General features: G+C 51.1%; 43 protein-coding genes, 1 tRNA gene and 1 pseudogene (1 of these 45 cut by a window edge). 40 read left to right on the top strand and 5 right to left on the bottom strand.

Translation table 11 applies throughout. The features are described 5' to 3' along the window. Nucleotides 1-148 precede the first annotated feature (148 nt). From B3729_RS19525 to B3729_RS19490, 8 genes are all read left to right on the top strand, one after another. Nucleotides 149-502: a flagellar protein FlaG gene (locus B3729_RS19525; RefSeq protein ID WP_286788748.1), complete on the top strand. Its 354-nt coding sequence runs from the start codon at nt 149-151 to the stop codon at nt 500-502. 74 nt (nt 503-576) lie between these two features. Continuing rightward, entirely contained in the window at nt 577-1,992 is a 1,416-nt protein-coding gene (fliD, locus tag B3729_RS19520; protein WP_286788747.1) for a flagellar filament capping protein FliD, read from the top strand. A 151-nt stretch (nt 1,993-2,143) separates the two neighbouring features. Then, entirely contained in the window at nt 2,144-5,677 is a 3,534-nt protein-coding gene (locus tag B3729_RS19515) for a glycosyltransferase (RefSeq protein ID WP_286788746.1), read from the top strand. A 183-nt stretch (nt 5,678-5,860) separates the two neighbouring features. Next, nucleotides 5,861-6,247 carry a flagellar export chaperone FliS gene (fliS, locus tag B3729_RS19510; protein ID WP_286788745.1) on the top strand — a complete coding sequence of 129 codons (387 nt, stop codon included), beginning with the start codon at nt 5,861-5,863 and terminating at the stop codon, nt 6,245-6,247. Nucleotides 6,248-6,266: 19 nt separating this feature from the next. Further along, nucleotides 6,267-6,563 carry a flagellar protein FliT gene (locus B3729_RS19505; RefSeq protein WP_286788744.1) on the top strand — a complete coding sequence of 99 codons (297 nt, stop codon included), beginning with the start codon at nt 6,267-6,269 and terminating at the stop codon, nt 6,561-6,563. A 125-nt stretch (nt 6,564-6,688) separates the two neighbouring features. Beyond that, nucleotides 6,689-8,170: a sigma-54 dependent transcriptional regulator gene (locus tag B3729_RS19500; RefSeq protein ID WP_074825199.1), complete on the top strand. Its 1,482-nt coding sequence runs from the start codon at nt 6,689-6,691 to the stop codon at nt 8,168-8,170. A gap of 91 nt (nt 8,171-8,261) precedes the next feature. After that, nucleotides 8,262-9,467 (top strand): sensor histidine kinase, encoded by a 1,206-nt coding sequence (locus tag B3729_RS19495; RefSeq protein ID WP_286788743.1) that lies wholly within the window; start codon nt 8,262-8,264, stop codon nt 9,465-9,467. Further along, on the top strand, nt 9,464-10,864 hold the full coding sequence (locus B3729_RS19490; RefSeq protein ID WP_286788742.1) for a sigma-54-dependent transcriptional regulator: 1,401 nt from the start codon (nt 9,464-9,466) through the stop codon (nt 10,862-10,864). Before B3729_RS19495 ends, B3729_RS19490 begins: the two co-directional genes overlap by 4 nt. A gap of 29 nt (nt 10,865-10,893) precedes the next feature. Here the strand turns inward: B3729_RS19490 and B3729_RS19485 are convergent, their stop codons facing one another. The 3 genes from B3729_RS19485 to B3729_RS19475 form a co-directional block, all read right to left on the bottom strand. Then, the gene (locus tag B3729_RS19485) at nt 10,894-12,411 is read right to left on the bottom strand and encodes an amino acid permease (protein WP_286788741.1); all 1,518 of its coding nucleotides are present in this window, start codon (nt 12,409-12,411) and stop codon (nt 10,894-10,896) included. Nucleotides 12,412-12,684: 273 nt separating this feature from the next. Next, nucleotides 12,685-12,760, bottom strand: a tRNA-Asn gene (locus tag B3729_RS19480). A gap of 64 nt (nt 12,761-12,824) precedes the next feature. Continuing rightward, entirely contained in the window at nt 12,825-14,021 is a 1,197-nt protein-coding gene (locus tag B3729_RS19475) for an amino acid aminotransferase (RefSeq protein ID WP_150347646.1), read from the bottom strand. Nucleotides 14,022-14,318: 297 nt separating this feature from the next. Between B3729_RS19475 and uvrB the strand changes: the two genes are divergently transcribed. The 8 genes and pseudogenes from uvrB (at nt 14,319) to B3729_RS19435 (ending at nt 26,791) form a co-directional block, all read left to right on the top strand. Continuing rightward, a complete protein-coding gene (gene uvrB / locus B3729_RS19470) occupies nt 14,319-16,328 on the top strand; it encodes an excinuclease ABC subunit UvrB (RefSeq protein WP_286788740.1) in 2,010 nt (669 codons plus the stop codon). 119 nt (nt 16,329-16,447) lie between these two features. Next, complete coding sequence (gene gltX / locus B3729_RS19465) at nt 16,448-17,929, top strand: glutamate--tRNA ligase (RefSeq protein ID WP_286788739.1); 1,482 nt, start codon at nt 16,448-16,450, stop codon at nt 17,927-17,929. Between the two features lie 211 nt (nt 17,930-18,140). Then, the gene (gene hisC, locus B3729_RS19460; protein WP_286788738.1) at nt 18,141-19,253 is read left to right on the top strand and encodes a histidinol-phosphate transaminase; all 1,113 of its coding nucleotides are present in this window, start codon (nt 18,141-18,143) and stop codon (nt 19,251-19,253) included. A gap of 16 nt (nt 19,254-19,269) precedes the next feature. Then, the gene (locus tag B3729_RS19455) at nt 19,270-21,477 is read left to right on the top strand and encodes a bifunctional prephenate dehydrogenase/3-phosphoshikimate 1-carboxyvinyltransferase (protein ID WP_286788758.1); all 2,208 of its coding nucleotides are present in this window, start codon (nt 19,270-19,272) and stop codon (nt 21,475-21,477) included. Continuing rightward, nucleotides 21,474-22,160, top strand: a complete 687-nt coding sequence (cmk, locus tag B3729_RS19450) for a (d)CMP kinase (RefSeq protein ID WP_010797901.1) — start codon at nt 21,474-21,476, stop codon at nt 22,158-22,160. The genes B3729_RS19455 and cmk overlap by 4 nt, the downstream gene beginning before the upstream one ends. A gap of 147 nt (nt 22,161-22,307) precedes the next feature. Beyond that, the gene (gene rpsA, locus B3729_RS19445) at nt 22,308-23,987 is read left to right on the top strand and encodes a 30S ribosomal protein S1 (protein ID WP_010797902.1); all 1,680 of its coding nucleotides are present in this window, start codon (nt 22,308-22,310) and stop codon (nt 23,985-23,987) included. Between the two features lie 201 nt (nt 23,988-24,188). Next, the gene (ihfB, locus tag B3729_RS19440; protein ID WP_010797903.1) at nt 24,189-24,473 is read left to right on the top strand and encodes an integration host factor subunit beta; all 285 of its coding nucleotides are present in this window, start codon (nt 24,189-24,191) and stop codon (nt 24,471-24,473) included. A 1,479-nt stretch (nt 24,474-25,952) separates the two neighbouring features. Beyond that, a pseudogene (locus B3729_RS19435) lies at nt 25,953-26,791 on the top strand (IS5 family transposase). Nucleotides 26,792-27,263: 472 nt separating this feature from the next. Here the strand turns inward: B3729_RS19435 and B3729_RS19430 are convergent. After that, on the bottom strand, nt 27,264-27,488 hold the full coding sequence (locus B3729_RS19430; protein WP_010797905.1) for a hypothetical protein: 225 nt from the start codon (nt 27,486-27,488) through the stop codon (nt 27,264-27,266). Then, nucleotides 27,485-28,759 (bottom strand): rhamnan synthesis F family protein, encoded by a 1,275-nt coding sequence (locus B3729_RS19425; RefSeq protein ID WP_286788737.1) that lies wholly within the window; start codon nt 28,757-28,759, stop codon nt 27,485-27,487. Before B3729_RS19425 ends, B3729_RS19430 begins: the two co-directional genes overlap by 4 nt. A gap of 1,031 nt (nt 28,760-29,790) precedes the next feature. Here B3729_RS19425 and B3729_RS19420 point away from each other — a divergent pair. The 24 genes from B3729_RS19420 to fliQ form a co-directional block, all read left to right on the top strand. Beyond that, complete coding sequence (locus B3729_RS19420) at nt 29,791-30,696, top strand: glycosyltransferase family 2 protein (protein ID WP_286788736.1); 906 nt, start codon at nt 29,791-29,793, stop codon at nt 30,694-30,696. A 16-nt stretch (nt 30,697-30,712) separates the two neighbouring features. Continuing rightward, entirely contained in the window at nt 30,713-31,597 is an 885-nt protein-coding gene (locus B3729_RS19415; RefSeq protein WP_286788735.1) for a glycosyltransferase, read from the top strand. Further along, on the top strand, nt 31,598-32,557 hold the full coding sequence (locus B3729_RS19410) for a UDP-glucose 4-epimerase family protein (RefSeq protein ID WP_010797910.1): 960 nt from the start codon (nt 31,598-31,600) through the stop codon (nt 32,555-32,557). Next, entirely contained in the window at nt 32,557-33,576 is a 1,020-nt protein-coding gene (locus B3729_RS19405) for an MraY family glycosyltransferase (RefSeq protein ID WP_286788734.1), read from the top strand. The genes B3729_RS19410 and B3729_RS19405 overlap by 1 nt, the downstream gene beginning before the upstream one ends. A gap of 43 nt (nt 33,577-33,619) precedes the next feature. Further along, entirely contained in the window at nt 33,620-35,608 is a 1,989-nt protein-coding gene (locus tag B3729_RS19400; RefSeq protein ID WP_286788733.1) for a polysaccharide biosynthesis protein, read from the top strand. 340 nt (nt 35,609-35,948) lie between these two features. Then, the gene (rfbB, locus tag B3729_RS19395) at nt 35,949-37,013 is read left to right on the top strand and encodes a dTDP-glucose 4,6-dehydratase (RefSeq protein WP_074825235.1); all 1,065 of its coding nucleotides are present in this window, start codon (nt 35,949-35,951) and stop codon (nt 37,011-37,013) included. A gap of 62 nt (nt 37,014-37,075) precedes the next feature. Then, nucleotides 37,076-37,957 carry a glucose-1-phosphate thymidylyltransferase RfbA gene (rfbA, locus tag B3729_RS19390; protein ID WP_010797914.1) on the top strand — a complete coding sequence of 294 codons (882 nt, stop codon included), beginning with the start codon at nt 37,076-37,078 and terminating at the stop codon, nt 37,955-37,957. Beyond that, entirely contained in the window at nt 37,957-38,493 is a 537-nt protein-coding gene (gene rfbC, locus B3729_RS19385; protein WP_010797915.1) for a dTDP-4-dehydrorhamnose 3,5-epimerase, read from the top strand. The genes rfbA and rfbC overlap by 1 nt, the downstream gene beginning before the upstream one ends. After that, nucleotides 38,490-39,419 (top strand): dTDP-4-dehydrorhamnose reductase, encoded by a 930-nt coding sequence (gene rfbD, locus B3729_RS19380; protein ID WP_010797916.1) that lies wholly within the window; start codon nt 38,490-38,492, stop codon nt 39,417-39,419. The genes rfbC and rfbD overlap by 4 nt, the downstream gene beginning before the upstream one ends. Nucleotides 39,420-39,573: 154 nt before the next feature. After that, nucleotides 39,574-39,942: a ComEA family DNA-binding protein gene (locus B3729_RS19375; protein ID WP_150347636.1), complete on the top strand. Its 369-nt coding sequence runs from the start codon at nt 39,574-39,576 to the stop codon at nt 39,940-39,942. Nucleotides 39,943-40,273: 331 nt separating this feature from the next. Further along, nucleotides 40,274-40,612 carry a flagellar hook-basal body complex protein FliE gene (fliE, locus tag B3729_RS19370; protein WP_010797918.1) on the top strand — a complete coding sequence of 113 codons (339 nt, stop codon included), beginning with the start codon at nt 40,274-40,276 and terminating at the stop codon, nt 40,610-40,612. 11 nt (nt 40,613-40,623) lie between these two features. Then, the gene (gene fliF / locus B3729_RS19365; protein ID WP_286788732.1) at nt 40,624-42,435 is read left to right on the top strand and encodes a flagellar basal-body MS-ring/collar protein FliF; all 1,812 of its coding nucleotides are present in this window, start codon (nt 40,624-40,626) and stop codon (nt 42,433-42,435) included. Continuing rightward, a complete protein-coding gene (gene fliG, locus B3729_RS19360; protein ID WP_010797920.1) occupies nt 42,422-43,435 on the top strand; it encodes a flagellar motor switch protein FliG in 1,014 nt (337 codons plus the stop codon). Before fliF ends, fliG begins: the two co-directional genes overlap by 14 nt. Before the next feature lie 122 nt (nt 43,436-43,557). Continuing rightward, complete coding sequence (gene fliH / locus B3729_RS19355; protein WP_286788731.1) at nt 43,558-44,340, top strand: flagellar assembly protein FliH; 783 nt, start codon at nt 43,558-43,560, stop codon at nt 44,338-44,340. Continuing rightward, nucleotides 44,330-45,676, top strand: a complete 1,347-nt coding sequence (gene fliI, locus B3729_RS19350; protein ID WP_010797922.1) for a flagellar protein export ATPase FliI — start codon at nt 44,330-44,332, stop codon at nt 45,674-45,676. Before fliH ends, fliI begins: the two co-directional genes overlap by 11 nt. Before the next feature lie 6 nt (nt 45,677-45,682). Beyond that, nucleotides 45,683-46,129, top strand: a complete 447-nt coding sequence (fliJ, locus tag B3729_RS19345) for a flagellar export protein FliJ (protein ID WP_286788730.1) — start codon at nt 45,683-45,685, stop codon at nt 46,127-46,129. Nucleotides 46,130-46,554: 425 nt separating this feature from the next. Beyond that, complete coding sequence (locus tag B3729_RS19340; protein ID WP_010797924.1) at nt 46,555-46,908, top strand: Hpt domain-containing protein; 354 nt, start codon at nt 46,555-46,557, stop codon at nt 46,906-46,908. 74 nt (nt 46,909-46,982) lie between these two features. Next, nucleotides 46,983-48,302, top strand: a complete 1,320-nt coding sequence (locus B3729_RS19335; protein ID WP_286788729.1) for a flagellar hook-length control protein FliK — start codon at nt 46,983-46,985, stop codon at nt 48,300-48,302. Nucleotides 48,303-48,461: 159 nt separating this feature from the next. Further along, nucleotides 48,462-48,974, top strand: coding sequence for a flagellar basal body-associated protein FliL (gene fliL / locus B3729_RS19330; RefSeq protein WP_010797926.1), 513 nt, complete (start codon nt 48,462-48,464; stop codon nt 48,972-48,974). Between the two features lie 8 nt (nt 48,975-48,982). Beyond that, nucleotides 48,983-49,954, top strand: a complete 972-nt coding sequence (gene fliM, locus B3729_RS19325; RefSeq protein ID WP_010797927.1) for a flagellar motor switch protein FliM — start codon at nt 48,983-48,985, stop codon at nt 49,952-49,954. A gap of 67 nt (nt 49,955-50,021) precedes the next feature. Beyond that, entirely contained in the window at nt 50,022-50,477 is a 456-nt protein-coding gene (gene fliN, locus B3729_RS19320) for a flagellar motor switch protein FliN (RefSeq protein ID WP_010797928.1), read from the top strand. 4 nt (nt 50,478-50,481) lie between these two features. Beyond that, a complete protein-coding gene (fliO, locus tag B3729_RS19315) occupies nt 50,482-50,895 on the top strand; it encodes a flagellar biosynthetic protein FliO (RefSeq protein ID WP_010797929.1) in 414 nt (137 codons plus the stop codon). A 103-nt stretch (nt 50,896-50,998) separates the two neighbouring features. Beyond that, nucleotides 50,999-51,784 (top strand): flagellar type III secretion system pore protein FliP, encoded by a 786-nt coding sequence (gene fliP, locus B3729_RS19310; RefSeq protein WP_286788757.1) that lies wholly within the window; start codon nt 50,999-51,001, stop codon nt 51,782-51,784. Nucleotides 51,785-51,797: 13 nt separating this feature from the next. Further along, nucleotides 51,798-51,940, top strand: partial view of a flagellar biosynthesis protein FliQ gene (fliQ, locus tag B3729_RS19305; protein WP_010797931.1) — the 5' portion only. The gene runs 127 nt beyond the window's last position; 143 of the gene's 270 nt are visible here — the first part of the coding sequence; the start codon lies at nt 51,798-51,800; the stop codon falls past the right edge of the window.

Genomic DNA, 51,940 nt, shown 5'->3' with positions numbered 1-51,940 from the left:
CTTGCAGCAGGCTTCGACCGCTGTTTTGGCCCAGGCCAACCAGCTGCCGAACGCTGTGCTCAAGCTGCTCAACTAATGAGTGTTTGATGCAAGAGAAACGAGGGGATGCGAAAGCATCTCCTCGTTTTCTTGTTTGTGAGGTGATGGCATGGACATGAATGTCAGACTGAACACGGCTTATACCCAAGGCGGAAACGCCAGCAAAGTAAATACAGACTCCAGTGAAACTCAACTATCGAAGGATATGGCTTCGCCTGAGTCTAAAAAAACAAAGCCGGACGGCGAAACACTTGAGCAGGCTGTAAAAAGTATTCAAGAGTTTGTTGACTCGGTGCAGCGAAACCTTGAGTTCTCCATCGACGACAGTACCGGTGCGGTAGTCGTAAAGGTCATTGCCAGGGCAAGTGGTGAACTCATTCGGCAGTTGCCCTCGGAAGAAGCTCTCAAGCTGGCACAGAGCTTAAAGAATGAAAATCCAGCATTGATTCAAGATAAGGTCTAGTGGCTGGCCTGATTAATGCTTAGGCAATGATAACAGTGGCTACACAGTCAAAAGTTTGTTGAGGCGGGACTAATATGGCAGGCACATCAGTTAGCGGTATCGGTACGGGAATTGATACCAAATCTATCGTTACAGCTTTGGTCAATGCTGAAAAAGCACCCAAGCAAAACCAGATTGATACGCAAACCAAGAAGACCCAAACCACGCTTTCGGCTATTGGTAGCCTAAAAAGCGCTTTGGAGACCTTTCAGTCTGCATTGGATAAGCTGAATACAACGTCTTCATTCGTTGGTTTGAGCGCTAAATCATCTGATGAAAAGGTCGCTACCGTTACGTCCAGCAATAGCGCGGTAAATGGCTCTTACAAGCTTAACGTAAGTAATCTGGCCTCCGGCTCCAAAGTGGCGACGCAGGTCATGGCAACTGATGCCACAACTTCGGCTGCCGGTAAGCTGACCATTACTCAAGGCTCGGCCTCGGGTACGGGAACGTCATACGACATCGATATTCCGGCGGGAGCATCGCTTACGGGCGTACGTGACGCTATCAATCAGCAGCTGCAAACCAAAGGCATCACCGCCAACATCTTGAGTGATGCCAATGGTAGCCGTCTGGTATTGAGCTCGACGACTACAGGGTCGGGCACCGACCTGTCCATTTCTACTCAGGACAGCGCCCTGTCTTCCTTTCAGGTAGATGGTACCGCCCAAATCAAGGATGCTAACGGCAACTTGGTGAGCGGTTTTGTAGATGCACGACCCAAGGACGCCAGCTTTACAATTGACGGGTTGGCCATGACTAGCGCCAGCAATACACTGGACAAAACGATTAGTGGCTTGACTGTAAACCTGGTAAGTACCGGCTCTTCTACTGTTGAAGTTTCCACCGACAAGGAAGGGCTTAAAAAATCTGTTCAAACCTTCGTGGATGCATACAATGCTCTGATAAGCACCACGAGTTCTCTGACTAAGGTGTCTTCTACCGTCTCTTCTAGCTCGACCACCACTTCGGCTGCTGCTCTGACTGGTGATGCCACTGTTCGTAGTTTGCTCAGTGATATCCGTAATGAGCTGGTAAATACCCAGAGTTCAAGCTCTACAGGTATTAGCATGTTGTCCCAGCTGGGTATCATGACCAAGCAGGACGGCACGCTTGAGGTCAATAGCACGAAATTAGACAAGGCGCTGACAGAAAACTACTCTGCTGTTTCCGGTTTTTTTACCGGCGATACAGGAATTCTGAAGCGTCTGGATAACAAGGTGGATAGTTATACAGCGTCAAAAGGAATTTTGGATAATAGAAAGACGAGCCTTCAGAGTACTTTGGATAGCTTGTCTGATCAGCAGGATGCTCTAGATTTGCGTATTGAAAACCTTGAGGCTGCACTTAGCGCCAAGTATAACGCTATGGATACATTGGTTGCTCAATTAAATGCTACCAGTACGAGCGTTTTAACTACGCTAAATGCATTGAATAATAGAAAGGATTAATTAGTGTTAAGTATAAAAAACCCGGCTTGCCGGGTTTTTTATTATCTAGATTCAAGATAAGTGAGCTGGCATGTATAGTGCATATCATGCGCTTAGCAGCGTGTCGACTCACATTATTGACGCGCAATGGTATATCTCTTCAGAGGTCATCATGATCAACGGCGAAACGATTGGCTGCGCGATAGTTACCTGCAATCGACCAGACTCTTTCCTGAAACTGTATAAGAGTATTCCTAAGGATAAGATTGATTACTTTATTGTTGTAAACGATGGCGAATACTGTGCCATATTTAACGATATAAAGGTTGATGAGATTATCCATCATGAAACCAGCAAGGGTATTATTGCTTCGAAAAATTATGCATTGTCACGTTTCGTTGAGTATGGAATAGATCATGTTTTTCTGATTGAAGATAATGTCTACGTAACGAAAGATACTGTTTTTGATGAATATGTAAAAGCTTCAAAGATTAGTGGTATAGAACATTTCAATTATAGCCAGCAGGGTGTGGCCAATAAGATAGGCAAGGCTATGGTGCCAAATCCCAAAGCTGTTCTCGGCTACAAGGACATAAGAATTCCCTTGTATGGCAATCTTGTTGGCGCCTTTTCCTACTACTCGAAACGCTGTCTTGAAAGCGTCGGGCTAATGGATAGCCGTTACAAAAGTGCATTGGGCCATGCGGATCACGTCTGTAATATTATCAAGGCTGAATTGCATCCACCTTATCGATACTTTGCTGATATTGAGAATTCATGGCAGTTCTTTGGTGAAGAAAAGCTAGCTCAAGATGACGCTAACGTCCTAGAGAAAGAAAGTCCGAAACAAGACGATGAGGCAGAAGTAAATGTCTTTTCCGAAAAGCATAGCTTTGCTCCGAAAAAAGTGCCGGACGTAGGGTTGATAGGCGCAACGCATGCGATCAAAGCTTTAATGCTGAAAGCAGACCTGATCGGGACGGACGAGGAGTTCTACCGGTCCGTTAAGATTGAGAGAAAAAGCGAGTTTGACAATATTGGAGCTGATGCAGCCTTGAAGTTTTGGCTGTCGCGGAGAGCACCGACTGTATTGTCTTTAAAAGTTGTTGAGAAAAGTCTTCAAGAAAACTCCGGTGGGCCAAGGTTCGGTATTTTTGTTCTTGATCGGGATGGAAATATCAATAAGATAATTGAAACATTGCAGAGCCTAAACGACTGCTTTTATCAGAACTTCGATGTTGCGGTGTTATCGCCTCTGGATCTACCCAAGGATTCCGGTTCTGATGGTTTGCGCTTTATAAGATCAGAGGCTGATTTTATAAATGACGCAAACCGTGAAGTCGTTAATATTCATTGTGATTGGGTTTTAACAGTTCAGGCTGGAGAGATCTTTACGCAGTTCGGCTTGCTGACACTGGCCCAAGAGATAATTACAGTACCTGATTGTCAGGCTGTTTATGCAGATAACCTTTATAAGGAAGCCAATGGTTCGCTTGCTGCAGCTGCGCTGCGACCTGCATTCAGTTTGGATTATTTCTTGAGCTACCCTGAAGTCATGGCAACCCATTGGCTCATGAAAAAAGAGAAATTCATAGAGCTGGGCGGTTTCGATCCTGCGTTTGCTCAAGCCTATGAGTTCGATCTGCTGACGCGCTTTATTGAAAACAATGGTTTAGCAGGTATCGGTCATGTCGATGAGGCACTTCTGAGTATAGAAAAGCCTGCGTTTTGTGCATCGTCTGAAGAGCAAACTATTCTGGCGCGTCATTTAATCGCTCGTGGCTATGAGCACGCTCGTGTTTTGAGCCTAGGCGAGGGTCGTTATCGTGTTATCTATGGCCATGAAGCGCAGCCTCTCGTATCTATCGTAATTGCTGCAAAAACGACCCAGGCCAGTCTGGAGAGATGTCTTGAGAGCTTGCTTTCCAAAACATCCTACACTCGTTTTGAGCTTCTGATTGGGGCTGATGCAAGTTGTCCTGAATCTACGGTTGGCTGGCTAAGTGAGTTGAAAAAACTTGCCCTACCAAGACTTTCTATCACTGTGTATGACGAAAATCTGGATACAACCGTTATCCAGAATCAACTTTGCCGAGAAGCAAAGGGCGACTATGTTCTATTGTTATCACCAGATATAGAAATTACTCAGTCTTCATGGCTGGACGAGATGCTCAATCATGCATTAAGACCAGAAGTAGGAATTGTCGGTGCTAAAGTTCTATTTCCTACCGGATCTGTTCGTCATGCCGGAATGATCCTTGGTTTGCGTGGTCCGGTAGGCGCTGTGCACGTAGGCGAGTCAGCCAGCGCATCCGGCTACATGGAGCGCTTGGTGACTGACCAGAACTATAGTGTGGTCAGTTCGGATTGCATGTTAGTTAGACGCTCTGTCTATGAGCAGGTCGAAGGTCAGGACGAAGTCGTATTCAAGGCTGGTTACGCTGATCTGGATCTTTGCCTCAAGATTAAGACAGAGGGTTATTTGACTGTCTGGACGCCCTATGCGTTATTGACTCAGTGGGGTGGCGATGATAGCCGCAACGAAGACTATGATCGATACAACTCTTTACAAGCTGAGCGGCACGCCTTGTATGAAAGGTGGTTGCCATTATTGGCGCGAGATGCAGCTTATAACCAAAATCTTTCTCTGGATGGTTCCGGCTTCGAGCTGGCTTATGAGAAGGCGCGTGAGTGGAGCAAAATTGGTACAAGCTCTTTGCCAAGACTATTAGTACATCCCTCCGATGCGGGAGGTTGTGGGCATTACCGCCATCGCCAGCCTTTTAGAGCGATGCAGGAGGCCATGCTTGTTGACGGCGCAATTGTTGATAAGGCGATGCTGTCACCCGTAGAGCTTGAGCGGTTTGATCCCGATGTAATTTTATATCAGCGCCAGTTTACACCTCAGGGCATCAATCAGATCGAAGAGGGCCGTTATGCGTTTTCGAAGGCCTTCCGGGTTATTGATATGGATGACTACTATGTGGATGTCCCTAAAAAAAGCATTCACCGAAACGCAATGCCCAAGGATGTGGAAAAACTGATTCAGGTTGTTTTGGATAGGGTTGACCGTTTCGTTGCCTCAACGGCGCCTTTGGCTGACGCATTCTCTAAATATCACCGTGATATACGTGTGATGCCTAACTATTTGCCTGTGGATTGGTGGGGTAACTTAAAGGCAGAACGACGTGTTGGGCCCAAACCACGAGTGGGTTGGATTGGTGGTACCAGCCATACAGGAGATCTGGAGCTTCTTGTTGATGTGCTCAAGGAGCTGGCGGATGAAGTGGATTGGATATTCATGGGTATGTGCCCTGAACTGTTACGCCCTTACATCAAGGAGTTTCACAAGCCTGTATCTATTGAGTCTTACCCGGAAAAAATGGCCAGCCTGAATCTTGATCTGGCATTGGCGCCTTTGGAGCAGAACCGTTTTAACGAATGCAAAACGAATCTGCGCTTGCTGGAGTATGGAGCTTGTGGGTTCCCGGTCATCTGTACTGATATCGTGACCTTCCGTTCTGGCTTGCCCGTAACATTCGTGCAAAACGAGACAAAGGCCTGGGTGGATGCCATCCGCATGCATCTGTCCGATATGGATGCTACGGCCAAGGCGGGTGACGCGCTTCGTGAAGCGGTCCTGAGAGACTGGATGTTGAATGGTAGTCGTCTTGAAGCATGGCGCGATGCGTGGCTACCTGACTGATCATTAGGGTGCTGTTCATGCTGGGCATAAAGAGTGGTCTACCTGCTCTTTATGTCCAGCCATTTACGTTTGCCGATAGCCACCTGGTTCTAGTTGTCAGCAAAAGTTTTCATCTTCTTTTAAAGCTTTCGCGTTCAAGGCCGACATTATCTACATCAAATTTATACGTGAGGAATTTATTCCATGTATACGCAATCGGCCATGCGCCACTATCAGCAGGTCAGCACTCAGGCTCAAGTATTGGAAGCGAGCCCCCATCGTCTCATCCAGATGTTGATGGAGGGCGGCTTGTCGCGGCTCGCGCAGGCTAAAGGTGCCATGAGTCGCGGCCAGATCGCGGAAAAAGGGGTTCTGATTGGCAAGGCCATCGATATCATTGGCGGCCTTCGAGAAGCTTTGGATCCTGAAAAGGGCGGACAGATCGCCAGTAACCTAAACGAACTTTATGTGTACATGACAACCAGTCTGATCGAGGCAAACCGTAAGAACGATATGGCCAAGATTGATGAAGTTGCCAAGCTTCTGCGTACCATCAAAGAGGGTTGGGACGGTATCGCACCCGCAGCCTGAGAGCATTGGAGATCGGGTTATGTCACTGGCAATCAAAAGAATAGACGAGACGCGGGAAGCCTTGGCTGCCGCGCTCGATAATCAAGACTGGGATGCCATAGGGCCGCTGGACTTTGCCTGCCGCCTTTATATAGATGAGGCAATGCAAGAGCTGCCGCGTAATGATTATGCTTTACGTTTAAGTTTGGAGCAGTTACTGGCTTTTTATGGAAAGCTGATATACGCAAGTCGTATGCAACGTAATGAAGTTGCAAAAGAAGCGTCTCGCATGAAGCGTTCTAAGAAAGCGGCCAATGTTTACAAGTTATTTGGCTAAGAATACGACCAGCGGAATAAATTTAAAGTAAGAAAAACACGTCATAAAATTGACTCTGTTCCCACTTTTGACTTTACTAGGGCTATGCCTGTTAGTGGTCTTTGGCGGAAAGGGAATAATTGAAGATGTGGCGTGAAACTAAAATCCTCCTGATAGAAGATGACGCGAAGCGTCGCCACGATCTTGCCGTCATTCTGGCCTTTCTAGGCGAAGAACATGTCGCCTGTACGAGCGCTGATTGGGAGCAGGCTGTCGAGTCGTTTGAAAGTAGTCGAGCAGTACTGTGTGTTTTGCTGGGCCAGATCGACGCGCAGGGGGGGAGCGTCGAGCTGCTAAAAAAGCTGGGAGCGTTTGACGAGGTCCTCCCTATTCTATTGCTAGGTGCCGTCACGTACAGCGACTGGCCGGATGATGTCCGGCGGCGCATCCTGGCGACCTTAGAGGTTCCGGTTAAATACAACCAGCTGCTCGACTCGCTCCATCGCGCTCAGGTCTATCGAGATATGTATGATCAGGCGCGAGACCGCGGACGCCAGCGTGAGCCCAATCTTTTCCGTAGCCTGGTCGGCACCAGCCGCGCCATTCAAGGCGTGCGGAAAATGATGCAGCAAGTCGCGGATACCGAAGCCAGTGTCTTGATTCTCGGTGAGTCAGGTACAGGTAAGGAGGTTGTTGCGCGCAACCTGCATTTCCATTCAAAACGTAAAGACGGCCCTTTTGTTCCAGTAAACTGCGGCGCAATTCCAGCTGAATTGCTGGAAAGTGAGCTGTTCGGTCATGAGAAGGGTGCGTTTACCGGGGCCATTACCAACCGCGCCGGGCGGTTCGAGCTGGCCAACACCGGTACGCTTTTCCTGGACGAGATCGGCGATATGCCACTCAACATGCAGGTCAAGCTGTTACGTGTGTTGCAGGAGCGTACCTACGAGCGTGTGGGCAGTAACAAGACTCAAACAGTCGATGTGCGCATCATTGCAGCAACTCACAAGAATCTTGAGAAGATGATCGAGGATGGGTCCTTCCGTGAGGACTTGTTCTATCGTCTTAACGTTTTTCCAATCGATATGCCGCCCCTGCGGGATCGTGCAGAAGATATTCCGCTGCTCATCAATGAGTTGATTTCCCGTATGGAGCATGAAAAGCGCGGCTCCATCCGCTTTAACTCGGCGGCTATTATGTCGCTGTGCCGGCACAGCTGGCCGGGTAACGTGCGTGAGCTTGCCAACCTGGTTGAGCGACTGGCGATCATGCATCCCTATGGTGTTATCGGTGTAGCTGAGCTGCCACAGAAATTCCGTTACGTAGAAGATGAAAACGACGCAATGACCACATCCTTGCGTGAAGAACTTGAAGAGCGTGAAGCGGTAGCGCTAGCCAGTCTCCCGGGTCCGGCAGCATCCTCTGCACTACTGCCGTCAGAAGGGCTGGATCTCAAGGATTATCTGGCGAATCTTGAGCAAAGCCTTATCCAGCAAGCCCTTGATGATGCTGGCGGTGTGGTCGCTCGGGCAGCCGAGCGCTTGCGTATCAGGCGTACTACTCTGGTCGAAAAGATGCGCAAGTATGGTATGGGTCGCCGTGAGGACGAACTGGCGGATGAGGAATAACGCTTGCCTCTGAGGCGCCTCTACTAACGGCACGCAGCTTGCACACTCTCTGTTTGGTGACGACTTCCTGTCATTAAACAGAGAGTACCGCATGAGTTCATCTGTAACGCCGGTTCCTTCTAATACGCCTTCTACGGATGACGTCAGACGAACACTTGAGCAGGCTAGTGTTCTGTTTGAGCCCATCTCCGATCTGTTCAATGAGCCGTATGGCTGGCTTGAAGATCGTCTATCGGATCTGAAAGGTGAGCTTGCACGCGAAACCGCCCAACGTATTCAGGAGTTGGCAGAGAAGGAGCGGCTGGCTAACCGACTGCAAAGTCTTCTCGATATTCTTCCGGCCGGCATTATCGTTCTGGATGGGCAGGGCGTTGTCTGCGAGGCCAATCCTATTGCAGTCGGTCTACTAGGCGAGCCGCTGGTAGGAACGCTTTGGCGGGACGTTATCGGTCGCTGCTTCGCGCCTCGCAAAGATGATGGGCATGAGGTATCACTCAAAAGTGGTCGTCGGGTGTCATTGGCGACACGCTCGCTGGACGGTGAACCCGGTCAGCTCATCATGCTGAGCGATATGACTGAAACGCGCCGCCTTCAAGAGCAGCTGGCTCGCCATGAGCGCTTATCCTCCATGGGGCGCATGGTTGCTTCGCTTGCGCATCAGATTCGTACACCTTTATCTGCCGCCATGTTGTATGCAGGCCACCTGTCTGAGCGTCCGTTGCCATTCGAGCAGCAGCAACGATTTGCCAGCCGACTCAAAGATCGCCTCCATGAGCTTGAGAACCAGGTTCAGGATATGTTGATCTTTGCGCGCGGTGAGCTGCCGCTCAATGATCGAGTTTCTCCCGTTCAGTTGTTCGCTGCCATCCAGTCAATTGCCAATCCCTACCTGGAAGATCTGCAATTGCGATGGCAATGCGACGCATTTGTAGGAGAAGTGCTTTGTAACCGGGACACGTTTGTAGGTGCAGTCATGAATGTTGTCCATAACGCTGTACAGGCCGCAGGCAAGACCGCGCGGTACAAGATTCACGCGTACGCCAGGCAGGACACCTTGAGGTTGTCCATCAGCGACAGCGGCCCCGGTATGACCGTTGAAACGGTAAGGCGGCTTGGCGAGCCATTTTTCACCACCAAACTCATGGGAACCGGCCTTGGCATGACTGTAGCCAGGACCGTAGCCAAGGCTCACCACGGCGACCTGTTGATTCGCTCCAGGCCAGGCAGGGGAACCTGTATGACATTTGTCTTGCCGCTTAATGGACCGCGATTGGTGCTGATGGAGAATCCCCTATGAGCGCTCGTATTCTGCTGGTAGAGGACGATGCAGCCCTGCGCGAAGCACTGGAGGATACGCTAGAGGTCGGTGGCTTCGATTTCGACTCGGTCGACAGCGCAGAGTCTGCACTGGTAGCACTGGGTCAGAGCGCTTATGGGCTGGTCATCAGTGATGTGAACATGGGCGGCATGGATGGTCATCAGCTCATGGCATGTATTCAGCAGAGACAATGGCATGTACCGGTCCTGCTGATGACCGCGTTTGGCTCCATTCAGCGTGCTGTGGATGCTATGCGGCAAGGCGCTGTGGATTATCTGGTCAAGCCATTCGACCCTCGGGTGCTGCTGGAGCGAGTCGAGCGTTATGTAAGCCATTCAGTCGCTGATGAACAAGACAGTCCAGTTGCCCAAGAGCCGGCAAGTCGTCAGCTCCTGGCCTTGGCGGCCCGGGTTGCAAAAAGTGACTCAACCGTGCTGATTTCTGGCGAATCCGGTACAGGGAAAGAAGTATTGGCTCGTTATATCCATCTGCAATCAACGCGTGCAGCCGGACCTTTCGTAGCCATCAACTGCGCAGCCATCCCGGATAACATGCTCGAAGCTACCTTGTTTGGTCATGAGAAGGGCGCTTTTACCGGTGCCATAGCCTCCCAGCCAGGCAAGTTCGAGTTGGCTGATGGTGGCACCATTCTGCTGGATGAAGTATCCGAGATGCCATTAGGGTTACAGGCCAAGCTTCTGCGGGTGCTTCAAGAGCGAGAAGTAGAGCGTGTTGGTGCGCGCAAACCCAAGCAGGTGGATATTCGAGTGTTGGCAACCACCAACCGGGACCTTTCTTCTGAGGTAGCCGCCGGGCGCTTTCGAGAAGACTTGTATTATCGACTGTCTGTTTTTCCCTTGGCATGGCGACCGCTTCGTGAGCGCCCTGCGGATATTCTGCCGCTTGCAGATCGGCTTTTGAAAAAGCATGCCGCCAGGGCAGGGCAGAGCGGTATTGTGTTTTCGGAAGAAGCTGCCAGGCTGCTTCAGCACTACGGTTGGCCGGGAAATGTTCGCGAATTGGATAATGCGGTTCAGCGAGCCTTGATTCTGCAGCAGGCGGGTACCATTGAGCCTGAAGACCTATGCCTTGACGGTGCTCCCGGATTTGTTGCGCGTGATATCGCTCCGCCAGTGACTGCGGTCAAAGCGCCTTTAAGTCCTATCGCTCTTGATGAATCACTAACTGCAGGAGCGTTGGGAGATGACCTGCGTCGCCGTGAATTCGAGGTCATCATGGAAACGTTACGTGCTGAGCGAGGAAGGCGTAAGGAAGCGGCTGATCGGCTGGGTATCAGTGCACGCACCCTGCGTTACAAGCTTGCACAGATGCGTGAGGCCGGTATTGATATCGAAGCCTATCTCTATGCCAGCTAGACCCCGGCCATGAGCCGGGGTCAAAGGCGTCAATCGCCAGAGCTCAGGTCCATCTCTTTGTACCGAACCAGTCGGCTGCGGTGCTTGAAGCGGTAGCCCAGCCAGATCAGCAGGAACAGAGGGATGCTGATGTAGGTTGCTGCCAGACCTGCCCAGTCGATCTGCTCGCCAATAAGCGCCGTGTAGTTCTGCCCCATGGTAATGAATAGGCACAGAGCGAACGCAAGAAGCGGCCCGAAGGGGAAGAGTTTGGCCCGGTAGGGCAGGTCTTCGAGTCTTCCACCCTGAGCGATATAGCCTTTGCGGAATCGATAATGGGAAATGGCAATGCCCAGCCAGGCAATGAAGCCACACATGCCTGAGGTATTCAGAAGCCAGGTATAAAGTACTTTATCGCCAACAATTGAGGTCAAAAAGCACAGGGCGCCTACCAGTGTAGTCGCGTACAGGGCATTACGTGGAATGCCGTTTCGCGAGACCTTGGCAAACAGACGGGGGGCTTTACCCTGCTCGGCCAGGCTAAATAGCATGCGCGTCGAGGCGTACATGCCAGAAGTTCCGGCAGACAGAATGGCAGAAAGAATGACAGCATTCATGATGCCAGCTGCAGCAGCGAAGCCTGCACGTTCAAACAGCAGCGTAAACGGGGAAACGCTAATGTCACTGGCTTCGTTTTGCAGCAAGCGTGGGTCGGTATAAGAGATCAGCATGGCAATCACAAAGATCGCCAGAATGTAGAACATCAGGATGCGCCAGAAAACCTGACGGATAGCGATTGGAATGTTCTTTTTCGGATTTTCGGACTCACCTGCTGCCACGCCAATCAGCTCGGTTCCCTGGAAGGAAAAGCCTGCAATCATGGCCACGCCTACCATTGCCTGAAGACCACCCACGAAAGGCGCTTCACCAAGCGTGAAATTGGAGAAACCCGGGGCTTCAACGCCGTGCATGATGCCAAAGATGCTGGCTAGACCAATGCCAATAAAGATGACTACTGTCAGGACCTTGATCAGGGCAAACCAGAATTCGCTTTCTCCAAATCCGCGCGCTGAAAAGACATTCAGCAGGAACATCAAGGCAAGAAAGCCCGCGCTCCAGATGATTCCGGGAACATCCGGAAACCAGAAGCTCATGATCAACTGCGCAGCGACAAGTTCGGCTGCAATGGTCACTGCCCAGTTATACCAATAGTTCCAACCCAGGGCGAAGCCAAAACCATCTTCAACGAAGCGGCTTCCATAGGTGCTAAAGGAGCCTGAAACGGGCATATAGGCCGCCATCTCGCCGAGGCTCGTCATGAGGAAATACACCATCAGACCAATCAGGGCGTAGGCGAGCAGGGCACCACCAGGACCTGCTGAGGCGATGGTCGCGCCTGACGCAACGAAAAGTCCTGTGCCGATCGAGCCCCCAATGGCAATCATGTTCAGATGCCTGGGTTTCAGTACCCGGTTCAGGTGGGGCTTTTCCGCCGTGGTGGCTTGCTCTGCTGTAGATTGCCCCTGCGAGGCGGTCGGTTGTTCCGGAGGGAGGGAGACGGCAGTCATAAACAAAAGGTCCAACTAGGGCAGCAAGGGTCTGGTGATAGGCTCCAGACTCGGATAGTGCTCACCGGTATTGCCAGTGAAAGGGTTCTTACAGTGCAGGCAACTGCCTATGGCAGCACCTGATTGCAAAGCAGAGTTTGCAAAAAGGGCGGGAGTGTACAGCAAAAGGAAAACACGGGGCGCTTGATCGCCATTGAATTTCTGCATGAACGCTACCGTATGAAGCCTGGATGCGCCCATAAAAAAACCCAGCCACTGGCTGGGTTTTGAATTTGGCTCCGCGACCTGGACTCGAACCAGGGACCCAATGATTAACAGTCATTTGCTCTACCGACTGAGCTATCGCGGAACAACGAAACGTATCTTACTGATTGCTAAGGAGAAGTCAACACTTCTCCTTAGACAAAAAAACGTTAGAGAACTTCGGCGATAGCCTTGATAACCGCGTCCAGATTGTTCCTGTTCAGTGCCGCTACACAGATTCTGCCAGTTCCTACCGCGTAGATACCAAACTCAGCTTTCAGGCGATCAACTTGGTCGGTCGTCAGTCCTGAATAGGAGAACATGCCGCGCTGTCCATTGACGAAGCTGAAATCGCGTTTGGCACCGGCTGCATTGAGTCCTTCCACCAGAGCATGGCGCATGCTACGGATGCGATCACGCATTTCTGCCAGTTCGGCCTCCCACATTGCGCGTAGCTCTGGATCGCGCAGAACAGTCGCAACGATCGTGGCACCGTGCGTCGGCGGATTGGAGTAATTGGTGCGTACCACACGCTTGACTTGCGACAGCACTCGAGCGGTTTCCTCGCGATCAGCCGTTACGATCGAAAGTGCGCCGACGCGCTCGCCATAGAGAGAAAATGATTTTGAGAACGAGCTAGAAACGAAAAAGGTCAGGCCTGATTCGGCAAACAGGCGGACAGCAGCAGCATCTTCCTCGATGCCATCGCCAAATCCCTGATAAGCGATATCCAGGAAGGGCACGTGCTCTCGCGTCTTGATGACTTCCAGCACTTCCTTCCAGTCGTCCAGCTGCAGATCGACACCGGTCGGGTTATGGCAGCATGCATGCAATACCACAATGGAATGCGGAGGAAGGGCGTTAAGGTCTTCCAGCAGGCCGCCGCGGTTCAGGCCATTCGTGGCAGCATGGTAGTAGCGATAGTTTTGTACAGGGAAGCCTGCCGCCTCGAATAGGGCACGATGGTTCTCCCAGCTCGGATCACTGATGGCTACCGTAGCATCAGGCAGGAGACGCTTGAGAAAATCAGCGCCAACCTTTAATGCACCGGTTCCACCCAATGCCTGAATGGTAGCAACACGGCCTTCACTGATCAGTGGAGAGCCCTGACCGAACAGCAGGGTTTGCACTGCTTCGTCATAAGCGGCAATACCGTCAATGGGCAGGTATCCACGCGGCGCGCGGGCTACAACGCGTTTCTTTTCCGCTTCTTCTACGGCGCGTAGCAGGGGGATGCGGCCCTGCTCGTCGTAATAGACACCAACGCCCAGGTTGACCTTGGTAGGGCGGGCATCGGCATTGAAGGCTTCGTTTAGGCCCAGGATTGGATCACGGGCAGCCATTTCGACGGCAGAGAACAAACTCATTGTGCGCAAGCTCGATTTAGAAGAATGAAAACACGCACAAGACCCGATTGCCGTTGTGCGCAAGCGGGGTGACAGTATAGCGGGCATCGTGTGTCGGGGCGACAAAAAACAGGTCCCGCTTGGCAGTAACTAGACTAATGTTCAATGCTTGAAAAATATGCTGTCAGGACGCATCTAAAAGAGTCTGGATAGCAATGTCATTCCAGGAGTACAGACAACGAAACGCTGGGTTCGTGTTGGTTATTTGGGGTGCATCTCGGGCAGGATGGCTCTCTGCACCTCCTCTTGAGGAAGCTCATGTCTGCATTTCAATTGTCTACACGTTATACCCCGGCTGGTGACCAGCCGGAGGCGATTCGCCAGATGGTCGAAGGGATCAATGCTGGCCTGTCACATCAAACCTTGCTGGGTGTGACCGGTTCGGGCAAAACCTTCAGTATCGCCAACGTCATCGCTCAGATTCAGCGACCCACGATCGTGCTGGCACCCAATAAAACATTGGCGGCTCAGCTGTACGGCGAATTCAAGGCCTTTTTTCCTGATAATGCCGTCGAGTACTTCGTCTCTTACTATGACTACTATCAGCCAGAAGCCTATGTGCCTTCCTCGGATACCTTTATCGAGAAGGATTCGTCTATCAACGATCACATTGAGCAGATGCGACTGTCGGCAACCAAGGCATTATTGGAGCGCCGTGATGCAATCATCGTAGCGTCAGTATCCTCCATCTACGGCTTGGGCGATCCCAAGGCTTACCTCAAGATGGTGCTGCATCTGGATCGCGGAGACCGTATCGACCAGCGCACACTGCTACGGCGTCTGACTGAATTGCAGTATTCGCGCAACGATATGGAGTTCTCCCGTGCAACGTTTCGGGTGCGTGGTGATGTGATCGATATTTACCCGGCTGAGTCTGACCTTGAGGCTATTCGCGTAGAGCTATTTGATGATGAGGTGGAAAATCTTTCTGCCTTCGATCCCTTGACGGGGGAGGTCATCAGAAAGCTGCCGCGTTTTACCTTCTATCCCAAGACGCATTACGCCACGCCACGCGATACGCTGCTTGAGGCCATTGAGCATATCAAGGCGGAGCTCAAGGATCGGCTGGAATTCCTGCGTACGCAAAACCGCCTGCTTGAGGCGCAGCGACTTGAACAGCGAACCCGCTTTGATCTGGAAATGATCATGGAGCTGGGTTACTGCAATGGCATCGAAAACTACTCGCGGTATCTGTCCGGGCGGGCTCCTGGTGAGCCGCCGCCAACCCTGTATGACTATCTACCTCCTGATGCGCTGCTGGTGATCGACGAATCTCACGTAACCGTGCCGCAGATAGGGGCGATGTTCAAGGGCGATCGCTCACGCAAAGAGACGCTGGTCGAGTATGGCTTCCGACTGCCTTCGGCTCTGGATAATCGCCCGCTGCGATTCGAGGAGTGGGAAGCGGGGAGCCCGCAAACCATATTTGTATCAGCAACGCCAGGGCCTTATGAAGCAGAGCATGCCGGCCGTGTTATTGAGCAGGTGGTGCGCCCGACAGGCCTGGTCGATCCAGAGATTGAAATCCGCCCGGCAACGACACAGGTAGATGATCTGCTTTCTGAAATCCGCTTGCGAGTAGCCAAGGATGAGCGTGTCCTGGTGACAACCCTTACCAAGCGCATGGCTGAAGACCTGACGGACTATCTGGCCGATCATGATGTTCGGGTTCGCTATTTGCACTCTGACATCGATACGGTAGAGCGGGTAGAGATCATTCGCGATCTCCGAATGGGAACGTTCGATGTGCTCGTCGGTATCAACCTGCTCCGTGAGGGACTGGATATGCCGGAGGTTTCGCTGGTTGCGATCTTGGATGCTGACAAGGAAGGCTTCTTGCGTTCAGAGCGTTCTCTTATCCAGACGATTGGTCGTGCAGCACGTAACCTGAGCGGCAAGGCGATTCTCTATGCCGATTCGATGACAGGCTCCATGCAGCGTGCCATTGATGAAACAGAGCGGCGCCGAGCCAAGCAATTGGCCTTTAACGAGGCTAATGGCATTGTGCCCAAGGGAATCAAGAAGGATATCCGCGATATCATGGAAGGTGCGGCTGTTCCGGGTGCCCGCGGTAAGCGTCGTGCCGCCAAGGCAGCCGAGGACAGCGGTCGTTATGAGGCCGAGCTGCGTTCACCGGCAGATATCACCAAGCGGATCGCTCAGCTTGAAGAGCGTATGCTCAAGCTGGCGCGTGATCTGGAATTTGAAGCCGCAGCCAAAATGCGTGATGAAATCCAGCAACTGCGTGAGCGCCTCATGACGGCTTGAGTGAGTGTCAAACACAAAGGCCCGGTCCTAAAGCCGGGCCTTTGTGTTTTCGGCGCTGGAAGCCAAGGCTTGCCCGCTGCTACCATCTCCTTTTGTATTGTTCTGTGTCGAGACCTCCCATGACCACTGTTCGCACGCGTATCGCACCGTCGCCTACTGGCGATCCCCATGTCGGTACCGCTTACATCGCCTTGTTCAATCTCTGCTTTGCTCGTCAGCATGGCGGTCAGTTCATCCTGCGTATCGAGGATACCGATCAGCTTCGCTCTACGCGTGAGTCTGAACAGCAGATCTATGATGCGCTACGTTGGCTGGGTATCGAATGGGACGAGGGTCCTGACGTAGGAGGTCCACATGGACCTTATCGCCAGAGTGAGCGGGGTGAGATTTATAAGAAGTACTCCAACGAGCTTGTCTCCAAGGGACATGCGTTCCCATGCTTCTGCTCGGCCGAGCGTCTTGATCAGGTGCGTGCCGAGCAGACGGCCCGCAAGGAAACGCCCCGTTATGATGGACACTGCATGCATATCGATCCTGCCGAGGCGCAGCGTCGTATTGCTGAGGGTGAATCCCATGTCATACGAATGAAGGTGCCAACAGAAGGCATCTGCGTCGTGCCGGATATGCTGCGCGGCAATGTCGAAATTCCGTGGGACCGCATGGACATGCAGGTTCTAATGAAGGCAGACGGCTTGCCGACATACTTCCTGGCTAACGTGGTCGATGACCACTTGATGGGCATTACTCACGTTTTGCGTGGCGAAGAGTGGCTGCCTTCCGCACCCAAGCTCATCAAGCTGTACGAATACTTTGGCTGGGAGCAACCCGCACTGTGCTATATGCCGCTGCTGCGTAATCCAGACAAGAGCAAACTTTCCAAGCGCAAGAACCCGACGTCCGTAACGTTCTATGAGCGTATGGGATATTTGCCCCAGGCCATGTTGAACTACTTGGGCCGGATGGGTTGGTCAATGCCGGACGAGCGTGAAAAGTTCACGTTGGCTGAGATGATCGAGCACTTCGATATCAATCGTATCTCGCTTGGCGGCCCCATTTTCGACATTGAAAAACTGTCTTGGCTAAACGGACAGTGGATCCGTGAGCTGAGCGTGGAGGCATTTGCTGCCGAGGTTCAGAAATGGGCGCTCAACCCTGACTACCTGATGAAGATCGCGCCTCACGTACAGGGGCGTGTTGAAACCTTCAGTCAGATTGCACCGCTGGCCAGTTTCTTTTTTGCCGGCGCTTTGCCGCTGGATGCGGGGTTGTTTGCTCACAAGAAGCTTTCTCCAGATCAGGTGCGCCAGGTAATGCAGCTGACTCTCTGGAAGTTGGAATCGCTACGGCAGTGGACCAAGGATAATATTACGGCATGTATTCAAGGTGTAGCCGAGGGACTTGAGCTCAAACTGCGAGACGTGATGCCATTGATGTTTGCAGCTATCACTGGACAGGCCAGCTCCGTCTCGGTCCTTGATGCTATGGAAATTCTTGGTCCCGACCTCACACGCTTCCGCTTGCGTCAGGCCATAGAGCTGCTCGGGGGGGTATCCAAGAAAGAAAACAAGGAGTGGGAAAAGCTCCTGGCTACCTTGGGGTAATTGAAAAGGGCGACGTGAGCAATTACGGCGCCCTTTTTTCTGGCCTTTTGAAGTGGCTGATTACCTTGCATCAAGGTGATGAGCATTACTCATGTAGATCGGTTGTTGTTGAGTAATCCAGCGCCTTGGGCTGGGTTCCCGCGGCTGCATGGTCTACCATGGCGCCCATTCGTTTAATGGGTGCCGGGAGTCCGGCCATTATGAGGTTACAATGAGCTGCGATTTTCTAGCGCAAGCCCTGCCAGGCGTGCAGAAACTTTCACCTTATGTTCCAGGCAAGCCAGTCGATGAGTTGGCGCGCGAATTGGGACTGGATCCTCAGCGTATCGTCAAGTTGGCGAGCAATGAAAATCCATTAGGCCCGAGTCCCAAGGCAACTGAGGCGATAAGAGCCGAGCTGGCTGAGCTGACACGTTACCCGGATGGCAATGGGTTTGAGCTCAAGCAGAAAATTGCCAGTCGATGCGGCGTCAATATCGATCAGATAACCTTGGGCAACGGTTCTAACGATATTCTCGAGCTGGTTGCACGCGCTTACCTGGCTCCTGGTCTTAATGCAGTATTTAGCGAGCATGCATTTGCCGTATATCCCCTGGTGACGCAGGCAATTGGTGCCGAAGGTCGTGCAGTTCCCGCCGTGAATTGGGGGCATGATCTGGATGCGATGCTCAAGGCTATCGACGAGCATACGCGAATCGTCTTTTTGGCTAATCCCAATAACCCAACAGGTACCTGGTTTGGTCCACGCGCTTTGGCGGCCTTTCTGAAGGCGGTACCCGAGAATGTGTTGGTGGTGCTTGATGAAGCCTATATTGAGTATGCCGAGGGAGACGAGTTGCCGGATGGTTTGAGCTATCTGGCGGGCCACTCCAATCTCCTGGTTTCACGTACATTCTCCAAGGCTTATGGCTTGGCCTCGTTACGGGTGGGGTATGCCATTTCCTCAGCGGAGATTGCGGATGTACTGAATCGCGTACGACAGCCTTTCAATGTCAACAGCCTTGCCTTGGTTGCAGCATGCGCGGCTATGGATGACGCTGATTACTTGGCCAAAAGTCGTCAGGTCAATGACGAGGGAATGGCTCAGTTTGAGCAGAGTTTTCAGCAGTTGGGACTTTCCTGGATTCCTTCTAAGGGAAACTTTATCGCCGTTGATCTCGGGCAACCGGCCGCGCCTGTTTATCAGGCATTGCTGCAAGAGGGTGTGATTGTCCGTCCGGTCGCTGGATACGGCATGCCAACATTCCTTCGTGTTTCTATTGGTGCGAAAGAGGAAAACAGTCGTTTCCTTGAGGCGCTTGCCAAGGTGCTGGCTCGTGGTTGAATCGCAAAAGGTCCCCATGTTTGGTCGTCTCGTCGTAGTAGGACTTGGACTGATTGGCGGCTCGTTTGCCAAGGGCATGAAGGAGAGCGGCCTGTTTCATGAAGTGGTCGGCGTAGATCGGGATAGAGAAACACGGCGTCTAGCGGTTGAGTTAGAGGTTGTTGATAGCACTGAGGCAGAGCTGGCCGTTGCTTGTCAGAATGCAGACGTTATCCAGTTGGCGGTTCCCATTCTTGCCATGGAACGAGTCCTTGCAGAGCTTGCGGCTCTCGACATCGGCCAGGCTGTGCTGACCGATGTTGGGAGTGCAAAAGGCAGCGTTGCCCGGGCAGCCAGAAAGGCCTTTGCCGGCAAAGCGTTCCGCTTCGTCCCAGGGCATCCAATCGCTGGTTCTGAAAAGAGTGGTGTTACGGCGGCTAATGGTCAGCTATTCAAGCGGCACAAAGTCATTCTTACACCCCTTGATGAGGCGGATGCTGAGGCGCTTGCAAATATTGATCTACTTTGGCGGGCACTGGGTGCTGACGTTGAATACATGACGGTTGACCACCATGATGAGGTGTTGGCTGCAACCAGTCACTTGCCGCATCTGCTGGCTTTTACCCTGGTTGATTCGCTCGCCCAGCGTAGTGAGAACCTTGAGATATTTCGTTATGCCGCTGGTGGCTTTCGAGACTTCACCCGTATCGCTGGCAGTGATCCGGTCATGTGGCATGATATTTTTCTAGCCAACCGGGAAGCCGTACTGCGGACACTGGATACATTTCGTGACGACCTGGATGCATTGCGTCAGGCTGTCATTACACAGGATGGGCATCAGCTGCTGGGTGTCTTTACCCGCGCCCGGGTTGCCCGAGAGCATTTCGGCAAAATACTGGCCCGCCGGGCCTATGTGGACGCTATGCAAACTAAAGATCTTACCTATATCGCCAATCCTGGCGGCTCGTTGTCCGGACGCGTTCGAGTGCCCGGAGATAAGTCCATTTCGCATCGATCAATCATGCTGGGCTCCCTGGCGGATGGAACGACAGAGGTGGAAGGGTTCCTTGAGGGTGAGGATGCTCTCGCTACGCTGCAGGCGTTCCGTGATATGGGGGTCGTCATCAAGGGGCCCACCAATGGTCGTGTAACCATTCATGGTGTGGGATTGCATGGCCTCAAGGCGCCTGCAGGTCCGCTATACCTAGGAAATTCAGGCACCTCAATGCGACTGTTGTCCGGGATTCTTTCCGCTCAGGCATTTGATACCACCCTGACCGGTGATGCCTCGCTCTCCAAGCGCCCCATGAACCGGGTTGCCGATCCATTGCGGGAGATGGGGGCTGTTATCGAAACAGCAGAGCAGGGACGGCCACCGATGACCATTCGCGGCGGACAGAAGCTCAAAGGTATCCATTACGACATGCCCATGGCCAGCGCCCAGGTTAAGTCCTGCCTATTGCTGGCAGGCCTGTATGCCGAAGGGGAGACATCGGTTACTGAGCCTGCTCCGACGCGTGATCACACCGAGCGAATGTTGCAGGGGTTTGGTTATCCGGTGACGGTAGAAGGTAATGTGGCAAGAGTGCGCTCGGGCTCCAGGCTCACTGCCAATCGTATCGAAGTACCTGCAGATATTTCCTCGGCAGCTTTTTTCCTCGTGGCCGGAAGCATTGCGGAAAACTCCGAGTTGGTTCTTGAGCACGTGGGTATCAATCCTACTCGTACCGGGGTCATCGATATCCTGCGCCTGATGGGTGGCGACATTACGCTTGAGAGTCAGCGTGAGGTAGGGGGAGAACCTGTAGCTGATCTGCGCGTCCGTTCAGCTACGTTGAAGGGAATCGAAATACCGGAAGCGTTGGTGCCGCTGGCAATTGATGAGTTCCCGGTTCTGTTTGTTGCCGCCAGTTGTGCTCAGGGGCGTACCGTTCTGCGAGGCGCAGAAGAGCTACGTGTCAAGGAGTCTGACCGTATTCAGGTCATGGCCGATGGTTTGAAAGTACTGGGTGTAAGTGCTACTCCTACGCCTGATGGAATCGTGATCGAGGGCGGCTCCATGGGTGGCGGAGAAGTGGAAAGTCATGGTGATCATCGCATCGCAATGGCGTTTAGTGTGGCCTCGCTGCGAGCGAGCGCACCGATACGAATCCGTGATTGTGCAAATGTTGCAACTTCCTTTCCCGGCTTTCTTGAACTGGCAGCTAAAGCTGGGATTCGTGTGAAAGAAGAGGCTTCCGTATGATGAGTACCGCTCCGGTTATTACAGTCGATGGGCCTGGAGGCTCTGGGAAGGGCACTATCGCGGCACTTCTTTCCCGCCGTCTGGGCTGGAATCTACTGGACTCCGGAGCGCTTTATCGCCTGCTGGCCTTCGCAGCGCGCAACCATGGCGTTGACCTGACGAATGAGGAGTCACTCAAGGCGTTGGCAGCGTATCTGGACGTGCAATTCCAGGCTGGGCATGAGCATGGTCAGCGCATTGTCCTAGAGGGGGAGGATGTTACCGACTTCATTCGAACCGAAGATATTGGGGCAGGCGCTTCACAGGTGGCGATCCTGCCGGCTGTACGTGAAGCGTTGTTGCAGCGACAGAAAGCCTTTCGCGAGGCGCCTGGCCTTATTGCGGATGGTCGGGATATGGGAACCGTGGTTTTCCCAGATGCGGAATTAAAGATATTTCTGACCGCTAGCGCCGAAGAACGCGCCAGACGGCGCTATCTTCAGTTGAAGAAAAAGGGCGAAAGTGTTAATTTGCCGGGTCTCCTCGAAGAGATTCGTGAGCGCGACGAGCGTGATACTCAGCGCACCGTCGCCCCACTCAAGCCGGCAGATGATGCCATTGTCCTGGATTCGACGAATCTCTCGATTGAACAAGTGCTCGACCACATCCTTGCATTGGCTGCCGAGCGTGACCTGGCAGGATGACAGCCAGATTATCCTATCTTGGGATATTTGGTGAAGGCAGGCAGGAACCAGTCTCAACCTGTCTGCTGGATATTGATAACGAACCCCGCATTGGCTGGTGATGCGGTAGATCGGGTGCATCGTGTACCCAACATTACAGGTATAAACATGAGCGAAAGCTTCGCAGAACTCTTTGAAGAAAGTCTGAAATCCCTCGACATGCAACCGGGTGCCATCATCACAGGTACTGTGGTTTCCATCGATGGTGACTGGGTAGTTGTCGACACTGGCCTGAAATCTGAGGGTCTTGTTCCGCTCGAGCAGTTCTACAACGAACAAGGCGAGCTGACCATCAACGTGGGCGATGAAGTCCATGTGGCTCTCGATGCCGTGGAAGACGGTTTCGGCGAAACCAAAGTGTCTCGCGAGAAAGCCAAGCGCGCTGAGTCCTGGTTGGTCCTGGAAGCTGCGTTCAACGCTGACGAAGTGGTTAAGGGTGTTATCAACGGTAAGGTCAAGGGTGGTTTCACTGTTGACGTTAGCGGCATCCGCGCTTTCCTGCCAGGCTCCCTGGTTGATGTCCGTCCTGTGCGTGACACTGCCCACCTGGAAGGCAAAGAGCTAGAGTTCAAGGTCATCAAGCTTGACCAGAAGCGCAACAACGTTGTTGTTTCTCGCCGTAGCGTTCTTGAGGCTGAGAACAGTGCCGAGCGTGAAGCGCTGTTGGAGTCCTTGCAGGAAGGTCAGCAGGTTCGCGGTATCGTCAAGAACCTCACCGACTACGGTGCGTTCGTTGATCTGGGCGGCGTAGATGGCCTGCTCCACATCACTGACATGGCGTGGAAGCGTATCAAGCATCCTTCCGAGATCGTTAATGTTGGTGACGAGATCGACGTTAAGGTTCTGAAGTTTGATCGCGAGCGTAACCGCGTATCCCTGGGCCTGAAGCAGCTGGGCGAAGACCCATGGGTTGCTATCAAGGCGCGTTACCCAGAAGGTACACGTGTTCAGGCTCGTGTTACCAACCTGACTGATTACGGCTGCTTCGCTGAGCTGGAAGAAGGCGTTGAAGGTCTGGTACACGTATCCGAAATGGATTGGACCAACAAAAACATCCACCCGTCCAAAGTCGTACAGGTTGGCGACGAAGTGGAAGTTATGGTTCTGGATATTGACGAAGAGCGTCGTCGTATCTCTCTGGGTATCAAGCAGTGCCGTCCGAACCCATGGGAAGAGTTCTCCGGTCAGTTCAATAAGGGCGATCGTATCTCCGGTACTATCAAGTCCATTACTGACTTCGGTATCTTCATTGGTCTGGATGGTGGCATAGACGGTCTGGTTCACCTGTCCGATATTTCTTGGAACGAGCCGGGCGAAGAAGCCGTACGCCGCTTCAAGAAGGGTGATGAGCTGGATACCGTTATCCTGTCCGTTGATCCTGAGCGTGAGCGCATTTCTCTGGGCATCAAGCAGTTGGAAGACGATCCGTTCTCCAGCTACGCTGCTCTGAACGAGAAGGGCACCATCGTTCGTGGTACTGTGAAGGAAGTTGACGCCAAGGGCGCCATCATCACTCTGGGCCATGAGATCGAAGGCGTTCTGAAGGCTTCTGAAATCAGCCGTGATCGCGTTGAAGATGCGCGTAACGTTCTGAAGGAAGGCGACGAAGTTGAAGCCAAGATCATCAGCATCGATCGTAAGAGCCGCGTGATCAGCCTTTCCGTCAAGTCTAAGGATGTTGACGATGAGAAGGAAGCGATGACGTCCCTGCGTAACAAGCAGGAGCCGAGCGCAGGCCCGACTACTATCGGTGACCTGATCAAGGCGCAGATGGAAAACCAGGGTTAATCACCTTAGGTTTTCTAAGAAAGGGGTGGCTTAGGCCACCCTTTTTTATTGCCTAAAAAAAGCTTCTCAGATCTAAGGGGTTATATGTTTAGCGTCAAATAAATTTACAGCCTTTTGCTGGGTATATGCTTTTCAAAGCCAAGCGGTCATGCTAAAAGAGTTAAAAAATGATCTAGCCGCTTGAAAAAGAAGGAAAATTCCATGACCAAGTCGGAGTTGATCGAACGTATCGTTTCGGAGCAAGGGCAGCTGTCAGCTCGCGATGTTGAGCTGGCTATCAAGACAATGCTTGAGCAAATGGCCCAAGCGCTCTCAACCGGAGATCGTATTGAAATACGAGGCTTCGGCAGCTTCTCTTTGCATTATCGTTCACCTCGTACAGGGCGAAACCCTAAAACAGGGGAATCTGTAACGTTGGATGGAAAATACGTTCCGCATTTTAAGCCAGGTAAAGAGTTGCGAGATCGTGTCAATGAGCTGGAGTAATCTTGGTAGCGTTAAAGCTTGATGGGGTGGACGGGTGGACCATATCGCAATGTTCCATTGCGGATAAAGAGACGCAAGATTTGTCCGCCTTATATCTGTAAAGTTGTTTAGTGCTCAAATGTGACACGGTAGACGGGGTACATCATGTTGTCAGTTGCTTTAGGGTGCGGAATTTATATCGCGAGTGTCTAGCCTTGGCTCCTTATTTATAGTCTTCGAATCGCATTGGCGCGGAATACTATGAGTTCTAAATTTTAAAGATTCTGAGTCCAAGCGAACAATTTGTATCTAATTGCAAAGACGGTGTGCAGCGAGCCATTCTAGGATTTTTGCCATGGTGCGCTGATGTATCACCTTATTCTATTATTAACTAATAACTTTACTAAACAATGTTGCTAATTGGCTACAGCTCTCATCAAGATTTTTAACTATCTATCCAAGACTAGATTGAGGCTGATTTTATCGATTTTTTATCGTCTTGGAGAGATTCTTGAGGTTTGGTGGTAAGCGGGACTGTTGCAAAATTTGAGCACTCCGCTAGGGCGATGAATAGGCATATTATTATTTTATAAGGCTTAGTTTATTTTGCGGGAGGTAAAAAGTTTACCTGTAATATCTGGTAGTGAATGCAGAATATGTACTTTGGCTTTTAATAAAGGATGTATTGGGATTGTTTTAAGTAAGTGTGGTTTTGTTTAAGATGTTTTGCATGAATACCTTGTTTTTAAAATAAAAAGGTAGATATGAAGCTTGTGTCTTGGGTGTTTAGATCCTGGTTATAGATTATATGATTTAAGTTAATTTAAATATAAGCAGCGATTTTTTTGTAATGTCTTTTTATTTGATGGCTTTTGATTTATTTATATGCCGTTGATTGCATGCGTAAGCTGATATGAATCATAAATCTTTGCTCTTTTTTAAGTGATAACTTGGCTTCTTGTTCTCGATCATTAGTTTGTTTCAAGCTGAGAATATTTTATTTTCACTGATTCATGATTATCTTTTTATCTAATTTCCGAAAGATGAGTTTTACAAAGTAGAATTCATTAAGGAAAATGGATCGAGTAGTAATCCGTTTCGCCAGTTTAATTAAAGCAGGTGTGCCGATTTTCATAAGTACCAAGAATTTTATAATTTTCTTCAGGATTATTTTTCTCGCAAAACATCCTGCTTGATAAGAAGATAATGTATTGGATCGAAACGCTCTTTATATGGTGATAGGGTTGACGTGTAATTCTTTAAGAACCTAGGCTGGCTTGAATATTTGCCAATTTCCTCCAGGGCTATAAGGAGCTTCTGTTTTATAATTTCGGTCTGCTTGTCTTCAGATTCATGGGTGTCCGCTTTCCAAAGTTGCTGTTAGGAATTCAATTATTTTCTTTTTTGAAGGCTGCTAGCTCTATTTTTTCATTCTGTCTACTCTCTGTCTGAAAAATCGGTTTGCTACTCTGTGATGTCTTTTCTAGGCGGAGATCAGAGATGACAGGGCGCTACGAGTTGGACGATCAATCATGGGAGCGGATCAGCGATCTGATTTCTTACAGGCAGCAACGGGGGCGGCATCGCAAGGATGATCGCCTGATGCTTAATGGCATCTTTTGGGTACTATGTTCAGGAGCTAAGTGGCGTGATTTGCCCGATCACTTTGGAGCCTGGCAAACGGTCTATCACCGTTTCCGTACCTGGCGAGACCGCTCTTTATTTACGGCCCTGCTCAAACGGCTTCATTTAAGCTTGAGGCAGGACGGTCGTATTGACCTCAACACCTGGATGGTTGACTCAAGCTCCATCCGTGCAACGCGTGCGGCTTCGGGTGCCGCTAAAAAAGGGGTGACCAAACGCTGGGACGCAGCCACGGTGGCCTGACCAGCAAGCTCCATCTGGTGTGTGATACACAAGGCATCCCCTTAAGCTTAACGGTTTCGCCTGGACATCACTCCGATAGCCGCTACTTTTCAACTGTCTTGGACAAGGTTTGCCTGCCGTCTTCACTAGGTCGACCGATCAAACGGTGCCGTACGGTTCTGGCTGACAAGGGTTATGACAGCGAGGCGCTGCGTCAGTACTGTGATCGCTTCAGGATCAAGCCCATCATCCCGTTACGCCAGATGCATCGTCGTCCCAAGAAAGGCCTGCCCAGACTCTTTGACCGACCGGCCTATTGCAAACGCAATGCGATTGAAAAGCTCTTTAGCTGGCTTAAGGAGCATCGCCGAATAGCCACCCGTTTCGAGAAACTCACCAGCAGCTTCGAAGCCATGATTTCTCTAGCCTGCATACGGATTTGCTTGAGAAAATCTGTTTCAGACAGAACCTAGTAGAGGCATTGATGGCGCGGCTGTCATTTTTTATCTTTTCTAGATAAGGCGTGTTTTCATAAATCTAGCGGTCTGTTCGCAATTAAATTATTAAGCTCCGCCTATTTCAATAAATTTTTTAGTAAATAAAGTCACCAAGAAGCCCATTTTTTGTACAGCAGTACATAAATGTCTTGAGTTCCAGTGTCCAATTTTTTTAGGGTTTTGGCTATTGCTAGGTAGAATTCATTCAGAAACTAATTATATCATAGGTGGCTGCATGCCTTTTAATGTACTGGTTATAACTTGAATAAGTCAGTTCGCTTATGGACCTGGCTACAATAATAAGCGAAATATTAGAACTGTACTGCTTTAGCGTGCATAAGGGTTCGGCTAGGGAGCTCCTTTTCTACAGAGGAAAAATGTTCACAAGACAGCAGCAGTTGATCCTTTTCACTGCTAGCTCTACTTAATCACTGTTTGATTTTGGCTTTTATACGCGCTTTGCAGAACGCTTTGGGGCAGCCATAGACAATGACATCGCCAAGTCTAACGCATTACCGCCTCGTATCGTTTGAAAGTCGCCACCAGCTATATTTACAGGATAAATCATGTTTTCGAACGTGCCGCTCAGCTCCAATTGTTGGAAGCAGCTCTGAAGGTGAGAGCTGCCAGTTTTATCCATTCCAATATGAATAAATGTATTTTTGAATTTCATATCAGGCCTCTATAAAATGCGGCACGCTTCCAGCCGAACAATACGTTCCCGCCAAACGGGCGTGAATACATAAGCTGCCTAAATTCGTCTACTTGGTGACCGTCTAGATCCTGAGCGAGGCTTTCAACATCGCGGGCGATAAACATTCCTCGATAAAGCCCGTCAAGCTTTATCAGTGGCATACCAATATGATGCAGAAAGATATTATTTTGATGAATCTGTGAGCCTCTGGAGAATGTTTCGACAAAGTGGGCTATCGCTTCTATACAGATGGTTTTATAAACGTCATCGTATGTTAGGTCTACATCTTCCAAATGCTTATAAACAAAGCCTGCTAAGGATCTAGTAGACATAACGAAGTTCATCCCAAAATCTTCAATCTCATTGCTTTTAACGTCTTTGCCCCACAAGCGCATCAGCTTATGGTTGCTATAAAGATATTTTTTTGTAAGCCCTTTTACCATGATACCTGAAGAATACGTGGGCCAGGGTAAAAGCTCGGATGCTCTGGATAGCGTAACCAGGCTGTCGATTAGGTCTGTGTGAGTTTCTAGGACTTTGGCAATACGTGTTGAGTCGTACAGCGCCTTGAACTGATCAGGTGACGTCACCACTCGCTTTAATGTCTTGGAAAACACCATTTCCCCGCGCTTGATGACATCTGGTCGTACATCGGTCAGCTCGTAGTTCTTCCAATAATTTTGAAATACTTCGTTATTGAGTATCTTTTTATCAAGGGCTATACAGAATGAGCCAAGATGATGCTCTATTTCAAAGTTTTCAGTTGCACCCAGTGCTTCTATTTTGCTCTCAAACATTTCCTCCAAGAATTTATCGATGTGCTTGGAGCTGAAAAATATGCTGTCATTGATCATAAGAAGGCGAGGGCAGTCTTTCTGCATGCCTCTCCTGAAAAGGTGCTCAAAACCAGTTTTATAACTGCCGAAGTCCCGGCCGTAGTTATGCTTGTCAATGTAGCAATCAATGATGTCTTTGTGCTTTTCTATACTGGTTAGTTTTAGTGTGTTAACACAGATCGTATATATGCCTTGTTTCTTCGCGCTTTGAAGAAGGCCAATGACGTCATTTCTTAGAATGCCTTTCTCGTATAGTGCGAGGAGCATTATTTTTTGCCCTTCATAAGGCTTGTCTAAAATAATTTGTTCTTTGAATTTTTTTGACTTTTTCCAGTTCTGATACGATTGAAGCTTTAAGTAGTTATTTGCTGCTTGAAATACCAGCGTGTTTAAAATTTTGCTTAAGAGTCGCATTTAATACATCCGTCCTGGTTGACTGCTGTATAGCCTAATATTTATAGAAATTATGTTAACTGATAACGAGCAGGGTTTTTCTGCTAGAGGCATGGCATTCATTCAGCTGAAATATGCTTCTGTAACATCTTTTGCAGATCTAATCATCTTTACTGTTCCATGCTCCAACCAGATGGCACGGTTGCATACTTTTTCAATTAGCTCCCGCGAATACCTGGCTATGACCAGAATCTTGTTGGCGTTGATTATTTCCTTGATTCTTGCCTCCCCTTATGTTAGAAGCCTTCGTCCTCTGCCGAAAGCCATTCATCCATGAGCAGAATTTCCGGCCTAAATATTGCCGAAGGCCAGTCCCATGGTGCCGGTCATCACGCCCATACTAATTGTTAGCCAGAATGGACCTAGCGCAGATCCCTTGTAGCGCTGTCTTACAGCCTGCCATCCTAGAAGGCCGATAGGTGATGAACATTTAATCGATGAATAGATATCGTTGAGTGCTGAAGAATTGTCTAGATGCATTGAGTTAGTACCATCCTCATTATTGGGCATGAGTTTTGTGACCGAGAGACCAGTTAAGATTGTTCCTAGCAAACTCTGTTACTGGAGTTATCAAACAAATATAGATGTTTAGCTTACAGCATCACTTGATTGGAAGCCGGTCTAGTGTCGCACCAACTGGCTGGACGGCAGAGCATCTATTAGGCGCAGATAGTGAAAAGGTGCGAGCAAAAACAAAAAAACGTGTCGCAGTTCTCACTAGCAAGGTGTCGGTCACCCTTTTTGAATAATTTTCTTGCCGGAGTTTGGTTAGTCTCTCCAATCTTCAGACTTGCTTTTCATCATTAGTAAGAAAACCTGATAGTTCATACCCCTCCTCGGTTATGGCTGATGGGTTGCGCTTGTTAGCTTCGAGCCGGTCATGGCTTTTACGGCTGGCTTTGCTCGGAACAATTCACGCTTTTCTCTATCAAAGGGCAGCAATACAGATATGGCCCGGGCATTAGGGTGGACGGAAAATTTAGGTCAGGATGATGCTGAGAGTAATAGTTGCGGTCGTTGTTACGTATCATCCCGACATGGTAGCCCTCTGCAGGCAGCTGAAGCTAATTGCTCGTCAAGTTCATGCTGTCATGCTTGTGGATAATGCATCGCTTGGCGTCGAGGAAATCGATGAACTTTCTGAAATCGCGCAAGTTCATCAATGTGAGAGCAATGTAGGTATTGCCAAGGCTCAGAATATCGGTATTCAAAAAGCAATAGTGGCAGGCGCTGACGGGATTATTTTTTTCGATCAGGACAGCGTGGTGCCTGAAGGTATGATCGCTTCGCTTAGCCAAGAGTTCGATAGGCTATCGGTTAGACATCGAGTTGGCGCTGTCGGTCCAATTTATCGGGACTCCGAGCTTGGTTTCTACTATCCCGTTATTCGGATCGATAAATTAGGTTTGGTGCGGAAAATCATTCCATCAAGCGCCTCTGAACCTATACAGGTATCTTGTTGTATTTCTTCAGGCACTTTGGTCCCTGTTCATGTTCTGAATGATGTGGGTTTATTACAGCAGGCACTGTTTATTGATTATGTTGATACGGAGTGGTGCCTGCGTGCCGTCGCGAAGGGGTACGAGATTTTTGTAGTCCCCGATGCCCTGATGGAGCACAAAATTGGGGACGACACCTTGTCCTTTGGTCGCTGGAAAGTGCCTGTCCATTCACCGTTCCGCCGTTATTACCGTCTACGTAATGTTTTTATCCTTGCGAGGCTGAAGCATATTCCCATCCTTTTAATTGTTAAGGAAGGAGTGCAAGGGATATGCCACCAACTAATACTTGTTGCAACGCAAAAAGGCAGTCGGCTCGCCTATGCCAGGGCGGGAGTCAAAGGGCTGCTCGATGGCCTGAAATTATGTGCAAGTAGGCGGTTTGTAAATGATGCTTAGGCGGCCACGGTTCGCCGTGGCGCTTGCGGCTTACAACGGCATGCTTTGGATTGACGACCAGCTCTCCAGTATTCTCGAGCAGCGGAGTGTAGATGTCGTCGTATTTATCAGTGTCGACGTCTCGTCTGATGAAACATATGAGCATGTACTTTCGCTTGCCTCTAAAAATTCTCGCATATGTGTTTTGCCACAGATCGAGCGGTTTGGTGGGGCAGCCAAGAACTTCTATCGCTTGATACGCGATATAGACATTTCTGGATTTGACTATCTAGCCTTGGCTGACCAAGACGATATCTGGCTTGAGAATAAATTGATTAGAGCTCACCAAGTACTGATCGAACGGCAAGCTGAGGTCTATTCGGGTAATGTCATGGCATTTTGGGAGGATGGTCGGCAACGTCTCCTGGATAAGGCGCAGCCAATGCGCGCTTATGATTATCTTTTTGAGGCGGCTGGTCCCGGATGTTCCTACGTGATGGGTAGGGCCTTTGCTCAGCGTTTACAAGCGTTCATGGAAGAAAATTGGTCGGCTGTCAATGAGGTCGCGCTTCATGATTGGCTCATTTACGCGTATGGTCGTAGCTCTGAGGCGCAATGGTATATCGATCCGTGGCCTTCTGTTCTGTACAGACAGCATGGAGGTAATGTTGTGGGAGCCAATGTAGGTGTCCGCTCAGCCTTGAGCCGAATCAGGCGCATAAAAGGTGGGTGGTACCGAGACGAGTCGCGGAAGATCATCCGCTGTCTTGGTCTAGAAGATACCCCGGGTATCGCCCATATCATCTTAAAGAAAGAACGTTTAAGCGCGATTCGTTTGCTGGTTGAGGTCAATAAGACCAGGCGGAAGCTAACGGATCGGATCGCTTTAGCTCTCTTCATATTGCTAGGGCTGTACCGGTAGATGGCTAGAGTTCTGGTAACCGGGGCAGCCGGTTTTGTAGGCTCTAATCTTGTCTCGGCGTTAAATCAGCAGGGACATGAGGTTGTGGCGATGTCTCGTATGACAATCGAGACTGCAAGCGATCTTGTACAGCCCTGTCAAGCAGATTTTACAAGTCTGGATGCTAGTGCTTTTCGACGCCACCGTGTCGAGAGTGTCGTCCATTGCGCTGCTAAGGTTCATGCCATGCACGAAAAGCCAGGGCAGGGGCTGGGTGAGTACCAGCGGGTAAATGTCGACGGAACGATGAAGCTTGCGCGTCTGGCGGCTGCCCATGGGGTGCGTCGGTTTGTCTTTGTCAGCTCGGTAAAGGTCAACGGTGACGAGACGGTACCCGAACAACCTTTTTCTCCCTTAGACGCACCCCAGCCTTCCGATGCCTATGCCATTTCAAAATGGACTGCCGAACAGCAGCTCATGGAGCTGGCAAGAAATGGAGTAATGGAGGTCACCATTATTCGTCCGGTACTGGTATATGGGCCAGGCGTAAAAGCCAATTTTCTTACTATGCTACGTTGGTTAGACAAAGGCATTCCATTGCCGTTGGGTGCTATCGATAATCGTCGCAGCCTGGTTTCGGTCAACAACTTGGTGGATTTCATTTCAACATGCCTTTTTCATCCGGCTGCTGCCGGTCAGACCTTTATGGTGAGTGATGGAGAAGACCTTTCTACTACTGAGCTGCTTAAGCGCCTAGCCCGATTTTTAGAGCGTCCCATAAGGTTGATTCCTGTACCTCGAGGATTGGTAGAGGTTGGTGCAACCCTTCTTGGGAAGGGTGCGTTATCTCAGCGAGTGTGCCGTTCCCTGCAAGTCGATATTTCCAAGAACCTTGATATCACCGGTTGGCGGCCGCCTGTAGCTGTGAACGATGCTCTCCAAGCTACTGCAATTGATTTTTTGAGAAGCAAGGAAAGCTGATGACGCTATTTTTGGCTGTCTGCACGGTCGTCGCGTCTTGGGCTATGACACACTACGTTCGGCGTTATGCGTTAAAGGGACATCTTATGGATATTCCTAGTGTGCGCAGCTCTCACTCTATTCCTACGCCCCGGGGTGGTGGCTTAGCTATAGTTATCGTGTTTTCTATCGCTACCTTGGTCTGGCAATTTATTGGCGCCAATCTCTATTGGACTGATCTTGTCGCGTTGCTCGGTGCGGCATGTGGCGTTGCTCTAATTGGTTTTATTGATGACCATGGTCATATTTCGGCCAGGTGGAGGCTGCTCGGGCATTTTGCTTGCGCTGCTTGGGGGCTCTGGTGGTTGCAAGGATTTCCAACGGTCATGATTAATAATACGGCTATTAATTTTGGCTGGTTGGGCAACGCGTTTGCGTTGTTTTATCTGGTCTGGCTGCTTAATCTCTATAATTTCATGGATGGGATCGATGGCATTGCAAGTGTCGAGGCGATTTGCGTAGGAGCAGGCGGTGCCGCTCTATTCTGGATTACCGGACACGGTGCCATTGCATGGCTCCCGTTGCTGTTAGTGGCTGCCGTCTTAGGCTTTTTGATTCTGAATTTTCCGCCCGCTAGAATTTTCATGGGGGACGCGGGCAGTGGGTTTTTAGGAATCATTTTAGGATGTCTTTCTATCCTGGCTGCACGGCTTGATCCGGCTTTTTTTGTGGCATGGATTATCTTATTAGGTGTATTTGTGACGGATGCTTCCTTTACGCTGTTTCGTCGCTTGCTTAGAGGCGAAAAGGTTTATGAGGCTCATAGAAGTCACGCATACCAATCTGCTGCGCGCTTTCACAATGGGCATCGCCCCGTCACGTTGGCCGTTCTGTTAATCAATACTATTTTGCTTATACCTACGGCACTTTTGGTTGGTACAGGTTATCTATCGGGAGTTATAGGCGTTGCTGTTGCCTACGTTCCCTTGATCTATCTTGCCGTTCGTTATGAGGCAGGAAGGCCGGAAAGCTCTCGATAGATCATATTGGTAGGATTGGTGAAGATTTGAGGGAGCTGTAGTTATGCTACGCGAGCGATTAGTCAGCCTAAGTCGTCGTAAAAAGCGTATTGTTCAAATAGCTACAGATCTGATTCTGATCTGGGTCGCCTTATGGCTCGCCTTCTTCATACGTCTCGGAACCTCTGAAAGTATCGAGCCCTTTAGTGGTCACGCCTGGCTGTTTGCTTCGGCTCCAGTAATATGTATTCCACTGTTCATCCGCTTTGGTATGTACCGTGCAGTCATGCGTTACTTGGGGTATGACGCAATGATGGCTATTGCCAAAGCTGTTACGCTTTCGGTGTTAGTGTTGTCCCTGGTGATCTACTGGTATCAGGACAAGCCCGAGATTGTTCCAAGGTCGATGATCTTCAACTTCTGGTGGTTGAGCTTGTTCATGATTGGCGGGCTACGCTTGGCCATTAGACAGTACTTTCTCGGCGATTGGTATGCGGCATTGACCAGTGTTCCCTTTATGCGCCAGCAGACTGGACTGCCTAGGGTCGCGATTTATGGGGCTGGCTCGGCTGGTAATCAGTTAGTCGCTGCGCTCCGTGCGGGGCGTGCAATGCGACCTGTTGCGTTCATCGATGACGACAAGAGTATTGCCTGTCGTGTTATTGCTGGACTTAAAGTTTACCGCCCTAAACATATTCAGCAGATGCTCAATGAAACCGGGGCGGAAGAGGTATTGTTAGCTATCCCTTCATCTTCACGTGCTCGCCGGCGTGAGGTATTGGCTCAGCTGGAACCTTACCCTTTGCATGTTCGTACTGTTCCGGGTATTACCGATCTGGCTAGCGGCAAAGTCAAGGTCGAGGATATTCAGGAAGTTGATATTGCAGACTTGCTTGGACGGGACCAGGTTGCACCGAACCAGGCGCTTTTTGAGCGTTGTATTCGCGGTAAGGTTGTTTTAGTCACCGGAGCGGGTGGATCGATTGGCTCCGAACTATGCCGCCAGATTATGGGCCAGGGTCCATTAGGGCTAATTCTATTTGATCACTCGGAGTTTAATCTCTATAGCATTCATCAGGAGTTGGCGGGCGCTATAGAGCGCGAATCCTTGCCCATTTCTCTGGTTCCGATTCTAGGATCGGTGCGTAACAACAAACACTTGCTGCACATTTTGAGGTCATGGAAAGTCAATACTATTTATCATGCCGCTGCGTACAAGCATGTTCCTATAGTTGAGCACAATATTGTCGAAGGCGTGCTGAACAATGTATTTGGTACCGTTAATACTGCCGAGGCGGCCATTCAGGCAGGTATCGAGCACTTTGTTTTAGTCTCCACGGATAAGGCTGTACGACCGACGAATGTGATGGGGAGTAGCAAGCGGCTTGCAGAAATGGTGCTACAGGCCTTGAGTCAAGAATCTGCTCCAACGCTGTTTGGTGAGCAAGGTGGAATTCATCGTGTCAATAAGACGCGCTTTACCATGGTTCGTTTCGGTAACGTCTTGGGATCCTCTGGCTCTGTAATACCGCTGTTTCGCGCTCAGATTCGCAAGGGCGGTCCGGTAACCGTGACGCATCCTGGCATTACTCGTTTTTTCATGACCATTTCCGAGGCGGCTCAGCTCGTCATTCAGGCGGGGTCCATGGGTGCGGGAGGGGATGTATTCGTACTTGATATGGGTGAGCCAGTCAAGATCGTGGAGCTGGCGGAAAAGATGATCAACCTCTCGGGCATGACAGTCCGTTCGGAGAAAAATCCCCACGGAGATATTGCCATTGAGTTCACTGGTCTGCGCCCGGGGGAGAAGCTCTACGAGGAGCTGTTGATTGGTGACAACGTCTTGCCTACAGAGCATCCAATGATCATGCGGGCCAGTGAGGATTTCGTGTCTTGGGATGCCTTCAAGCTAGTGCTGGCTGATCTAAAGTCAGCGGTGCAGGCAGATGATTATTCTCGCATTAGGCAGCTATTGCGCGAAACCGTAGCGGGATATGTACCGCAGGGCGAAATCGTCGATTGGTTATACGTACAAAGCCGTCGGGACAGATAATAAGTAGCTCGTGTTAACCATCCTTTCGCCTTTATTAAGCACGTAAAATAGAATATAGATCAGCGTAGATGCAATTAAGAATCTTTCAGAGAAATTTTTGATGATGAGCACATTGAGTTAAGTTTTTCTTTCTTCGTGGAAACTTTTCTAAGTCAAAGCTGTTTAAGTCAGGTCTTGATGGCGGGTGGTGCTATTCATCAGCCTTAGGGCTTGCGTTCTAAATCTAGGGAACGAGACGCCTGTTGAGCTGTATTGGCTGCTTAACAGGAATTTATGATTTTTTAGCTGTGCCTTGCGCGTTTTGCTAACTGGCGCAGGCGTTTAAAAAGGCAGGTTCAGGATGAAAGTGCTGGTAACTGGTGGTGCGGGTTTCATTGGTTCTGCAGTGGTCCGTTTTTTGATCAACGAGACGAATTGCCATGTGGCAAACGTCGACAAACTGACTTACGCAGGCAACCTTGAGTCGCTAAATGAGGTCGCGTCATCTGATCGGTATGAGTTTCATCAGGTCGACATCTGCGATGCACCTGCCCTAAAAACTGTCTTCGATTCATTTCAGCCCGATGCGGTGATGCACCTTGCTGCCGAGTCACATGTGGATCGCTCTATCGAGGGGCCGGCTGAGTTCATTCGGACCAACGTTTTGGGGACCGGAACTATTCTAGAAGTGGCTCGTGCCTATTGGTCTGGACTCAATGCCGACCGGAAAGAAGCGTTCCGCTTCCATCATATTTCCACAGATGAGGTGTTCGGGGATCTGCATGGCACGGACGACTTGTTTACCGAAACGACACCTTATGCGCCAAGCTCTCCCTATTCAGCCAGCAAGGCGGGCAGCGATCATCTGGTACGCGCATGGGGGCGCACCTATGGATTGCCGGTGCTGATCACTAATTGTTCGAATAACTACGGACCGTTCCACTTCCCGGAAAAATTGATTCCTCACGTTATTCTGAACGCCATGCATGGCAAGCAGTTACCCGTATATGGTGACGGCTCGCAGATCCGCGATTGGCTATTCGTTGAAGACCATGCCCGTGCGCTCTACACCGTTGTAACCAAGGGTGTTATAGGTGAGACCTATAATATTGGCGGACATAACGAAAAGCGTAACCTGGAAGTGGTAGAAGCTATTTGTGATTTGCTCGAAGAGTTGGCGCCTGAAAAGCCAGCTGGTATCACAGCCTACCGCGACTTGATTACTTTCGTGAAAGACCGCCCAGGCCATGACCTACGCTATGCGATTGATGCCAGCAAAATTGAGTCGGAGCTTGGTTGGGTTCCGCAGGAAAGCTTTGAAACAGGGCTTCGTAAGACTGTTCAGTGGTACCTCAACAACCGTTCCTGGTGGCAGCGCGTTCTTTCTGGTGCTTACCGTCTCGAGCGATTGGGTGAAGCTGTTTAATTTTCAGCCAGGGTTATTTGTATTTAGATCCTTAAGCCTATATCGATTGAGAGGGACGCGTAATGAAAAAGTATAAAGGGATATTGTTGGCGGGCGGTTCTGGAACCCGTTTGCACCCCATCACACTAGGTGTTTCGAAGCAGTCACTGCCTGTCTACGATAAGCCGATGATTTATTATCCTTTGTCGGTGTTAATGCTGGCCGGTATTCGGGAGATTCTCATAATTTCTACACCGACAGACTTGCCAGGTTTCAAGCGCATGCTGGGTGATGGTAGTCAATATGGTATCGAACTTAGTTATGCGGAGCAGCCAAGTCCCGATGGACTAGCTCAGGCGTTTATAATTGGATCCGAGTTTGTTGGTCAGGATAATGTCTGTCTTGTTCTGGGTGACAACATATTTTATGGTCAGCATTTCAGCGAAACGCTTATAAACGCTGCGTCCCGTGAACAAGGCGCAACGGTATTTGGTTATTACACTGCTGATCCAGAGCGTTTCGGTGTCGTTGAATTCGATGAAAATGGCAAAGCCATCAGCATCGAAGAGAAGCCTAAAAAGCCTAAGTCCAACTATGCAGTGACTGGTCTTTACTTCTACGATAACGACGTACTTGAGATTGCAGCCAATATCAAGCCGTCACCGCGCGGTGAGCTTGAAATTACTGATGTCAATAATGAGTATTTGCGTCGCGGCGATCTGAATGTTTCCGTTCTTGGCCGCGGCTTCGCTTGGCTTGATACCGGGACTCATGATGCGTTGCTAGAGGCTGGGCATTTTGTCCAGACCATTGAAAAGCGTCAGGGTCTCAAGGTTGCCTGCCTTGAAGAGATTGCCTTTCAGAAGGGGTGGGTTACTCGCGAGCAGGTAGCACTGCAGGCCGAGGCCTTGAGCAAGACAGGCTATGGTCAATATCTGGCCCGCTTGATTGCAGGAGATCGATGATGGAAGTGATCGATACGATCATTGCAGACGTAAAGATCATTCAACCGCGAGTCTTTGGCGACTCGCGGGGATTCTTTCTAGAAACGTTTCAAGCCGATCGCTATGCAGAGCTGGCAGGCATAACATTGCCTTTTGTGCAGGACAATCATTCACGCTCAACGAGAGGTGTATTACGTGGCCTGCATTTTCAGCGCAGCCGTCCGCAAGGCAAGCTCGTTCGTTGCGTAAAGGGCGAAGTGTTGGATGTGGCTGTTGATATCCGTCAAGACTCGCCTACGTTTGGTCGCTGGGTTGCGGAAATCCTTTCTGAGGACAACAAGCGGCAGCTTTGGATCCCGCCAGGGCTTGCTCATGGTTTCGTTGTACTTTCTGAGACAGCGGATTTTGAATACAAATGTACTGACTATTATGATCCTTCCGCCGAGGGATGCTTGATCTGGAATGATCCTGATCTGGGTATTGACTGGAAGATCTCTGATCCTCAGTTGTCAGCCAAGGATGCTCAAGGCCTACGCTTGGTGGAGCTTTATAAATGAGAGTCATGGTCGCAGGGGGAAATGGTCAGGTAGGACAATGCCTGATTGATCGCTTGAAGCGCAGTGACTTGGCGTGGGAGGCGCATGGTCGTGCCACGTTGGACATTGCAGATGAGCGCTCTGTGGCCGAGCACCTGCAGCGTTTCAAGCCATCTGTGCTGATAAACGCTGCAGCTTATACCTCAGTGGACAAGGCGGAAATGGAGCCTGATGTAGCGGCACGCGCTAATATCAAGGGTCCTGCTACGTTAGCCAAGCTTTGCCATGAGCACGGCTGTTCAATATTACATATTTCTACCGACTATGTATTTTCGGGTGATGCTTCTGTTCCATATACACCTGATGACCCCGTGGGGCCGTCAGGTGTATACGGGGCGACCAAGTTGGAAGGTGAGTACCGTATTCAGGATGCCTGTCCGAATCATGTCATCATGAGAACGGCTTGGGTGTTTAGCGAGCATGGAAATAACTTCATGAAAACCATGCTCCGCCTGGCCTCGGAGCGAGACAAGCTACAAGTGGTGGACGACCAGCAAGGGACGCCCACTTACGCAGGGCATATTGCCGATGCTTTACTGTTGGTGGCTCATCGTATCGCTACTATTGATGACTCCCAGTTATTTGGTCTTTATCACTATGGGGGCAGCGATGCTGTTACCTGGTGTGGGTTCGCGCGGTATATTCTTGATGTTGCGCTTGAGAAGGGAATTATCAATAAGCTTCCCAAGGTAAACGGGATTACGACTGCTGATTTTCCTACCCCAGCGCGTCGTCCTTCCTATTCGGTACTAGACAGCACGCTACTCAAGAAACGGTTTGGTGTTGACCCGAGCGATTGGAAGACAGGGGTTAATGACTCCCTTGATGCATTAATAGCTGCAACCGCTGCTCATGCAAAGAATGCACCCAATCAGGTCAGTGCGTAATGTTAATAATGTGATGCTGCCAGTAGTTGGCCTTTCTGATAAGGCGTGAGTGGTTGGTAGCATATGCATTTAATTTCGAGTGAGGCCAAGGATACAGGCTCAAACTCTCCTGTAGTTGAACGTCAATTATGCGCTTGGAAAAGGATGTCTATTTATGCGCGCACTTCTATTATTTCGTATTGCCGTCTGTTTTACTCTTTTTACGCTCACTTCTGTTGCCTATGCTGAGACGTACGGTGATCCGCTGCATTATCAGTTACCCAAACCTGTACCTATCGCGCAAACCTCTATAGAGGTGTCCAGATCCTCTGGACCTGTTTTTTCCAGTAAGGTCAATATCAACACGGCAGATGCCGCTACGCTGGACAAAAGACTTAAAGGTGTTGGAGCTGCCAAAGCAAAAGCGATTGTTGATTATCGGAATGCGCATGGCCCGTTTCAGGCGATTGACGAGTTGATAGAAGTAAAGGGCATCGGCCCTGCAATCTTGGAAAAGAATTCTGACGTCCTGACAATCAATTGACAAAAGCGGTGCTGGTAGCCAACTAGCCAGAGTTATTCTTTTGGCACACGGTAGTTGTTGAGCCAAATTTTACTGATTGCGTTTCCCCAAGGTATCTAAACCATTTTCTTCGCTTAAGCGCCTAGCCTTACTTAGTTCAACGCTAGGCTGCTTTCGCCCAAACCCCTTTCTGGCCTGTTAATTGCTCTGACCTTGATAGTGATTGAAACCTGGCGCCAAGCCGGTTCAGTTAGCCAATTTCAGCTGACAGACAAAACTTGGCATCGCCATTGCTACATCAAGGTATAGCTAAAAGCGCGGCGTCAAAAATCCGCGCTGGTTGGAGGGTGAAATGGTTCAAGGTGTTGAGTTCAATCGTTTAATGCTGGAGATGCGCTCCATGCAGACAGAGGCAATGGCGCGAAAGCCCGTTGCGAGCCCTGTCGGTGTTGAGGGTGCTGCAAATGTTCCCAGCTTTCCGGATTTACTTGGACAGGCTGTCCGTAAAGTCAACGAGACGCAAAAGGTTTCCAATGAGATGGCCACAGCGTTCGAGCTTGGTCAGGGCGGCGTTGATCTGACGGAAGTCATGATTGCCTCGCAGAAAGCTAGCGTTTCCTTCCAGGCCATGACCCAAGTCCGTAACAAGATGGTCCAGGCCTACCAAGACATTATGCAGATGCCTATCTGAGGATAGATTGAATGGCCGACACCGCCCTCAATAATCAGGTTCCCGCTAAGGTAGACGCCTCTGGCGCATCCAAGAAGCCTTTTCCGGGCCTGGGCTTTCTAGACAACCTGTCTGAAATGCCGATCTTGCGTCAAGTAGGCCTTATGGTTGGCTTGGCTGCCAGCGTTGCCTTAGGGTTTGCAGTAGTGCTGTGGTCACAGCAGCCTGATTACCGCCCCTTGTATGGCAGTATGTCAGGCCTGGATGCCAATCAGGTAGTTGAAGCGCTGACTTCAGCCGATATCAACTACAAGGTTGATCCTAATACCGGTGCCTTGTTGGTAAAGGCGGACGATCTGGGCCGTGCTCGCTTGAAAATGGCCAGCGCTGGCGTAGCTCCTACTGACGGTATCATTGGTTTCGAGCTGTTGGACAAGGAGCAGCCTCTGGGAACCAGCCAATTCATGGAAGCGGCAAATTACCGTCGCGGCCTCGAGGGTGAACTGTCTCGTACGATTGCCAGCTTAAATGGCATTAAAAGTGCACGTGTTCATTTGGCGATTCCGAAGAGTTCTGTATTCGTACGGGATGAGCGTAAGCCGACGGCTTCGGTTCTGGTCGAGTTGTATCCAGGCCGTACCTTGGAAACTGGGCAAGTAATGGCGATCGTTAATCTGGTTGCTACCAGTGTTCCAGAGTTGACGAAGTCTCAGGTAACGGTAGTCGATCAGAAGGGACAGCTCCTGTCGGATCAGCTGAACCAGTCTGAGTTCAGTGTTGCAGGTAAGCAGCTAGATTATACGAACCGCATCGAAAGCACATTGACTCAACGTGTGCAAAACATGATGCAGCCAATCGTAGGAAACGGTCGCTTCAAGGCAGAAGTATCGGCAGATGTAGATTTCAATGCGGTTGAGTCAACGTCCGAGCAGTTTAACCCTGATCAGCCTGCACTGCGCAGCGAGCAGATCAATACCGAACAGCGTCAAACTGCCGGCGGTGGGCCGCAGGGTGTGCCGGGAGCCTTGTCGAACCAGCCGCCTGGACCAGCCACTGCACCTGAGAACGCAACAGCGGCAGCGGGTGCCAACTTCACGGCGCCGGGTCAGCTGATTCGTGATCCTAATGATCAGTTCATTACTGATCCGAAGACAGGTCTGCCGGCGACAGTGCCTTATCCGACAGACAAGCGTGACCAAAGCACACGTAATTATGAGTTGGATCGCAGTATCAGCTACACCCGCCAGCAGCAAGGTCGAGTACGTCGTCTCTCTGTAGCGGTAGTGTTGGATGATCAAGTGAAATTGGATGCAGCGACAGGGCAGGTAAGTCATACGCCCTGGAGTGCGGATGACCTGGCTCGTTTTACTCGCCTGGTGCAAGACGCGGTAGGTTTCGATGCAAGTCGTGGTGATAGTGTTAGCGTGATCAACGCTCCCTTTGCGCCGATCGCTGCTGATGATGTGGAAAGTATCCCCTTCTACTCGCAGCCCTGGTTCTGGGATGTCGTTAAGCAAGGTCTAGGTGTGCTGTTTATCCTGGTCCTGGTGTTTGGTGTCCTGCGCCCTGTTCTGAACAACTTGGCAGGTACCAACAAGAGCAAGGACTTGGCACTGGCTGATGGTATGGGTGGTGCTGGAGATCTGGCGGGTAGTGGAGCGGGCGGCCTGAGTGGTGGTGATCTGGCCGATGACAAGGTAAGTCTGGCAAGTCCTGCAGCGCTGATGTTGCCTGGACCTAGCGAAAACTACGAAGTACAACTCAATGCCATCAAGCAATTGGTGACTGAAGACCCGGGCCTGGTTGCCCAAGTTGTGAGGGACTGGATCAATGCCGACGAGTGAATTCAACAGCATGAGCAATGTCGATAAAGCCGCTGTTCTGCTGCTCTCCCTGGGTGAGGCAGACGCTGCCCAGATCCTGCGTCACCTGGGCCCGAAAGAAGTACAGCGCGTCGGTACTGCGATGGCTCAAGTGCGTAACATCAGTCGTGACCAGGCCGAGCATGTACTGGGCAACTTTATCGAAGTGGTAGGTGAGCAGACCAGCCTGGGTGTAGGCACTGACGGTTATATCCGCAAGATGCTGACCCAGGCCCTGGGCGAAGACAAGGCTAACGGTCTGATCGACCGGATCCTGCTGGGTGGTAATACGAGCGGCCTGGATAGCCTCAAGTGGATGGAGCCTCGTGCGGTCGCGGATGTCATCCGTTACGAGCACCCACAAATCCAGGCGATTGTAGTGGCTTACCTGGATGCGGATCAGGCTGCCGAAGTTCTGGCGCATTTTGATCAGAAGATTCGGTTGGACATTATCCTGCGGGTGTCTTCGCTGAATACGGTCCAGCCAGCAGCACTGAAAGAATTGAATATGATTCTGGAGAAGCAGTTCTCGGGTAGTGCAAGCTCCGCCCGTACGACGCTGGGTGGCGTGAAGCGTGCAGCCGACATCATGAACTACCTGGATAGCGCGGTTGAGGCTCCGCTCATGGACGCTATTCGCGAAGTGGACGATGCGCTGTCTGCTCAGATCGAAGACCTTATGTTTGTCTTCGGCAACCTGGTCGATGTGGATGATCGGGGTATTCAGGCGCTGCTGCGTGAAGTCTCGTCCGATATCCTGGTCCTGGCGCTCAAGGGCGCAGATGATGGGATCAAGGACAAGTTCTTCCGTAACATGTCCAAGCGTGCAGGCGAGTTGTTGCGTGATGACTTGGAGTCCCGTGGCCCGGTTCGTATCTCCGAAGTGGAGGGGGCGCAGAAGGAGGTTATCGCAGTGGCCCGCCGTATGGCTGAGGCTGGCGAGATTGTCCTGGGTGCCAAGGGCGGCGAAGAAATGGTGTAAATCACCAAGTGGGTTTCGAGCCCGGTCACTGTGTATTTGCAGTGGTCGGGCTTTTTTTGTTCTGAGTTGGCCCAAGCTTTGCTATCTACCTGGCATACCGTAGCTTTTCTGTCAGGTGAGTCATGAACAAAGAGGACGCTAGCGATCTGATTCGCGCGAAGGAAGTCAGTATCTTCGAGCGATGGCTTTTGCCTGATCTGGATAGCAACCATGTTGAAGACGTGGCCGTTGAGCCTGATCCAGAGCCGGAAGCAGCGGAAGAGGAAACCGTCACCGTTGAAGACGTTCCGGTAGAGGAAGTCAAGCCGTTGACGTTGGAAGAGCTAGAGGCCATTCGGCAAGAGGCTTACAACGAAGGCTTCACTGCCGGTGAGCGCGATGGTTTTCACTCCGGGCAGGTAAGAGCGCGGCAAGAGGCTGAAGTAGCATTGACAGCCAAGCTGCGAAGTCTGGAAATCGTTATGGAGCAGCTGCTCGAGCCAATCGCCCAGCAGGATCGCGAGCTGGAGCAGGCGTTGGTTCGTCTGGTTGAGCATGTCACCAAACAAGTGATCCAGCGTGAGTTAAAAGACAATTCTACGCAGCTGCAACGTATCCTGCGTGAGGCGCTGAAGCTTTTGCCCATGGGTGCTGAGAATATCCGCATTCATCTCAACCCGCAGGACTTCGATTTGGTGAAGGCCCTGCGTGATCGGCACGATGAGCGTTGGAAGCTGTTGGAAGATGAAAACCTGCTGCCGGGTGGTTGCCGTATCGAAAGCGAGAACAGCGTAATCGATGCAAGTATCGAAACGCGACTGGCTCAGGCACTGACGCAGATTATGGAACAGCAACGCCATCAGGCTACACAGCCTGCCGACCCTGACCTGCATATTCCTTTGGAGAATGCTGCTGATGCATCTTGATCGCCTGAGTTTCCAGCGTCGACTGGGTGGTTATATTGACGCGGTAAGCCTCCCGGGTGAGCCCGTAATCGAAGGGCGTCTGCTGCGCATGGTAGGTTTGACGCTTGAGGCAGAAGGCTTGCGTGCTGCAGTCGGAAGTCGCTGCCGGGTCATCAATGGCGGTACCTACCAACATGCTCAGGTAGAAGCCGAGGTCATGGGGTTTTCAGGTGATAGAACCTTTTTGATGCCGATTGGCAGTCTGGCAGGTATTGCCCCTGGGGCGCGTGTCGTGCCTCTGCCTGATACCGGACGCCTGCCTATGGGAATGTCGATGTTAGGGCGTGTGCTCGATGGGTTAGGTAATGCCCTCGATGGCAAAGGGCGGATGCGCGCCGAGGATTGGGTGCCGATCGACGGTCCGACCATCAACCCGCTCAAGCGCGAGCCTATTCATGAGCCGCTTGATGTTGGTGTACGCAGTATCAATGGTTTGTTGACGGTAGGACGCGGTCAGCGTCTTGGACTGTTTGCCGGTACTGGTGTTGGTAAGAGCGTGCTGCTCGGCATGATGACCCGCTTTACCAAGGCGGACATCATCGTTGTCGGGCTGATCGGTGAGCGGGGTCGTGAGGTTAAGGAATTTATCGAGCACATCCTGGGCGAAGAGGGCATCAAGCGTTCCGTCGTTGTTGCCTCGCCAGCGGATGATGCGCCTCTGCTGCGTCTGCGTGCAGCCATGTATTGCACACGTATTGCAGAGTATTTTCGTGACAAGGGTAAAAATGTTCTGTTGCTGATGGACTCTCTGACCCGGTATGCACAGGCTCAGCGTGAAATCGCACTGGCTATTGGTGAGCCGCCGGCGACAAAGGGTTATCCGCCATCCGTGTTTGCCAAGCTGCCCAGCCTGGTGGAGCGCGCGGGTAATGCTGAAAAGGGCGGTGGTTCTATCACGGCGTTCTACACTGTACTGTCAGAGGGTGATGATCAGCAGGACCCGATCGCTGATGCGGCGCGAGGAGTGCTGGATGGTCACTTTGTTTTGTCCCGCCGTCTGGCGGAAGAAGGCCATTACCCTGCCATTGACATTGAAGCGTCGATCAGCCGAGTGATGCCGCAGGTCGTAAGTCCTGAGCATTTGCGTAATGCCCAGCGTATGAAACAGTTGTGGTCTCGCTTCCAGCAAAGCCGCGATTTGATCAGTGTGGGCGCCTATGTACCAGGCGGCGATCCTGAAACTGACCAGGCAATCAAGCGCTACCCTGCGATGCAGCAGTACTTGCGCCAAGGACTGAATGAAAGCGAGTCGCTCGAGCAGAGCGGGCAAAATCTAGGCGTATTGCTGGAGAGCTGATGAATCATGAAAGGTCGTGCTGAGCGGTTGACCCCAGTGATAGATATGAGTGAGCAGGAGGAGCGGGACGCTGCTCGGCAATTAGGTAAGTGTCAGACACAATTGATGCAGGCAGAGCAAAAACTTGCTGACCTGCAGCGCTACCGGGACGATTACCACAAGCAATGGCTGAATGCGGGAAGTCAGGGTGTGTCAGGCCAGTGGATGATCGGTTATCAGCGTTTCCTCAGTCAATTGGAGGATGCTATTGCGCAACAGGAGCGGAGCACTAACTGGCACCGCGATGTTGTCGAAAAGGCACGTCAATCCTGGCAGCAACGCTACGCACGCTTGGAAGGTTTGAAAAAACTGGTAGAGAAATATCGCCAGGAACAGCGGCTGGTTGAGGACAAGCGAGAGCAGAAGCAGATGGATGAGTTTTCCCAACGGCTTTTGCAACAAATTCGGATGTAAGGAAAAAGGGCCAGCCGTTTTGCTGGCCCTCTTTATTTCCTGCCAAACCTTCTAAAAGAGGTCCTGACGGTTGGCAGCCAATTTTCCAGCAACATAGATTCTCTGTTGCTCATTCGCTGGAATTTTGACGTCAGGCTTATGTTTACCTTCCAAAGTCTGGTAAAAGAGCAATTACCAGAGCGCCTTCCAGCGTAAGTCCAGTGATATAAACGGTAGTAATGAGCGCTTTAGAACAATTTATTGTGTTCCAGGGGTGCCATTAGAGTGCCAGCTTTGCCAAAATCGCACCGACAGAAGGTTTGTTTAACCTAACTCCTAACGGAGGGCTTGATATGTCAGTGTTGTGTAGCAGAGCTCTTACGTTTCATCCTCATGTTACTTTGCCATTTCGTCTGGCATCTTTGGCCTGATGAGTGAGTCCTACCATGTCATTGCCACACTTAGATACCGATACTCTGCTTGCCCTGCAGGAAATTATGGAGGACGAGTACGGTAATCTGCTCGACACCTATATTTCCGACTCGGAAGAGCGTATCCGTGCGCTGAAGGAGGCCTATGCAGAACAGGAGCTGGTACAGCTTCGGCATGTGGCTCACAGCTTCAAGGGAAGTTCCAGTAACATGGGCGCCGTCGTTCTGACAAATCTTTGCCGGGACTTGGAGGAAGCGGCCCGTCGAAACGCTCCCTTGTCCGTTATAGATGAAAAGATCGAAAGCGTTCAGCGCGAGTTTGCCATTGTGCGCATTCTGTTCAAGTCGGAACGGCAACGGCACGCGTGATTTTCAGCCGTGTTTCTTAAAGCTGGCCCAGCGTTTGCTTCTCTAGCTCCAGATACCTTAACTGGAGCAATTTTATGGCTGTCGCCTCTGACTTCATTTTGTCGTCGACGCCTGATATCAGCTCGGGCAAGACCGCGTTCAAAGCGCCGTTCAAGCCCGCTGAGTCAACTCGCAGCGATACCCCACGTTTCTCGGATGTTTATGCCAAAGAGCAGCAGCCTGCTCGTAATGAGGTGCGTACTCGCGATGCGGATCCAAAGTCCGTGAAGCGCGAGGCTTCCGCATCGCGTCACGATAGCAAGGTTAACGACAGCGAGACTGGCGAGTCTGTTTCCTCAGACGTAAAGCAGAAAGAGACCTCTGGATCTGCCGATAGCGGCAAGGCCTTGCCGGTGGCCGATGAGCACGCCTCTGTTCCAGACGCGCAGCTGGACCCGTTATTGCTGCTTGGCATGACTGGAACCCTGCCTGCGGAAGTGGCACCTTTGCCGGTTCCAAATGCTGTCAGCTCTTTGACGTCCCTGACGGAAGATACGCTGACATCGGGTATTACGTCAGCGCTTCCACAGGGGCTGGATCAGGTGGCTTCCTCGAATGGCCAGGCTGCCTCTTCTGGTGAGACTGCTGGCCAGCTGCTGGCCCAGGCCGGTAGTAAGCTACTTCAGACTACCGATACAGCATCTGGCACCGCTCAGGCCAATACAAGTCAAGGCTCCTCTAAACAGGCCGAGGTTGTAAGTGCTCTTCTGGCTGCAGCCACTCAAAGTCAGCCTACTGAGGGTGAGGCCGCCCTTGAAGCATTGCAAGGATTAAAAGATATCGATGATAGGGCCTTGCCTGACGGTCGAAACGAGACCTTTGCAGACAAGCTGAATAGCTTGTCCCAGACAATGGGAACGCCTGTGCAGACGGCTCGTCCCGTTGCGCCTACAGTGCCGGGCCAACCGCTGGCAATGAATCAGTCCGACTGGCATGAAGGTGTAATTGATCGAGTTATGTGGATGTCGAGTCAGAACCTCAGGAGTGCTGACATTCGGCTCGAACCGGCCGGGTTGGGGCGTCTTGAAGTTCGTATCGATATGACTAACGACCAGGCTCAGGTCACTTTTGCTAGTCCGCATGCGGATGTTCGTGATGCACTCGACAGCCAGTCTCATCGCTTGCGAGACATGTTCGTGCAGCAGGGGATGACGCTTGATGTAAACGTCTCGGATCAATCAGCGCATCGTAACTGGCAGGCCGCACAGCAGGACACGGGAACCGGAGGGCGACGGTCTTCGAATACTGGGTCAGGTAGCGAAGATCGTGCGATTGATGAAGTGGCAGGTACCTCAAGTGAGACGGTAGCGCACACAATAAAGAGAAATGATGGAGTGGTGGACTTCTACGCTTGACCGGGACGCCTCCCGCAGGTGATGAGGTCCGTCTTACCAAGGGCGAATCTGACGGCTACGCCTCAAGCGATTGGCTAAAGATGAATGTATCAACAAAACTGCTGTTATTCCCTCTGCGTTTTAGGGCTGTAGGCGGTTCACTCAATTACGGATGTAAGCATGGCCAAGAAAGAACAAGCGGCTGATGACGCGGCCAAACCCGCTGGCAAAGGCAAGCTCAAGCTCATCATCATTATCGTGGTCGCATTGTTGTTGACGATAGGGGCTTCGGTAGGTGCAACATGGTTCATCATGAACAAGAAGGTTCATGATGCCGAGGCCGCAAAGGCGGAGCCCACCACTCCTGTCCGACTGCCTGCCATCTACGAAAAATTAACGCCGTCTTTTGTGGTCAACTTCAATGTGAACGGCAGGCAGCGTTATATGCAGGTGGGTGTGGCGCTGATGGGACGCGATCAGGCAAAGATGGATGAACTCAAGGCTCATTTGCCCCAGGTACGCAATCAACTGGTCATGCTGCTTTCTGCCCAGAGTTATGACGCCTTATTGACGCCGGTTGGCAAGGAGTTGCTACGTCAACAGGCAACTTCCAAGATTCAGGAGCTTGCTCAGAAGCAGGTGGGTCAACCTACGGTCGAGCAGGTTTTGTTCACTAACTTCGTCCTGCAATAGGGATTGCCATGTCTGTACAAGATTTACTGTCTCAGGATGAAATCGACGCGCTTCTTCACGGCGTCGATGATGGTCTTGTCGAAACGGATCCTATAGCGCCTACAGGCTCGGTCAGGGGATATGACCTGACCAGCCAGGATCGTATCGTCCGTGGCCGGATGCCGACATTGGAGATGATCAATGAGCGCTTTGCCCGCTATACCCGGGTCAGCATGTTCAACCTGCTTCGTCGCTCGGCTGACGTGTCCGTAGGGGGTGTGCAGGTCTTGAAGTTCGGTGAGTATGTTCGCTCGCTGTATGTACCGACCAGCTTGAACATGGTGAAGATCAAGCCTTTGCGTGGTACGGCACTGTTTATTCTGGATGCCAAGTTGGTGTTTAAGCTGGTAGACAACTTCTTTGGTGGCGATGGCCGTCACGCCAAGATTGAAGGTCGTGAGTTTACGCCGACCGAGCTGCGTGTTGTACGCATGGTGCTTGACCAGTGCTTCGTTGACCTTAAAGAGGCCTGGGGCGCAATGCTCGCGTGTCAGTTCGAGTACATCAACTCCGAAGTCAACCCGGCCATGGCAAATATTGTCAGTCCGAACGAGGTGGTAGTGGTCAGCTCGTTCAGCATCGAGCTGGATGGCGGTGGCGGTGAGCTGCATATCGCCATGCCATACTCAATGATCGAGCCTATCCGCGAAATGCTGGACGCCGGCTTCCAGTCGGATGTGGATGATCAGGACGAGCGCTGGGTCAAGGCTATGCGCGAGGACCTTCTGGATATCCGTGTACCGCTGGAAGCGACGGTGGTGCGTCGTCAGCTCAGGCTACGTGACATCCTGCATATGCAGCCTGGCGATGTAATTCCGGTTGAGATGCCGGAGGAAATGCTGATGCGCGCCAATGGTATGCCAACTTTCAAAGTAAAGATGGGGGCTCGTAAAGGAAACCTGGCCTTGCAAATCATTGAACCGGTCAAGAACTCTCGCTGACGCGATTTTGACTGAATGCTTTTATTTCTTTCGAGCCGTAGGCTCACCGTTTTAGATTGAGGTTAAGATGGCAGATCAAAACACCAACAGCGAAGAACAGGCTCTGGCTGATGAGTGGGCCGCGGCGATGGCAGAGGCAGGCGACTCCAATCAGGATGAAATCGATGCGATGATGGCTCAGGGCTCGAACCCGGCCTCTCGCGCGCCTGTAGAAGAATTTGCCGGGATCCAAGGTAACAATCAGCAGATTACAGGTATGGAAGGTCCGAACCTGGATGTGATTCTGGACATTCCTGTCATGATTTCGATGGAAGTCGGCCATACCGACATTTCCATCCGGAACCTGCTACAACTGAATCAGGGCTCGGTTATCGAGCTTGATCGCCTGGCGGGAGAGCCGCTCGATGTACTGGTCAACGGTACCTTGATTGCTCACGGCGAGGTGGTGGTGGTTAACGAGAAGTTCGGTATCCGGCTGACCGATGTCATCAGCCCCAGTGAACGTATCAAGAAACTACGCTGACCTTATGCGAATGCTCATTGCTCTACTGGCGACCTTGCCGCTTGTCTCCCAGGCGGCTGAAACAGCTGCACCGTCAACCAATATGGGATCGCAGCTGACTCAGCTTGTGTTGGGTCTGCTGCTGATTATTGGCCTGATCTTCGGGCTGGCCTGGCTTATCCGTCGGGTACAGCAGGTGGGGCCGCGTGGCAATAACGCTATCAAGTTGGTCGCTACCCAGCATCTGGGGCCGCGAGAGAGGCTGGTGTTGGTGCAGGTAGGGCAGGAGCAAATACTCGTAGGACTCACGGCTGGGCGCATTACTCCCTTGCATGTGATGAAGGAACCGGTTCGCCTGGCCGATGAGCAACCGGCTTCGCCTGAGTTTGCTCAACGGCTTTTCGAGCTGATCAGCCGCGACCCAAAGGATAAGTCATGAGATTCGACTCATTGAAGTCTTTCGCGCGAGTGGTGCGGAGAATGAACTGGTGCTGACTGGTACAAGCGGTGTGTTTACGACGTTGTTGAAATCCAATCTTCGTTTGCTTCGTAATTGCCTGCTTGTGCTTGTGCTTGTGCTTGTGCTTGTGCTGGTGGCACTGGCGGCACCTTTGGCGTTTGGGCAGGAAAATGGGGCTAACAATCCGTTGTCCATTTCCGCTATTACCATGAGTACAAACGCCAACGGCCAGCAGGAGTACTCCGTCAGCCTGCAGATTCTGCTGATCATGACGGCGCTGAGTTTCATTCCAGCGTTTGTCATGCTGATGACCAGCTTTACACGGATCATCATTGTATTCGCCATTCTCCGCCAAGCCCTGGGCTTGCAGACAACGCCGTCAAACCAGGTGTTGATCGGACTGGCACTGTTCCTGACATTGTTCATCATGGAGCCGGTCTTTGACCGCATCAACAACGATGCCTTGCAGCCCTATATGAATGAGCAGCTGACGGCCCAGGATGCAATTGCGCGGGCAGAGGGGCCGATCAAGGACTTCATGTTGGCGCAGACCCGGCAATCCGATCTGGACATGTTCATGCGGCTATCCAAGCGTACAGACATCGCCACACCTGATCAGGCGCCGCTGACGATCGTGGTTCCGGCCTTTGTGACATCCGAATTGAAAACAGCCTTCCAGATCGGCTTCATGATCTTTATTCCATTCCTGGTAATTGACCTCGTGGTAGCCAGCGTGCTGATGGGGATGGGCATGATGATGCTTTCACCGATGATCATCTCGTTACCGTTCAAGCTGATGCTGTTCGTGCTGGTTGACGGTTGGTCGTTGATCATGGGTACGCTGGCTGGCAGCTTCGGTACTGTCTAAGAGGAGATACCCCATGACGCCTGAAGTAGCCGTAGATCTGTTTCGGCAAGCGCTCTGGTTGACTGCATTGCTTGTAGGCATTCTGATCGTGCCGAGCTTGCTAGTGGGCCTGGTGGTTTCAATGTTCCAGGCCGCTACACAGATCAACGAGCAGAC

Origin of the sequence: Pseudomonas sp. UBA3149 (genome assembly GCF_002364655.1) — a bacterium.
Taxonomy (GTDB): Bacteria; Pseudomonadota; Gammaproteobacteria; order Pseudomonadales; family Pseudomonadaceae; genus Chryseomonas; species Chryseomonas luteola.
Note: the sequence above shows the minus strand (reverse complement) of the source record. Positions and strands in the feature narration are given on the sequence as shown.

What these genes read in the sequence shown, in the direction of transcription:
- rfbB (WP_074825235.1), top strand. Translation starts at nt 35,949, where the DNA reads ATGAAAGTGCTGGTAACTGGTGGTGCGGGTTTCATTGGTTCTGCAGTG.
- cmk (WP_010797901.1), top strand. Translation starts at nt 21,474, where the DNA reads ATGATGAGTACCGCTCCGGTTATTACAGTCGATGGGCCTGGAGGCTCT.
- B3729_RS19525 (WP_286788748.1), top strand. Translation starts at nt 149, where the DNA reads ATGGACATGAATGTCAGACTGAACACGGCTTATACCCAAGGCGGAAAC.
- B3729_RS19475 (WP_150347646.1), bottom strand. Translation starts at nt 14,021, where the DNA reads ATGAGTTTGTTCTCTGCCGTCGAAATGGCTGCCCGTGATCCAATCCTG.
- B3729_RS19490 (WP_286788742.1), top strand. Translation starts at nt 9,464, where the DNA reads ATGAGCGCTCGTATTCTGCTGGTAGAGGACGATGCAGCCCTGCGCGAA.
- B3729_RS19455 (WP_286788758.1), top strand. Translation starts at nt 19,270, where the DNA reads ATGTTTGGTCGTCTCGTCGTAGTAGGACTTGGACTGATTGGCGGCTCG.
- rpsA (WP_010797902.1), top strand. Translation starts at nt 22,308, where the DNA reads ATGAGCGAAAGCTTCGCAGAACTCTTTGAAGAAAGTCTGAAATCCCTC.
- fliH (WP_286788731.1), top strand. Translation starts at nt 43,558, where the DNA reads ATGAACAAAGAGGACGCTAGCGATCTGATTCGCGCGAAGGAAGTCAGT.
- B3729_RS19340 (WP_010797924.1), top strand. Translation starts at nt 46,555, where the DNA reads ATGTCATTGCCACACTTAGATACCGATACTCTGCTTGCCCTGCAGGAA.
- fliI (WP_010797922.1), top strand. Translation starts at nt 44,330, where the DNA reads ATGCATCTTGATCGCCTGAGTTTCCAGCGTCGACTGGGTGGTTATATT.
- B3729_RS19405 (WP_286788734.1), top strand. Translation starts at nt 32,557, where the DNA reads ATGACGCTATTTTTGGCTGTCTGCACGGTCGTCGCGTCTTGGGCTATG.
- uvrB (WP_286788740.1), top strand. Translation starts at nt 14,319, where the DNA reads ATGTCTGCATTTCAATTGTCTACACGTTATACCCCGGCTGGTGACCAG.
- ihfB (WP_010797903.1), top strand. Translation starts at nt 24,189, where the DNA reads ATGACCAAGTCGGAGTTGATCGAACGTATCGTTTCGGAGCAAGGGCAG.
- B3729_RS19410 (WP_010797910.1), top strand. Translation starts at nt 31,598, where the DNA reads ATGGCTAGAGTTCTGGTAACCGGGGCAGCCGGTTTTGTAGGCTCTAAT.
- hisC (WP_286788738.1), top strand. Translation starts at nt 18,141, where the DNA reads ATGAGCTGCGATTTTCTAGCGCAAGCCCTGCCAGGCGTGCAGAAACTT.
- B3729_RS19400 (WP_286788733.1), top strand. Translation starts at nt 33,620, where the DNA reads ATGCTACGCGAGCGATTAGTCAGCCTAAGTCGTCGTAAAAAGCGTATT.
- fliN (WP_010797928.1), top strand. Translation starts at nt 50,022, where the DNA reads ATGGCAGATCAAAACACCAACAGCGAAGAACAGGCTCTGGCTGATGAG.
- rfbA (WP_010797914.1), top strand. Translation starts at nt 37,076, where the DNA reads ATGAAAAAGTATAAAGGGATATTGTTGGCGGGCGGTTCTGGAACCCGT.
- fliG (WP_010797920.1), top strand. Translation starts at nt 42,422, where the DNA reads ATGCCGACGAGTGAATTCAACAGCATGAGCAATGTCGATAAAGCCGCT.
- B3729_RS19375 (WP_150347636.1), top strand. Translation starts at nt 39,574, where the DNA reads ATGCGCGCACTTCTATTATTTCGTATTGCCGTCTGTTTTACTCTTTTT.
- fliF (WP_286788732.1), top strand. Translation starts at nt 40,624, where the DNA reads ATGGCCGACACCGCCCTCAATAATCAGGTTCCCGCTAAGGTAGACGCC.
- B3729_RS19335 (WP_286788729.1), top strand. Translation starts at nt 46,983, where the DNA reads ATGGCTGTCGCCTCTGACTTCATTTTGTCGTCGACGCCTGATATCAGC.
- fliD (WP_286788747.1), top strand. Translation starts at nt 577, where the DNA reads ATGGCAGGCACATCAGTTAGCGGTATCGGTACGGGAATTGATACCAAA.
- B3729_RS19485 (WP_286788741.1), bottom strand. Translation starts at nt 12,411, where the DNA reads ATGACTGCCGTCTCCCTCCCTCCGGAACAACCGACCGCCTCGCAGGGG.
- B3729_RS19420 (WP_286788736.1), top strand. Translation starts at nt 29,791, where the DNA reads ATGCTGAGAGTAATAGTTGCGGTCGTTGTTACGTATCATCCCGACATG.
- rfbC (WP_010797915.1), top strand. Translation starts at nt 37,957, where the DNA reads ATGGAAGTGATCGATACGATCATTGCAGACGTAAAGATCATTCAACCG.
- B3729_RS19505 (WP_286788744.1), top strand. Translation starts at nt 6,267, where the DNA reads ATGTCACTGGCAATCAAAAGAATAGACGAGACGCGGGAAGCCTTGGCT.
- fliO (WP_010797929.1), top strand. Translation starts at nt 50,482, where the DNA reads ATGCGAATGCTCATTGCTCTACTGGCGACCTTGCCGCTTGTCTCCCAG.
- fliE (WP_010797918.1), top strand. Translation starts at nt 40,274, where the DNA reads ATGGTTCAAGGTGTTGAGTTCAATCGTTTAATGCTGGAGATGCGCTCC.
- B3729_RS19500 (WP_074825199.1), top strand. Translation starts at nt 6,689, where the DNA reads ATGTGGCGTGAAACTAAAATCCTCCTGATAGAAGATGACGCGAAGCGT.
- fliM (WP_010797927.1), top strand. Translation starts at nt 48,983, where the DNA reads ATGTCTGTACAAGATTTACTGTCTCAGGATGAAATCGACGCGCTTCTT.
- B3729_RS19430 (WP_010797905.1), bottom strand. Translation starts at nt 27,488, where the DNA reads ATGAAATTCAAAAATACATTTATTCATATTGGAATGGATAAAACTGGC.
- gltX (WP_286788739.1), top strand. Translation starts at nt 16,448, where the DNA reads ATGACCACTGTTCGCACGCGTATCGCACCGTCGCCTACTGGCGATCCC.
- B3729_RS19515 (WP_286788746.1), top strand. Translation starts at nt 2,144, where the DNA reads ATGATCAACGGCGAAACGATTGGCTGCGCGATAGTTACCTGCAATCGA.
- fliJ (WP_286788730.1), top strand. Translation starts at nt 45,683, where the DNA reads ATGAAAGGTCGTGCTGAGCGGTTGACCCCAGTGATAGATATGAGTGAG.
- B3729_RS19425 (WP_286788737.1), bottom strand. Translation starts at nt 28,759, where the DNA reads ATGCGACTCTTAAGCAAAATTTTAAACACGCTGGTATTTCAAGCAGCA.
- B3729_RS19495 (WP_286788743.1), top strand. Translation starts at nt 8,262, where the DNA reads ATGAGTTCATCTGTAACGCCGGTTCCTTCTAATACGCCTTCTACGGAT.
- fliL (WP_010797926.1), top strand. Translation starts at nt 48,462, where the DNA reads ATGGCCAAGAAAGAACAAGCGGCTGATGACGCGGCCAAACCCGCTGGC.
- fliS (WP_286788745.1), top strand. Translation starts at nt 5,861, where the DNA reads ATGTATACGCAATCGGCCATGCGCCACTATCAGCAGGTCAGCACTCAG.
- rfbD (WP_010797916.1), top strand. Translation starts at nt 38,490, where the DNA reads ATGAGAGTCATGGTCGCAGGGGGAAATGGTCAGGTAGGACAATGCCTG.